A 56,163-nucleotide genomic window follows, 5' to 3' on the forward strand; every position below is an offset into this window, starting at 1 on the left:
CCCCCGGACCTCGTGCGGAAACGCTCCTGCGGTACCGTCCGATCCAGGCACTGACCTGCGGATATTTACGGGACAGTACCCGAGCGGTACCGTGAACGCATGCCAGCTCTCAACGTGGAGTTCAGCGACCGCGAGCTAGAGGACCTCCGGCAGATCGCCAAGGAACGCGGTACGTCCATGAAGGCCCTCGTCCGGGAGGCCGCCGCGGCCGACATCGCCCGGCACCGGGCGCTGCAGGAGGGCGCGGAGGAGTTCCGCAAGTTCTTCGCCGCCCACGCCGACGAGTTCGCCGCCGCCTTCCCGGACGACGAACCGGCCGCCGGGGACGAGGGGCGGGTCGCCTGACCGATGGCACCCGTCATCCACATCGACGTGCCCTGGCTCCTCCAGCGTCACGAGGAGGTGCTGCCGGAGCAGCCCACGATCAACGACTTCTCCGCGCTGGTCGCCGCCGTCGCCCGGCACCGGGTCGACCCGCCCCGGCTCGGCGTCGACTCCGACCCGGCCTGGCGGGCCGCCGCCCTGCTGCACACCCTCGCCCTGCTCAAGCCGCTGCCGTCGGCCAACGCCCGCTTCGCCTGCGCGACGGCCGTGGCGTACATGTTCGTCAGCGGCGCCGGCATCGACCCGCCCTACGGCGCCCTCGTCGACCTCGCCCGCGACCTGATGTCCGGCAAGGCCGACGTGTACGGCGCGGCCGACCGGCTGCGGTCCTGGCAGATCTGACGGGCGCGCTGCGGTCCTGGCGGATCTGACGGGCGCACCGGGGCCGCCGGCCGAGGGCGGGAGGATCGGGGCCGGCGGTCCGTGTCGCGCGGGAGAGCCGCCGTCCCGCGCGGGGCCCGGTGCGAAGGGCCGCTTCCAGTGGACCACGCTGCCGTGGGAGCCGGCAGCGTGCGCGAAGCCCCGGCGGGCGCGGGGAATTCACACGGGGCGCATGAAAGGCGAAAGCCGCTGCGCACGGCGCCGGGAGTGCGGCCTTTCTGACTTTCTTTCAACGGTGCTGAGGTTGTCGGAGTGCCTTGTTGGGCCTGAGTGACTTGTGCCAGAGTGAACCCCCCGTGCGGAGGGGTAAAAGCCGGCCGTCGTACCGGGGCCGACCAACCGGGTGCGATTCGCGGTCGGTGAATTCCACCTCCCGCTTCGTCGCCCGAAAGGTCCGCACCGACTCCGGCGCCTTTACGGCGAGCTGCACTTCTGTGTCACGCGCGCGTGGGAAGGAAACAGCTCAGTGCCCACCCCCCACCCCCCTCGTCCCCCTTATCCGCCGCCCGGCGGCGATCCCGGAGAATCCGACGAGTCCCTGGTCGCCCGGCTCAAGGGCCGCAGCGAGGACGAGTCCGCCCGGACCGTCGCCCTGCTGATGGCGCGGCACTGGCAGGCGGCACACGACTACGCCGTGATCTGCCTGGCCTCCTCGGAGCCCGTCGCCGCCATGGTCACCGCGGCCGCGTTCCGCCGGGCCCTCGACCGCAGCGCCCTCGGCGCGCCGTCGTCCGCACTGCGTCCCCGGCTCCTCGTGACCGTCCGGGACACGGTCCGCGAGTGGGCCGCCGACGACCGGACATCCGGCGTTCTGCCCCCTTTGCAGAAACCCGCCGGCGGCCGAGGTATGCGCACGGCGAAGTCGCTCACGCCCGAAAACCGGACACTGGCCCAACGGTCATTTCAGTCCCTTCCGTCCGCAGCGCGCTGCTTGCTGTGGCACACCGAGGTCGAGGCAGAGGCCATATCCGTACCGGCCGGTCTGCTGGCCATGGACACCGACACCGCGTCGGCCGTCCTCGAACAGGCACGTGAAAAATTCCGGGAAGGCTGCGTCCGGGCCCACCGGGAACTCGCGCCGACCAAGGACTGCCGCTTCTACAACCGGCTCCTCGACGTCCCGATCCGGCGTGGCGGCGCCCTGCTGCCGGATGTCCGCGAGCATCTCGCCGAGTGCCGGCACTGCCGCTTCGCCGCCGAACAACTCAGCCACGTCGAAAGCGGCTTGGGGACCCTGCTCGCCGAGGCCGTGCTCGGCTGGGGCGCGCGGCGCTATCTCGACTCGCGGCCCGGCCGGACGGCACCCGGCTCACGCCGCGCGCGGGGCGCCGCGCGCCGCGGCCGGCACCGGACCCTGCTGCGGATGCCCGCCCCGGGCCGCTGGACGCCGCCCGTCCCGCGCTCCCCGCGCACCCTGCTCTCGGGCGTCGGAGCCGTCTCGGCCGTGGTGCTGACCACCGTCCTCATCGCGAACATGTGGTCCTACGACGGCGGCGCCGGCCCGGCGGCCTCCACCAGCGCCCCCGGCGGCGGGGCCACGGCACCCGGCGCCGCGTCCCCCGTCCCGCCCGACCCGGCCGGGCTGCCCACGGCGCCCCGGCAGGCGCGGCTGCGGAACGCCGCCGCCGACCTGTGCCTCGACGTGCGCGGCCGGGCCGAGGAAGGGGCGGGCGTGCGGCCGGCGGCCTGCTCGCCGGCGTGGACCCAGCAGTGGACGTTCGAGGAGGACGGCCTGCTGCGCAGCGCCGCCGACCCCGGGCTGTGCCTGGACTCCCGCGCGGACGCCGGGGTCGTCATCCTCGGCACGTGCGCCGAACGGGGCGACAGACGCGCCGACGACGTCCGCTACGACCTCACCGTCCGGGGTGAGCTGCTGCCGCGCTGGGAGAAGCAGCTGGCCCTCGCCGTCACCACCCCTGACGCGAACGCCGACGTCGTCGTCAAGGTGCGGGACGGCTCCGACGCGCAGCGCTGGCGCACCGATCCGGCCCCGGTGGCCGAGGGCTCCCTGTCCATCGCGGACAAGGACGCCCCGCCCGCCCGGGCGTCGGGGCTGTCCGGCAGACCCTAGTCGCGCCGGGCTCCGGGGCGGACACCGCGCGTCCGGCGCGGGTGCCCGCCCCGCTGCCGTCACACGGGGTCCGTGACCAGGTCGGCGGCGGTGAGCGTGGCCGGTGTGGCGTGTCCGGACAGGGCGAGGGTGAGGTCCAGTTCGGCGAGCAGGCAGCGGATCACGTGCTCGACGCCCGCCTGACCGTCCAGCCCGAGCCCGTACACGTACGGCCGTCCGACGAGCACCGCCCGCGCGCCGAGCGCCAGCGCCTTGAAGAGGTCGTCGCCGGTGCGGACGCCGCTGTCGAACAGCACGGTGAGCCGGTCGCCGACCGCCTCGACCACTCCGGGCAGCGCGTCGGCGGCCGCCACGGCCCCGGCCACCTGACGGCCGCCGTGGTTGGACACGATCACGCCGTCCATCCCGGCGTCCGCGGCCAGCCGCGCGTCGTCGGGGTGCAGCACGCCCTTGAGGACGATCGGCCCGTCCCAGTTCTCCCCCAGGAAGGCCAGGTCCGGCCAGGTCTTGGCGGGGTCGGCGAACATGCCGACGAAGTGCATCACGGCCGCGTTCGGGTCCTCGTGCACCGGCTTGGCGAGGCCCGCCCGGAACGCCGGGTCGGAGAAGTAGTTGGCGGTGCCCACGCCGTGCAGGAACGGCAGATATGCCTGGTCGAGGTCGCGCGGGCGCCAGGACAGCAGGGGAGTGTCCAGCGTGACGACGAGCGCGCTGTACCCGGCGGCCTTCGCGCGGTCCAGGAAACTGCGCGCCACCTCGCGGTCCTTCGGCCAGTACAGCTGGAACCAGCGCTCCCCGTCGCCCATCGCCTCGGCGACCTGCTCCATCGGCGTGCTGGACGCGGAGGACAGGACGAACGGCACGCCCTGTGCCGCGGCGGCCCGGGCGGCGGCCGGCTCGGCGTCCGGATGCATGATCGACAGCACGCCGACCGGCGCCAGCGCGAGCGGGGCGGGCAGCGCGCGGCCCAGCACCTCCACCGACAGGTCGCGGTCGTGCACGTCGCGCAGCACGCGCGGCACGATCCGGCGCCGGGCGAGGGCCGCCCGGTTGGCGCGGGCCGTGCTGCCGTCGCCCGCGCTGCCCGCCACGTAGCCGACCGGACCGGGGTCGAGGCGCTGCTCGGTGAGCTCCTCCAGCCGGGTCAGATCGGTGGGCAGCCGGGGCACCGCCCCCGTCATGCCGCTCAGGTAGATCTCGTACTGGAAGTCGGCCCAGTGCCTGCCCATGCGTAAGTCCCGTCTCTCGTCGCTGAGAACGCGCCGCCCCAGACCATACCCACGGGTAAGTACCGGTCCGCGCCCCGGGGACGGGCCCGGGGAGGTCCGCCGCGGGGGTCGGACAGGTCCCAATCGGAATGTTTCCGGCCTATTGCAGAGCGATCAGAATGCGCCAGTTGGCTGCTTAAGGCGATCAAGATTGGCGCTGTCAGGGCACTGCAACGTTCGAATTCTGTGACTTCGAGCCACTGATTCAACACGCAAGGTTACCGAAACCCATGGGGTCGAGGTGTGTTTCCGCAGCGGACTCGGCAGACTCGCGCTCGCCGGTCCGGCACTCACCGGGCACGGACCGGCACTCCTCGTAATCGAGCGGAAGGAAGCACACAATGCGGAACACCGCGCGCTGGGCGACGATTCTGGGTCTGACGGCCACCGCCGTCTGCGGACCCCTCGCAGGGGCCGGCCTCGCCGCCCCGCACGCCGCCCCCGCCTCGCTCTACGCCCCGTCGGCCCTGGTCCTGACCGTGGGTCACGGCGAGAGCCTGGCCGCCTCCACCCCGGAACGCGCGGTCACCCTGTCCTGCGCCCCGCGGCCCGCCGGCACCCATCCCGCCGCGCGGCAGGCCTGTGCGGAACTGCGCCTGGCCGCAGGCGACTTCGACGCGCTCGCGACCGCCGGGGGCGACGTGCTGTGCACCCGGGAGTACGACCCCGTCGTCGTCACGGTCGACGGCGTGTGGGAGGGCCGCCGGGTCTCCTACGAACGGACCTTCTCCAACGAGTGCGTGAAGGGCGCCGCAACGAGCGTCTTCACGTTCTGAGGGACCGGGATCGCGCGGTCCCCGCGCACCTGAGGTGACTCGTGGCTGGGGAGCGCGAGTGCCTGTGCGCGGGCCGGCGATCTCGTGCCGGGGGACCGGTGGGCGGAGTGGGGCCGCCCGTGGGTTCGCCGGTCGTGCCGGGGCGGGACGCCACTGCCGTGGGGACGGCGGCGCCCGCCCCGGCGTTCGTGTGCCGGGGGGGGCCGGCTCCCGCACCGGGCCGGCCTCAGTCGTCCGGGCGCTCCTGCGGGGAACCGCCGGAACGGTCCTTCGGCGGCGTCCTGGACCGGTGGCTGGTGTCGCACCACGGATAACGGCGGCTGCGGCGGCAGGTGCACAGGGCGACCCGGAAGCGGTCGGACGACACGGTCGTGCCGTCCTCCAGCTCCACCTCCACCGGGCCCTCCACGAGCATCGGTCCCCGGCGCCGGACGGTGATCCTGCGGGGCGGGTCAGACGGGGCGTTCGGCACGGACCACCACCAGCTCTTCCTCGTTCTCGGCCGGGTCGAGCAGACCCCGCTCCCTGAGCCAGCGCTCCCGGCCGCGCAGCACCGGACCGAACGCCACCCGGCGCCGCCGGGTCACCGCGGCCTTCAGTCCCGCGGCGCGCAACTGCCCGAGCGTCCGGTCGGGCGCGCTGAGCGAGGACTGCACGACCAGCAGAACACCGCCGGGACGCAGCACGGCGGGTGCCTCACGGCAGATCTCGTCGAGGACGAGCCGCCCGTCGCGGCCCGCGTCCCAGGCCCGGGCCGCGCCGCGCGGACCGTCGCCGGGCGCCGGCACGTACGGCGGGTTGGCGATCACGAGGTCGAAGGTCTCGCCGCGCACCGGCTCGAAGAGGTGCCCGTGCCTGACCCGGATCCGCGCTCCGGCCAGCAGGGCGTTGACGCGGGCGGCGCACACCGCGCGCCACGACGCGTCCACGGCTGTCACCCGGGTTCCCCGCCGCGCGGCGGCCAGGGCGAGGGCGCCGCTTCCGGTGCCGACGTCGAGAACGTCCGCGCCGGGCGGAACCGGCTCGTCGTAGAGGGCCCCGGTCAGCAACCGGGTGTCGTCCTGAGGGGCGTACACGCCCGGCAGTACCAGTGGATTCACGTCCGTCCAGGTACCCCGGCATTCAGGATTCATGGGGAGGATTCCGGCTCGACGGGTGTCGGGAGCGGCGTCCGCAGCGCCGAGCGGCCGTCCTGCCAGTCCGCAAGCAGGCGTGCCCCGAGGCGGTCCTCTACGTGACCGGTGGCGTCGATGCCGAAGACCACGTCCGGGGCGAGGTGCGGCTCCTGCTCCAGCAGCCCGCCGATGACGTCGTGCCGCACCACCTGCTCGTGCACGGCGTCGGCCTCGACGTGCTCGTCGTAGAAGTGCTCGGCGGCCGGACCCGCGCCCGTGCGGCGCATCGCCTCGGCCAGCCGCCGGGAACCGGGCGACGAGGTGATCTCGACGGCCGCGAAGTGCCCCACGAGCGCGCCGCGCAGCTTTCGGTGCAGCCCGAACAGGGACATCATGTTCACCGTGACCAGGGCCTCGGCGTTGGCCGCGTCGAGATGCCGCCCGTACGTGGTGTCCAGGCCCAGGTCGGTCATCAGGTCCGCGAACAGCCGGGCGTGCACGCGGTCGGCGCGACCGCCGCCGAACTCGTCGAACTCCACCGCGGCCATCGCCGCCTTGGCCCGGCCCGACAGCCGCGGCAGCACCCAGGCGTGCGGGTCGGCCTCCTTCAGGTGGTACAGGGAGCGCAGCGCCGCGTACTCGCGCAGGTGCCACAGCTCGCCCTTGTCGCGCAGAAAGTACGACACGCCGGTGCCGTCCACCGGCTCGACCAGGAGGTCGGCGATCGCGTCCGCCACGCTGTCGTGGACCGGGGTGTCCGCGCGCAGGGCGGCCAGGAAACGGCCCTCCAGCGCGGCCCGGGTGCGGAGCAGGTCCGGGTCCCATTCGAGGTCGGCGGGCACCCCCGCGAAACCGCGGTAGTGCAGCTCGTAGCACAGGTAGAGGGCGAGCTGGAGGTCGTCGCCGTACGGGTCCGCGTCCGCCGTCGCGTCGGGGCCGGGCAGCGGACCCGCACCGCGCAGGTACCGCGCGACGGCCTCGGAGAGCGGGCCCCGGGCCGTCGGCAGTCGTGGTTCTTCACTGTCGTGCGCCATGCGCCCCGGGTACCCGGAGCGGGCTCCGGCACGCCCGGGTGTGGGGCACCTGTCGGAGGGCCTCCACGGACCCGGCCCGCGGTCCGGCCACACGGGCGAGGAAGGCGGCCGCTCAGTCGTCGCCCGAGGACTGCTCCTGGGCGCCCGTGTTCGGGGTGATGGCCTCCCCGGCCTCACCCCTGCGGCGTCGCTGCCGGTCGGTCTCGGTGGTGCGGCGCTCGGCCTCCTCCACCTCGGCGAGGACCTCTTCGAGTGCCGTGTTCGGCTGTTCCTCGGAACGCTTGCGGTCGTCGGTCACGGAGCCTCCTTAGGGAGTCGGTGGGCGGGGCGTGGCCAGGCGGGTCAGCCAGCAGGAGCTCAGTCGCTCAGTGGGTCGCCGTCGCGATCCGCAGGGGTACCGGGCCCGGCGGAGCGGGCTCCTCGGCGTGTCGGCTGACCTCCGCCCACCACGACGGACCGTCCTCGATGTGGCGCAGCAGGATGCCCTCGCGGATCGCCCACGGGCAGATCGTCAGCGTCCGCAGGCCGGTCAGCTTCATCGCCGTGTGCCCCACCACCGCGCCGGCCAGGCTCTGCGCGGCCCGCGGCGCGGAGATTCCCGGCAGCCGGGCGCGCTCGGCTGCGGGCAGCGCGGCCAGCCGGTCGATCGCCGCGCCCAGGTCCGCGCTGCGCAGCCGGCGCTCCACGAACGGCCCCTGCCGCCCGGGCGGGGCACCGCACAGCCGGCCCAGCTGCTGGAAGGTGCGCGAGGCGGCGACCGCCGTCTGCGGACGCTCCCAGCGGATCCGCCCCGCGACGTCGCGCAACTGGTGCCGCACCCTGCGGCGCAGCGCCCGCACCTGCTCGGGCGCCGGCGGGTCGGCGTCGGCGAAGAACTCGTGGGTCAGACGGCCCGCGCCCAGCGGCAGCGACGCCGCGAAGTCCGGCAGCCTGCCCCGGCCGAACGCCACCTCCAGGGAGCCGCCGCCGATGTCGAGCATCGCAAGCGGCCCGGAGCGCCAGCCCATCCAGCGCCGGGCGGCGAGAAACGTCAGCTCGGCCTCGACCTCGCCCGGCAGGGTGCACAGGGCGACGCCCGTGCGGGACCGGACCGCGCGCAGCACGTCGTGACTGTTCGGCGCGGCCCGTACGACGGCGGTGGCGAAGGCCAGCGGCGCGGCGGCGCCCCACCGCTCGGCCGTCCTGGCCGCCGCGGCCACGGCGTCGACGAGTCGTTCGACGGCTTCCTCCGGCACCGGACCGCCGGGCGCCACCTGCTCCGACAGCCTGAGCCGCCACTTGGCGGTGTGCACCGGCAGCGGAACCCCGCCCTGCGCGTCCGCCACCACGAGCCGGACCGCGTTCGACCCCACATCCACGACGCTGATTCGCATAGAACGGTGAGTACCCGCGTACGCCCGCGAGCAACGGGCGAAGCCGGCCGAACTCCGGGAAAACGAGGGGAGAACCCGGGAAGAAGTCCGAAAGAAGCCCCCGAGCGGCCGACCGGGACGTCCGCCGCACCGCGCCGGACGCGCACGCGCGGCGAGCGGGCCGGCGGACCGCGCACCGGGGTCGGCCCTCACGCCATCTGCCGCCGCACCAGCTCGTGCAGCCGGCCGCCCGTGTCGGCGAGCAGCTGCGCGGGCGGGCCCTGCTGGATGACCTTGCCGTCCTCCATCACGATCACCCGGTCCGCGTCCAGCACCGTCGACAGCCGGTGCGCGATCACGACGCGGGTCGCGTTGAGGGCCTTGGTGCTCTCGATGACCGTGCGCTGCGTCTCGTTGTCGAGGGCACTGGTCGCCTCGTCGAAGAACAGGATCCGCGGGCGGCGGATCAGCGCCTGCGCGATCATCAGCCGCTGGCGCTGACCGCCCGAGACGGCCCCGCTGCCCGAGACGATGGTGTGCAGGCCCATCGGCATCCGCCGGATGTCCTCGGCCAGGCCCGCCATCTCGGCCGCGGCCATGGCCTCCTCCGGCGTGTACGGCTCGCTGCCGCAGATGACGTCCAGGATCGAACCGGTGAACGGCTGCGCGTGCTGGAGCACCACACCGCACTGCCGGCGCACGGCCGACTGGTCCAGGGCCGCGAGGTCCTGACCGTCGTACAGCACGCTGCCCGACACCGGCCGGTCGAAGCCGATCAGCAGCCGCAGCAGCGTGGACTTGCCGCAGCCGCTCGGGCCGACGATCGCGACGAACTCGCCGGGCCGCACCGCGAACGACACGTCGTCCAGGACGAGGGGCCCGTCGTCGGCGTACCGGAACGACAGCCGCCGCGCCTCGATCGCGCCGGTCAGCGGTCCCGGCCGGGTGCTCGCGGTGCGCACCTCGGGCGTCGCCTCCAGCACCGGCCGGATCTCCTCGAACAGCGGCAGCGCCGCCACCGCGGAGACGAACGCGCCGGTCAGCTGCGTGACCGAGGTCAGCAGCATCGTCACCGACGTGTTGAAGGTGAGGAACGCCGCCGCCGACATGGTGCCGCGCGCGGGACCGGCCAGCAGCATGAACATCAGCAGCGTGCACAGCGGCAGATAGACCGCCCCGAGCACCGTCGTGAGGTTCTTGATGCGGCCGACCCGCTGCTGGAGCTCACGGCTGCGCGCGAACTGGGCCGCCCACGCCGCGTACGCGTAGTTCTCGGCCGCCGCGACCCGCAGTTTCGGCAGGCCGCGCAGGGTCTGGAACGCCTGGTTGTTGAGCTTGTTGGTGAGCACCACGAGCCGCCGCTGCCAGCGCACCTGCCACAGCCCCAGCCCCATGAACACGGCCGCGATCACGACGAGCATGCCGATCGCCGCCAGCGCCATGGGCACGCTGAACCACAGCAGCAGGCCCAGGTTCATCGCGCCGACCGTGACCGACTGAGCCACCGTGGGCCCGACGCCCGCCAGCAGCCTGCGGATCGCGCTGATGCCCATGGCGGCGCTCGCCAGCTCACCGGTGGACCGCTCGGTGAAGAACTTCGTCGGCAGCCTCAGCAGCCGGTCCCACACCGCCGGCTGCAGCGTCGCCTCGACCCGGCCCTCCAGCCGCAGGATCGTCAGGTTCTGCAGCAGCATGAACGCCGCCGCGACCACGCTGCTGAGCATCACCGCCAGACACACCTGGACGATCAGGTCCGTCTGCGCCGCCGGCACGAAGTCGCCGAGCACCTTGCCCGTCGCCACCGGTACCAGCGCCCCGATGGCCACCGTCACCAGACCGCTCAGCAGCAGGCCGACGAGGTCCCGGCGCGTGCCCCGCATGCAGAACCGCAGCAGCCCCGCAGGGCCGAGCCGCTTCTCCGGCAGCGGGCGGTAGAACATCACCGCGCGCGGCTCGAACTCCTCGGCGTTGGCCTTCTCGACCGGCGTCTCCCGCCCGGTCGACGGATGCACCGCCACGTACCCGCCGCGCCGCCACAGCAGCGCGACCGGCGCCCCCGACAGCGCCCGGTGCCCGACCAGGGGCCCCACGTCGTCCCGCCACCACTGGCCGTCGAGCCGTACGGCGCGGGTGCGGACCCGGGAGGCCACGGCGATCTGCTCGACCGGGTCCAGCCGGTCGCCGCCCGTGCCGCTCTGCGCGGGCTCGGCCAGCACGATCCCCGACCGACCGGCCACCAGCTTGCACGCCGCGTACGTGGCGTCGGCGTCGGCCGCCGTGGCGCGCCGCTCGGACCGCTTGCCGATGGAGGCGAGCAGCGTGCGGTCCGCCTGGGCGCGCACCGCCTCACCGGCCTTGATGCCGGCCGCCGTCCGCGTCTCGTGGGAGCGCTCCAGCTGCTCGATCCAGCGGTCCAGGGTGGTCAGCAGCCGGTACTGCTGGTCGACCACGCTCTGCCACAGCGCCGGGTCCATCAGCAGGTCGGCCGCCGCCTCCGCGCCGTACAGCGAGCCGTACTGCACGCTGCCCGGCGGCACCTGCATCCAGAACACGTCGTCGTCGGCGGGCGCCACACCCCCGTCGCCGGCCATCGGCGCCTGGAACAGGATCGACAGGCTGCGGCCCACGCCGAGGGCGAGCGCGTACTCCAGCGGACTCGTCGTCGGCGGCACGTACTGCGGGTTGCCGTACTCGTCGTACGACCACGTCTGGGTGCTCGCCGGCTGGTACAGCTCGCGCAGCCCGATGCGGCGCACGACGCAGTTCCGCAGCGGGCGCGCGACCAGGGTGTGCTGCGGTCCGGTCACCGGGCCGAGCAGCAGCGAGCCCGCCTCCAGCCGGCCGAGGTGGTGCCAGTGGCCCTGCTGCTCCGCGTCCACCGCGAACAGGTCGACGGCGCCCGACGCGACGAGCCACAGCACCTGCGGCCCCTCCAGGTCGAGGCGGCTGAGCCCCGCGCAGTCGATGGGTGTGCCGAGCGCGCCGAACGCGCCGAGAACGAGGTCGCCCTCGTGGCCGGTCGTCATCTCACCGCTCCCTGACCAGCGCCGCGTACGCTCCGCCGCGCGCCACCAGTTCGTCGTGCCGCCCGCGCTCCACGATCGTGCCGTGCTGGAGAACGACGATCTCGTCGCTGTCGCGCACGGTGCTGAGCCGGTGCGCGATCACCACGCAGGCGCAGCCTCGCTTGCGCAGGTTGTCCATCACGACCAGCTCGGTCTCCGCGTCGAGCGCGCTCGTCACCTCGTCCAGCACCAGGATGCTCGGCCGGCGCACCAGCGCCCGGGCGATCTCCAGGCGCTGGCGCTGTCCGCCGGAGAAGTTCCGGCCGTCCTGCTCCACCCGGCTGCGGATTCCGCCCGGGCGGCGCACGATCACGTCGTAGAGCGCCGCGTCCTGGAGCGCCTCCTCGATCGCGTCGTCCGGGATCGACGGGTCCCACAGCGCCACGTTGTCGCGGACGGTGCCCTCGAACAGGAACACCTCCTGGTCCACGAAGGACACGGAGGCGGCCAGCGCGCCGCGCGGGATGTCCTCGATGCGCTGCCCGTCGATGCGGATCACGCCCTCCCACGGGGTGTAGAGGCCCGAGATCAGCCGGGAGACCGTGGACTTTCCGCTGCCCGAGCCGCCGACCAGGGCGACCTGCTGCCCGGGGCCGACGGTCAGGTCGAAGCCGCTGAGCAGCGGCTTGTCCAGCGGGTTGTAGCCGAAGGTGATGTTCTCCAGCTCGACGTGCCCGTGCAGCCGGCGCGTGGAGTCGCCGGTGCCGGGACGGCCGTAGAGCGGGTCGGCCTTGAAGTTCTCCACGTCCTTCAGGCGGGCCACGTCGGCCGCGAAGTCCTGGATGCGGCCCGCGACGCCGTTCAGCCGGGTGAGCGGGGCCGTGAAGCGGGTGACCAGTGCCTGGAAGGCGACCAGCAGGCCGATCGAGATGTGGCCCTCGACCGCGCGCATGCCGCCGATCCACAGGATCAGCGCGCTGTTCAGCGTGGCGAGCGTCGGCGCGACCACGCCGAGCCAGGCGCTCGGCACACCGAGCCGCTGCTGCTCCTCCAGCGTGGTGGCGTGCTGCCCGGCCCACTTGCGGAAGTAGCCGTCCTCGCCGCCCGTCGCCTTCAGCGTCTCGATCAGCTGCAGGCCGGTGTAGGCGGTGTTCGTCAGCCGCGCCGTGTCCGCGCGGAGCTTCGCCGTCCGGGTGGCGCGCAACCGGATGACGACCCGCATCGCCACGATGTTCAGCAGCGCCACGCCGATCCCGACGAAGGTGAGCTGCGGGTCGTACGTGTACAGCAGCAGCGCGTACAGGACGACCACGACCGCGTCGACGCCCGCCGCCGCGAGGTCGCGGGCCAGCGTCTCCGCCACGGCGTCGTTGGACTGCAGCCGCTGCACGAGGTCGGCCGGGCTGCGCTGCGAGAAGAACGTCACCGGCAGCCGCAGCAGATGCCGCAGGAACCGGGCGCTGGACAGCGTGGAGGAGATGATGCGGCCGTGCAGCAGGTTGGCCTGCTGGAGCCAGGTCAGCACCACCGTCAGCAGCACGCACGCCGCCATCGACGCGAACAGCACGCCCAGCAGCGAGGTCTGGCCGCCGATCAGAAACATGTCGATGTAGGTGCGGCTCAGCGCCGGCACCGCCGCCCCGACCAGCACCAGCAGCAGACTCGCCAGCACCGCGGCGGGCAGGGTGCCCGCCGTGCCGCGCAGCCGGGCCGGCATCGCGCCCAGCACGCCCGGTTTGCGGCCGCCCCGGCTGAAACCGTCGCCGGGCTCCATCACCAGCACGACGCCGGTGAAGCTGCCGTCGAAGTCCTCCATGGGCACGAAACGGCGGCCCTTGCCCGGGTCGTTGATGTAGACCCCGCGGCGGCCGAGGCGCCGGCCCATGCCGTCGTAGACGACGTAGTGGTTGAACTCCCAGAACAGGATGGCCGGGGCCGTCACCTCGGCGAGCGCCGCGGTGTCCATCTGCATGCCCTTGGCGGTCAGGCCGTAACTGCGCGCGGCCTTCAGCAGGTTGCTGGCGCGCGAGCCGTCCCGGGACACGCCGCAGGCGATGCGCAGCTCCTCCAGCGGGACGTGCCTGCCGTAGTGGCCGAGGACCATCGCCAGCGAGGCCGCGCCGCACTCGACGGCCTCCATCTGGAGCACCGTCGGGGTGCGGACCGTCTTCACCCGGCCCGTGGGTACCTTGCGCCTGGGCGGGGCGGCGCGCCGCCGGGAGCGGGTGTCCTGCGCGGCGCTCACGGCAGCAGCCAGTCGACGGGACGCTGGTCGGAAAGCTCGATCGAACCCGTGGCGAGGGTCATCGAGGTGAGGCCGAACGGCGGCCCGTCGGCGGTCGACCACGCGTAACCGCTCCTGGTGCCGGACGACTTGTCGAGGCGGACGGTCACGGCCACCGGCCTGCCCTTCCTGGTGAACTGCTCGCCCAGCTGGCTGTCGCCGAGGAACGCCGCGATCTGCTGGGCGGACTGGGCGGTGCGGTCCACGGACTTCACATGGCCGCGCAGCACGCCGTACTCCTGGCTGGGCACCGACTGGAGCGTCAGGTCGACGGAGGCGCGCGCGGGGATCGAGGCCGCGTTCTCGGCGGGCACGTACACGGTCGCGTACAGCGGGTCGTCCGCGTGGGCGACCTTCTCGATCGCGGCGACGTTCGCGCCGGTCCGGATGATCTGGCCGACCGTGGCGGCGATCGCGCTGACGCGTCCCGCGTCGACGGTACGGACGACGGTCTCGCCCTGCTCGGTGCGGACCTTGAGGACGGGGGAGTTGGCGGGCAGCCGCCGGCCCTGCTCGGTGAGGACCGCGGTGACCTGGCCCGCGACGGGGCTCTGCAGGAGGTAACTGCCCTGGCCGTGGGTGAGGACGGCGGGCGCGCTGACCGTGGAGGACACCGAGCCGGTGGTCGCCCACACGGAGGCCGCCGCCATCGCGACCAGCGTCACCGACATGACGAGCCAGCCCTGCGGCCGGGCGAACCGCACCGGGAGGTCCAGCTCTTCGGGCGACTGGAGCTTGGCGAGGGCCTGTTGGCGGAACTGCACGGACTTTCCCTCACCTGCGAGACCACTCGGACCGGCCGGCGCGGGCGCGGGGCTCGCGGAGCGGGCCGGATGAACGACCGGACTGACGGCCGGGTGAACGGCCGGATCGAAGACGACAACCGAGAATCCCGGAACCGCCGGCTGCGGCTCCGGGACTCATACGCACAGCGGCGCGATCAGAGACCGGCGACCAGGCCCTGGACCGGGGCGACGTTCAGGCCGGTGACACCCTCGACCGTGCCGACGACCGTGTCGACGGTCTGGGTGACCGGGGCAACACCGTTCAGGGCGCCGGTGGCGCTGTTGAGGGTGTTGACGGACAGACCGCCGGAGACGTTGTCGAGCTCGGCGTCGGAGATCTCAACGGTCTCAACCTGGGGGGTGTTCATAATGGAACTTTCCCTTCGTATGGACATTCACAAGGGGGGAGCGGCCCCCTCTGGGGGACAGACGGACGGCCGCCACCGCGGGCACCGGGCACCCCGTCTCCGGGGGTCCGAACGGTCCCTGCGGTGCGATGGATCAAAGCACGCAGCGCGTCCGGGCTTCCAATCAACCAAACCCCCCATCAGGCCATTTGACGCACAGACGGGTCGAACGGTGCAGGCTTGCGCACGACGCGGCGGCGACTTCTTCACATGCCCCACGGCATCGGTTCGCCCGACCCCTTGCGTCTCTCCCGGCGATTCCGGCACTCCCGCACCAATGGCATAACCCGGCTCGGACGCGTGTGCGGGTCGGCCAACCCCGGTGACCGCGTTGGGCAGTCGGTGTGCAGATTCCCTGAAGCCTGGATTCCGTTCCTTGCCCGGAACGGAGCGTTGTCGATCGGTTGCGCTCCGTGTTTGCCCGCAAGTGAGCGCCGCGACTTCTGAATGGTGGTCAGAAGGGATGCCCGGCACGCCCATTGCGCGTCCGGCGCGGCACGCGGCGGTTCCCGCGCCGCGCGCACGCCGGACTCAGGGACCCGCGGACGGGATTGAACGCCCCACCGGGCCCGTGCGTACCACCTGCCGTCCAGGCGCCCCGACAGCTGCCGACCGGTGGCACGGTCCCCGTACCCCAGGAGGTCGAGAAGTTTGAGTCACAAGCGAATCGCGAAGCGCAAGGCCGCGTTGGCGGCGGGCACCGTGGTCGCGCTCGGCGCGGCCACGATCCTGCTGCCGAACGCCAGCGCCTCGCAGGACGACGCCTCGGACGCCGCCGCACCCAGGACCCTGAAGGCGGAGGACGCCTCGGACCTCGCCTCCCGGCTCGCCGGCCTGCTCGGCGACGCCTTCGCCGGCTCGTACTACGACGCGGACCAGCGGCAGCTCGTGGTCAACGTCGTGCCCGGCGACGACAGCAGCGTGATCGTGCGGGCGAAGAAGGCGGGCGCGGCCGTCCGCGAGGTCGCCAACAGCACCGCTGAGCTCGAAGCCGGCGCGCGGACGCTGAGGTCCGAGGCGGCCGTCCCCGGCACCGCGTGGGCCGTCGACCCGCGCACCAACAAGATCCTGGTGACCGCCGACAGCACCGTCACCGGCGCCGCGTGGGACCGACTGGAGTCCACGGTCGACGGCCTCGGCTCCGGCATGGCGACCATCAGGAAGTCCGCCGGCACCTTCAGGACCTTCGCCTCGGGCGGCGACGCCGTCTTCGGCGGCGGAGCGCGCTGCTCCCTCGGCTTCAACGTCACCGCGGGCGACGGCTCGCCCGCCTTCCTGACGGCCGGGCACTGCGGCGTCGCGAGCGAGCAGTGGTCCGACGCGGAGAACGGGGCGCCGATCGCCACCGTCGACCGGGCCACCTTCCCCGGCGCCGGCGACTTCGCGCTCGTCAGGTACGACGACCCGGACACCGAGGCGCCCAGCGAGGTGAACGCCGGCGGGCAGACCGTCCGGATCAGCGAGGCTGCCGAGGCAGTCGTCGGCCAGCAGGTGTTCCGGATGGGCAGCACCACGGGACTCGCCGACGGCCAGGTCCTCGGGCTCGACGCCACCGTCAACTACCCGGAGGGCACGGTCGCCGGGCTCATCCAGACCGACGTGTGCGCCGAACCGGGCGACAGCGGCGGCCCACTGTTCACCCGGGACGGCCTCGCGACAGGCCTGACCTCGGGCGGCAGCGGTGACTGCACGGTCGGCGGCGAGACGTTCTTCCAGCCGGTCACCACGGCCCTGGAGGCGGTCGGCGCGACCCTCGGCGACGGCGGCGACGGCGGCGAGGGCGACGCGGGCGCCGACGGCCAGGACGCCGGTGCCGGTGGTGACGAGGCAGGCGGTGCCGGTGATGGCGCGGCAGACGGTGAGGGCGCGGGCGTCGGTGGTGACGCGGGCGTCGGTCACGACGAGACCGGCGGTGAGGACGCGGGCACCGGCGAGGAGCCCGGCGCGCCCGGCACCGCGCCCGGCACCGCACCCGGCGCCGGACGCGGCAACGGCCTCGCGAACGGCCACGAGCGGACGGACTGACCCACCCGCAGCGCGGCACCACGCCGACGGTTCCGCGCCGCACGGCTCGGTACCGACGGTTCCGCGCCGCTCGGCACCCAGGCACCGCTCGGCCACACCCGCGGTTCCGGCCGGGCGGTGGCCGGTCCGGCTCCTCGGCGGGAGGCCGGACCGGCTCTCACCCGTCGCCCCGGGCCCGCAGCAGCAACAGGGCGATGTCGTCGAGCCGTTCGCCCTCGCGCGCGTTCCCGTGCACGAGGGCGTCGGCCAGCTCGTCCAGGGGCAGGTCCCCGGCGTCGGACAGGCGGCGGCCGAGCGCCGCGAGCGCGTCCTCGAAGTCCACGCCTGGGGACTCGACCAGCCCGTCGGTGTAGAGGACCAGCAGACTGCCGGGGGAGAGGTCGACCTCCGTCGTCGGGTACGAGGCCGACGCGTCGATCCCCAGCAGCGGGCCACCGGCGAGATCCAGCACCCGCACCCGCCCGTCCGGACGTCGCAGCAGCGGCGGCGGATGACCCGCACGGGCCATCACGGCCCGCCCCCGCTCCCGGTCGAGCCGCAGATAGAGGCAGCTCGCGAAGAGATCGGAGCCGAGGTCGATCAGCAGCCGGTTGGTGCTGCTCATCACCTCCTCCGGGGCCTGCCCCACGGCCGTGTACGCCCGCACCGCCGTGCGGAGCTGCCCCATCAGCCCCGCCGCCGTCACGTTGTGCCCCTGTACGTCCCCGATCACCGCGGCCGCCATCCCGGACACCGGCACCAGGTCGTAGAAGTCGCCCCCGATGTCCATGCCCTGCGTGGCCGGCAGATAGCGGGCCGCCGTCTCGAAGCCCGGCAGCGGCGCCAGCGAGTGCGGCAGCAGCGCCTCCTGCAGGCCGTGCGCCAGCCGGTGCTTCGCGTCGTACAGCAGGGCCCGCTCCAGGGCCTGCGCGATCATGCCGGCCAGACTCGTCAGCACCGCCCGTTCGTCCGCCGGGAACGGATGCGGCTCGGCGTACGCCAGCACGAGGGTGCCCACCGGCCGCCCGGAGGCCATCAGCGGCAGGTACGCCCACGCCGCGTTCCCGTCGGGCGTCTCGCGCCGCGCCGGATACAGGCGCTCCAGCTCCTCCTGCGACTCCAGGAACGCCGGCACGCCCGTCCGCAGGACCTGCGTGCCCGGCGTCCGCTCGGTGAGCAGCATGCCGTCGAACCGCTCCACGATCCGCGGATCGGGATACCCGCGGTGTCCCAGCACGTGCATGCGGCCCACCCGGGAACCGAGCACGACCAGCGCCGTGCAGCCCACGGCCGGCGCGACGTCGTCCGCCACCCGCTGCACCACGTCCTGCGCGCTCACCGCCTCCGTCAGCGCGCTGGCCAGCGTGAGCACCTGCGTGATGGTGACCAGCCGGGGTGCGGCGGCACGGTGTCGCGCCGTCCGGTTCAGCTCCGTCACCGCCCGGGCCCGGCTGACGCGCACGCTCAGCCCGGTGGTGCTCGGATACAGCCGGAACGACAGCCAGTCGCCGGGCGGCCGCAGCGCCACGAACGAGGTCGTGTGCTGGCTGATCAGCGCGGCCCGGTACCGGTCCTCGTACACCGGGTCGTTCAGCCACGGCACCGACACCCACAGCGGGGTGCCGAGCAGCTCGCCGACCTGCGCGCCCATCAGCTCCGCCGCCGCCGGGTTGGCGAACGTCACCCGCCCGTGCAGATCGAGCGAGCACAGCCCGTACGGCAGCCGCGACACCATCCGCGCCGCCTCCACCGAGCCCAGCGTGTGGGCCGCGCCCCGCAGCGCCGGCTCGGCCGACAGATCGGGCTCGGGGTGCACCGGGCGGTTCTCCTCGGCGGCCCGCTCCAGGCGCAGCGCCAGCCGTTCGCAGCCCGCGCGCAGATGGTCGCGCTCCCCTTTCGACAGCTCCGGCGGATGCGAACCGGGCCAGGTCACGAAGACCGATCCGTACGCCCGGGAGGCGGTCGCGACCGGCAGCGCGGCCAGCGCGAAGGGATAGGGCAGCACCATGGCGATGCGCGGGAAACGGCGCGCCATCTCCTCCTCGCCGCCCACCCACACCAGCCGCCGCTCGCGCAGCGCCTCGGCGACCGGGACCGGCGCGCTCAGGCCCACCCGTTCCCACGGCGCCGCGAAGACCCGGGGCAGCCCCGCCATCACCGCCATCTCCAGCACCGGCTCGTCCGGCGCCAGCAGATACACGGCACCCGAGTGGGCGTGCACCTCGTCCATCATCGAGGCCAGCGCGAGGGAGAGCAGCGGGCGGCCGGGCGGCGTCCGTGCGTCCGCGGAAGCCCGTGCCGGTGACGGCCCGTCCGGCACGCCGACCACCTCCTCGCCCGGCGCAGTGACGGTTCCAGGCCTCAAATCTCCCTCCCCGGCCCCCGTTCCGCACCACGAACGGCCGGCCGCCCCGACCGGCCCGCGCGGGCGTCATACGGGGTGGGGGTACGTACGCCCTGTGCGCCCCCGCGTACCCGTACCACCGGACCGTGCCACCACCAGGCCGTGCCGCGGGGCCGGGCCGCGGCCACCGCGGAACGTCCGCAGGGGCTGCGCGGGCGCGGCATAAGCGCTGTAATGACGGCGTGGCCAGTGAGGACGCGGCGGGACGCGGAGCGACGATGCCGCGTGCCGAGACGGCCCTGAGGACCCTCACCTCGGCCCCCGCCTCACCCGAACGGACGCGCCGCGTGCTGGAACAGGCGCTGGTCTTCGCGGGGGCGGCGTTCGTCGGCGTCTACACCCCCGGCGAGGACCCCCAGCTGCTGTGCCTGGTGGAGTCGGCCGGCGTGCCGAGAACCCTGTACGGCGTCCGCGACAGTTATCCGATCGCCGGGCACTCCCCGGTCGCCGACGCGCACCGCGCCGGGCAGGCGGTGTGGCGGTGCCCCGCCGAACTCGCCGAATCGGCCGAGTCCCGGCGCGTGCCGTCCCGCGAGTTCTTCGTCGGCGCGCTGCCCCTGCGCGGCGAGCACAGCGGCGGCCTCCTCGCCGTCAGCGAGGCCCCCGACGGTTTCGACACCGACGAACGCAAGTGCCTGGAGCTCATCGCCGAGGCCGTCGTCTGGTCCGCCCCGGCCGCCGCGGCCGAGGGCGAGGAACTGCGGTCCAACGCCTTCAGCCTCGCCATGGACAGCGGCCGGGTCGAGGTCGGCGACGACATCCTCGAACTGTTCGGCATGGCCCGCACCCGCTTCGACGGCCGGGTCGAGACCCTCCTCGGCCTCACCGTGCCCGAGGACCTGCCGTCGCTGATGTCGGTGGTGGAGGCCGACCACATGTCGATCGGCGACCGCGAACTGGAGTTCCGCGTCCTCCAGCCGGACGGCCCGCCCCGGTGGCTGCGGCTGCGCGGCCGGCTGGTGCCCGGCGGCGACGGCCGGTCGCCGCGGCTCGTCGGCACCGTCGTGGACGCCTCCAAGACGCGCTCCGACGTCACCGACGTGGCCCGCGTGCAGCGCCTGGCCGCCGCGCTGGCCACCGCCGGCACCGTCCGTGACGTCAGCCAGGCCGTCGTGTCCGCGCTGCGCGGCCCGCTGCACGCCGACCGGATCGCGCTCGCGGAACTGGAGGGCGACCGCCTCGTCGTCACCGTCCTGGACCCGCCCGAACCCGAGTCGTGGCCCGAGCTGTGGCGCCTGGAGTGGCGCACCGAGTGGCCCGACGCGCCGGTGCGCGCCATGCCCACCCTCGCCGCCGCGCTGCGCGACGGCCGCGCGGCGATCTGGCCCGCGGGCACCGCCCTGGAACCCGCCCTCGCCGAGGTCGGCCCCGGCGGCCTCGCCGTACTGCCGCTGCCCGCCGGGGGCCGCATGGCCGGCGCCTGCCTGATCGGCTGGGACACCCCGCACGACTTCGGACCCGACGAGCGCGCCCTGCTCACCGCCTCCGCCGGGCTGGCCGGCCAGGCCCTGATGCGGGCCCACGCCTTCGACGCCGAGCACGAACTGGTCGGCATGCTGCAACGCCAGCTGCTGCCCCGCCGCCTGCCGAAACTCCCCGGCGCGGTCGCCGTCGCCCGCTACCTGCCCAGCACGGCCGGCCTGGAACTCGGCGGCGACTGGTACGACGTCATCCCGCTCGTCGACAACCACGTGGCCCTCGTGATCGGCGACGTCCAGGGCCACAGCGCCGCCGCGGCCACCCTGATGGGCCAGATGCGCACCGCGCTGCGCGCCTACGCCACCGAAGGGCACCCGCCGGACGTGGTCGTCTCGCACGCCAACCGCCTCCTGACGGAGATGGAGACCGACCTCTTCGCCACCTGCGCCTACGTCGACATCGACATGGAGGAGGGCACCGCCTGGTGCGTGCGCGCCGGGCACCTGCCGCCGGTGCTGCGCCACCCCGGCGGCGAGACGGAGATCGCGGAGGCGGAGGGCGGCCCGCCGCTCGGCGTCACGGCGCGGGCCGACTTCCCCATGAGCCCGCTCAGGCTGCGGCCCGGCACGGTGATCGCCCTGGCCACGGACGGGCTGGTGGAAACCCCCGAGACCGACATCGACACCGGCATGGACCGGCTCGCCCACGAGCTGGCCGTCTCCGACCCCGCGCACCTCGGACTCGTCGCCGACGCCCTCCTCGGCAACGCCGGACGCGGCGACGACGTCGCCCTGCTCCTGGTGCGCTACGACGGCATGGCCCGCCGTCCCCAGCGCGAGAGCTGGACGGTGTGGCGCGTCCCCGAGGCCGTGCGGCACGCCCGCCGTTTCACCCGCCGCACCCTGCGCGCCTGGGGCGTGACACGCGAGATCGACACGATCCTCCTCGTGGTCTCCGAACTCGTCACCAACGCCCTCGCGCACACCGGCGGCCAGGTCCGCCTCGACCTCACCCTGGTCAACGGCCGGGTGCGCGTCGCGGTCGCCGACGCCTCGCCCCGCAGCCCGGTCAAGCCGACCAGCATCGGCTGGGAGGCGACCGGCGGGCGCGGCATCCTGCTGGTGGAGGCCATGTCGGCGGCCTGGGGGACGGTGCCCGTCAGCGGCGGCAAGCAGGTGTGGAGCGAGATCGCGGTCAAATGACGCCCCGCCGGCCGCTGGTTGCGCGTTCCGCGAGATGTTGCGGCGAGGTGCGCGCGGCGGATTCCCGGGTACCCGACATCTCTGACGGCCGGCACGGCGGTCCACCCGGTGATCGGGTGGCGGGCCGGCCGAGCGGGACGGTGAGAAGCCATGACCCAGCACGTGCGCGACATCATGACCGGCGCGCCGGTGACCGTGGAACCACAGTCGTCCGTCGCCGCGGTGGCCCGCATCATGCGCGACCAGAACCTCGGCGCCGTCCTCGTCACGGACGGCGACCGGCTGCGTGGCCTGGTCACCGACCGCGACCTGGTGGTGAGGTCCGTCGCCGAGGGCGGAGACCCGGAAAGCACCACCGTGGCGGGCGCGTGCAGCGACACCGAGCTGGTGACGGTGTCGCCGGACGACGATCTCGACCACGTGGTGGAGCTGATGCGGGAACACGCCGTGCGCCGGGTGCCCGTCGTCGAGGACGGCCACCCGGTCGGCATCGTCTCCCTCGGGGACCTCGCCATGGAACGCGACCCCGAATCCGCGCTCGGCGACATCAGCGTGGCCCGGCCCAACGACTGAGGCCGGTCGCCCTCGTACGCCCGGGGAGGCGAACATCCGTGCCCTCCCACGGAACAACTGACGGAAGCAGAAGGGAAGTCGAGGCGCCGTGATCGCGCAGCCGCAGGAGAAGACAGCCGCCCGCCGGCCCGAGACGGGCTGGTCAAGGGCCCGCCGCCTGCGGGGCAGGAACGCCCTGCGCACCTGGGTCCCCGCCGTCGCGGACCGTGACCTGTCCCGCGGGGCCGACGGGGTCCCGGAGGGCAACATCGTGCGGGGCGAGGACTGACCCCGCGACGGCAACCGGCGTCACCGAGAATTCAGCCGATCGAAGGTCGCAGGAAACCGGCCAGATCCCGATACTTCATCGGAGATCACGGCTAAGGTGAGCCAGATGAAGGCTCTCGTACTGTCCGGTGGCGCCGGAACACGGTTGAGGCCGATCACGCACACTTCGGCCAAACAGCTCGTGCCGGTCGCCAACAAGGCGGTGCTCTTCTACGGGCTGGAATCCATCGCCGAGGCCGGCATCACCGATGTCGGGATGATCGTCGGCGACACGGCCGCGGAGATCGAAGAAGCGGTCGGCGACGGATCGAAGTTCGGCCTGAAGATCACCTACATCCCGCAGGAGCGCCCCCTGGGCCTCGCCCACGCCGTACTGATAGCCCGGGAGTACCTGGGCGACGACGACTTCGTGATGTACCTCGGCGACAACTTCATCGTCGGCGGCATCACCGACCTCGTCGAGGAGTTCCGCGAGAACCGCCCCGACGCGCAGATCCTCCTCACCCGCGTCGCCGACCCCCGCGCCTTCGGAGTCGCCGAACTGGACGACGCCGGGCAGGTGATCGGCCTGGAGGAGAAGCCGGAGAACCCCAAGAGCGACCTCGCCCTGGTCGGCGTGTACCTGTTCACGCCCGCCATCCACGAGGCCGTCCGCTCCATCGAGCCGTCCTGGCGCGGCGAGTTGGAGATCACCCACGCCATCCAGCGCCTGATCGACCGCAGCGCCGACGTGCGCTGCACGGTCATCCGGGGCTACTGGAAGGACACCGGCAACGTCGTCGACATGCTCGAGGTGAACCGCACGGTCCTGGAGAGCATGGACCGCCGCATCGACGGCGAGGTCGACGCCGGCTCCGAGACCATCGGACGCGTGATCGTGGAAGAGGGCGCGCGGATCGTCAACTCCCGCATCGTCGGCCCCGTGGTGATCGGCGCCGGAACGGTCGTCAGCGACTCCTACGTCGGGCCCTACACGTCCATCGCGGAGAACTGCCGCATCGCCGACAGCGAGCTGGAGTTCTCCATAGTGCTGCGGGACTCCTCGATCCACGGGGTGGGCCGGATCGAGTCCTCGCTGATCGGCCGGCACGTGAAGGTGACCCCGGCGCCCAGCGTGCCCAGCGCCCACCGTCTCGTCCTCGGCGACCACAGCAAGGTGCAGATCCACACATGAACCTCCTCGTCACCGGCGCCGCCGGCTTCATCGGCTCGCGCTACGTCCGCACCCTCCTGGAATCCGACGCGCCCGACGCGCCGCGGATCATCGTGCTGGACAAGCTGACCTACGCGGGCACCCTCGACAACCTCGAACTGGACCACCCGCGCCTGGAGTTCGTCCAGGGCGACATCCGCGACGGCGAACTCGTCGACAAGCTGATGTCGCAGGCGGACCAGGTGGTGCACTTCGCGGCCGAGTCCCACGTGGACCGCTCCATCCTCACCGCGGCCGACTTCGTCCTCACCAACGTCGTCGGCACGCAGACCCTCCTCGACGCCGCCCTGCGGCACCGCGTCGAGCCGTTCGTGCACGTCTCCACGGACGAGGTGTACGGCTCGATCGAGACCGGCTCGGCGACCGAGGAGTACCCCCTCGACCCCAGTTCCCCGTACTCCGCCTCCAAGGCGTCCTCCGACCTGTTCGCCCTGGCCTACCACCACACCCACGGTCTGGACGTGCGGGTCACCCGCTGCTCCAACAACTACGGCCCGCACCAGTTCCCCGAGAAGGTCATCCCCCTCTTCGTCACCAACCTCCTCGACGGCAAGAAGGTCCCGCTGTACGGCGAGGGCCTCAACGTCCGCGACTGGCTGTACGTCGACGACCACTGCCTCGGCGTCGACCTGGTGCGCACCAAGGGCCGGCCCGGCGAGATCTACAACATCGGCGGCGGCACCGAACTGACCAACAAGGACCTCACCGGACTCCTCCTGGAGGCCTGCGGCGCCGACTGGGACAGCGTCGAGTACGTCGCCGACCGCAAGGGCCACGACCTGCGCTACTCCGTGGACTGGAGCAAGGCCCGCGACGAGCTCGGCTACCGCCCGCGGCACGACTTCGCCACCGGCCTCGACGCCACCGTCGCCTGGTACCGGGACAACCGCGCCTGGTGGGAACCCCTCAAGCGGCGCGTCGCCGAGGAGCGCGCATGACGTGGCTGGTCACCGGCGCGGGCGGCATGCTCGGCCACGACGTCGTCGCCGAACTCACCGCACGCGGCGAGGACGTCATCGGCCTGGACCGCGCCGCCCTGGACATCACCAGCCCCGACGCCCTCGACAGGGCGCTCGCCGAGCACCGCCCCGCCCTCGTCGTGAACTGCGCCGCGTACACCGCCGTGGACGACGCGGAGACCGACGAGGCGCGGGCACTGCTGATCAACGGCGAGGGGCCGAGGCTGCTCGCCCGCGCCTGCGCCGCGCACGACGCGCGCCTGATCCACGTCTCCACCGACTACGTCTTCTCCGGAGACACCCGCACCACCCCCTACCCGGAGGACCACCCGACCGCCCCGCGCACCGCCTACGGCCGCACCAAACTCGCCGGTGAACAGGCCGTGCTGGAGGAACTCCCCGGGACGGGCGCCGTCGTGCGCACCGCGTGGCTCTACGGCGTCCACGGCCGCAGCTTCGTCCGCACGATGATCGACCTGGAGGCCTCCCGGCCCACCGTCGACGTCGTGGACGACCAGCGCGGTCAGCCGACCTGGAGCGCGGACGTCGCCGTCCGCATCGCCGACCTCGGCCCCCGGCTGGGCGGCGCGGCGAGCGGCGTCTTCCACGCCACCAGTTCGGGCGAGGCGACCTGGTACGAACTGGCCCGGGAGGTGTTCCGCCTCATAGGCGCGGACCCGGACCGGGTCCGCCCGACCACCGGCGCGGCCTTCCCCCGGCCCGCACCGCGCCCCGCCTACAGCGCGCTCGCGCACGGCCGCTGGCAGGAGATCGGCCTGCCGGCGCCGCGCGACTGGCGCGCCGCCCTGCACGAAGCACTGCCCAGGATCCGCAAGGAGAGTCCCCTTCGTGAAACGCCATGAGTTCCTCCGGGAACTGCACAAGGTCAGCGCCAACCGCAACTACCTGGAGATCGGCGTCAACGACGGCCGCAGCCTGCGCCTGTCCCGCGTCCCCAGCATCGCGGTCGACCCCGCCTTCAAGGTGGTGTCGGAGATCAAGTGCGACGTCCACCTGGTGAAGGCCACCAGCGACGACTTCTTCGCCCGCGACAACCCGCTGCAGCACTTGAAGGGCGGCCGGCACCCGCTGCGCAACCTGCGTCGGGGCCGCAGCCCCCTCGGACACTGGCGGCGCACCACGCTGGACCTGTCGTTCATCGACGGCATGCACCTGTTCGAGTTCGCGCTGCGCGACTTCATCAACATCGAGAAGCACTCCGACTGGGGCAGCGTCATCGTCTTCGACGACATGCTGCCGCGCAACGTCGACGAGGCGGCCCGCGACCGGCACACCGGCGCGTGGACCGGCGACGTCTACAAGATCATCGAGGTGCTGGCCCGCTACCGGCCCGACCTGGTGACGGTCCAGGTCGACACCCAGCCGACCGGCCAGCTCGTGGTGTTCGGCGCCGACCCGTCCAGCACGGTGCTCAAGGACAAGTACGAGGAAATCCTCCAGGAGTACCTCGTCCCCGACCCGCAGAAGGTGCCCGAGGCGATCCTGGAGCGGGCCGCGGCGGTGCCTCCGGAGGCGCTGCTGGAGGCGGGCTTCTGGGGCCGTCTCATCCGGGCCCGCAACATGGGCCTGCCGCGCTCCCGTGGTTGGGAGCCGCTGCGGCAGGCCCTGGAGCAGGTCGGCGTCAGCCGCTGACCCGGCGGCTCAGTCCTCGAGAGGCCTGCCGCGCAGGTGCGCGTACCACGTGCGGCAGGCCTCGTACGAGGGCAGCAGCCCCGACTGCCTGGCCTCGGCCAGCGTCGGTGCCCCGGCGTCCTTCGGGGACAGCACCGGCGTGATCCCCTCGGGCCACTCGATGCCCAGCTCCGGGTCCAGCGGGTGCAGCCCGTGCTCCCGTTCCGGCGCGTAGCCGGTGGAGCACAGGTAGACCACGGTGGCGTCGTCGGTGAGCGCGAGGAACGCGTGCCCGAGACCCTCCGCGAGGAACACCGCGTGCCGCGTGTCGTCGTCCAGCCGCACGGCCTCCCACCGGCCGAAGCCGGGGGAGCCGACCCGGATGTCGATCACCACGTCCAGCACGGCCCCGCGCACGCACGTGACGTACTTGGCCTGCCCGGGCGGCACGTCGGCGAAGTGCACCCCGCGCAGCACGCCCCGGCGGGACACCGAGCAGTTGGCCTGCATCAGGCCCAGGTCGTAGCCGGTGGCCTCGCGGAACTCCTCGCCCCGGTACCACTCGTGGAAGCTGCCCCGGTCGTCCGGGAACACCTTCGGCTCCAGGACCCAGGCCCCCTCGATTCCCAGCGGTCGCATGTCACACCCTCCCGGCCCTGACGCGGGCGGCCACCTTGCCCCGCGCGGTGTTCAGCACCCGCCGTGCCCTGCGCGCCAGCCGCAGCAGCAGGCCGGGGCGCGGGGCCTTCACCGTCTCGATCCCGCCGGGGCCGACGCGCACGGCGAGCGGCAGCCGGTGGAAGCGCCGCTCGGCGGCGTCCGGGGCGAGGCACACCGCGATCCGCCACAGGGCCTCCCCGGACAGCGCGTCGGCGGGCAGTCCGGCCTCGATCACCGCGCCGTGCGCGGCGGGCGTGAGCGTGGCGGACACCTCCAGGGACCGCGCGGCGCAGGCGAGCAGCATCGGCACCTCGGTGGCGGCGGGCACGTGCAGCGGGACGGTGGCGTGCAGCCGGCCGTCGCTCACGGCGATCTGCGCGTGGTTCAGGCCGAGCCACTTGCCGCCCGCGCCCACGTCCAGCGAGAGGTTGCGGTGCGGCTCCGTCCAGTACGGCCGGACGGCACGGCCGCCGACGACGGCCGCCGGCCCCGCGGCGGGCCCGGGAGCGGCCGTGCGGGACACCGGGCCCAGGCGGATCTCCTTGGTCCAGCCGCCGAGCTTCACCCGGGCGACCGCGTCCCACACACCGTCGTCGGGCAGGGCCGCCGGGTCGACGGTCGCCGTCGCCCTCAGCTGCAGCCGCACCCGGCCGTCGTCGCCGGCCGGCACGGTCTCGCGGGTGAACTTCACGGGCTGGAAGTACTGGGCGGCACTCGCGCGTTCCTTGAGCAGCAGGTCGGCGGTGGCCTGCTGGAACCGGGCGGCGGTCTGGGCGCCCACCCACGCGACGGCGTCCGCGACGTCCTTCGGCGTGTCCTCCAGCATGGCGGGCTCGGCCTCGGCGGGGAACGTCATCGGCTCGCGCCCGCACGCGTATTCGGCGGTGAACGAGACGTGCAGCGCGCCGTCCCGCCACTCGATCGTGCCAGGCACCGTCAGGGGCTTGACGGTGGCCTCCCACTCGGCGAACGCCACGACGTCGTCGTACCGGTCGGCGGCGGTCAGCGAGGCGACCACCTGCTGCGTCGGCTGCAGTCCGACGGCGACGCCGGGCCCGAAGCGTTCGACGACGACCTGGTGGATCTCCCTGAACAGCTCCCTGCGGTAGTCGTCGGGCAGCTTCAAAAAGCGCCGGGCGCGCAGCCGCTCGACCATCTCCACGCGCAGCCAGCGCCGGAACAGCCGGTCGCGCACCTGGCCCGGCTCGGTGTACCGCTCGACGACGTCGAGGGCCTCGCGGAGGTTCTTGAAGTAGCCGACGGGATCGAACCGTTCGAAGCCCGCGTTGGAGCCGTCGTCCCGCCTGAGGTGGTAGTAGCAGACGTAGTCGCTGAGCACCGACACGTTGTCCGCGCGCAGGTACGCCTCGGTGACGAAGACGTGGTCCTCCAGGCGCCGCCGGCCCTCCGGGAAGCGCAGGCCGGTGCGCTCAAGGAACGCGCGGCGGATCATCTTGTGCGGGGTCAGACTGTCGATCAGCGGCGCGTTCTCGACGGTGGCGCGCGGGTGGTTGCGGCGGAACAGCTCCACCGGCACACCGCGGCCCTGGCCGGCCATCTTGCCGACGACCACATCGGCGCCGTTGGCGACGCCGTAGTCGTACATCCGCTCCAGGGCCTCGTCGCCGAGGTAGTCGTCGTTGTCGACGAACATCACGAACTCGCCCCGGGCGGCGTCGATTCCGACGTTGCGCGGCTTGCCCGACCAGCCGGAGTTCTCCTGGTGGATGACCCGCACGCGCGGGTCCTCGGCGGCGAGCGCGTCGAGCCGGGCGGGGGTGGCGTCGGTGGAACCGTCGTTGACGAAAATGACCTCGTACTCGTCGGGCGGCAGGGACTGCCTCCGCAGCGAGGAGATGCAGTCCTCGATGTAGGTTCCCGGATTGAACACCGGGACGATGACGCTGACCTTGACCGGCATCGGGCTTCGGGCCCCCCTGGATAGCTTGCCGAAAACATGCGGGTTTGACGGGATGGCCTGATGCTAACCCCAACAGGCGTTGTCCTTATGGATCACGGGGGTCAACGCCGATTTCGTCGTCGTGTCGTCCGGGTGCCCTCGCGGTCCGGCTCCCACGCACGAGTGCCCCGGCCTCTACGCTTGTCACGTGCGCCTCTTGCTCATGTCGGACACCCATCTTCCCAAGCGGGCCAGGGAACTGCCCGCTCCGCTGCTCGCCGAGCTCCCGCGCGCCGACGTCGTGTTCCACGCCGGGGACTGGGTCGACACCGCGACCCTCGACCTGCTGGAGAGCCGTTGCCGCAGGCTGGTCGGCGTGTACGGCAACAACGACGGACCCGAACTGCGCGCCCGGCTCCCCGAGATCGCGTACACCGAGCTGGACGGTCTGCGCTTCGGCACCGTCCACGAGACGGGTCCCGCTGCGGGCCGGGAAGCCCGCTGCGCGGCCCGCTTCCCCGGTCTCGACGTCCTCGTTTTCGGCCACAGCCACATCCCCTGGGACACCACCGCCCCCACCGGCCTGCGCCTGCTCAACCCCGGTTCCCCGACCGACCGCCGCCGTCAGCCCCACTGCACGTACATGACCGCCACGGTCGCCGGTGGCCGCCTGACCGATGTGGAACTGCACCGGCTGCCACCCCGCTAGGAGCCGTGGCGACCTTCCGGGGTCTCCGGCCCCGCACCTCGCGCGGGGCCGGTCGGATGGACGGCTCCCCGGGTGGCGCTGAGCGGGGCGCCGGTGCCGCCCCAGCGCAGCGCGACGATCTCGGCGGCGACGGACACCGCGACCTCCTGGGGCGTACGGGCGCCCAGGTCGAGCCCGACGGGTGAGCGGAGCCGGGCGAGTTCGTCCTCGGACAGACCCGCCGCGACGAGCCGGGCGAGCCGGTCCTGGTGCGTGCGGCGGCTGCCCATCGCCCCGATGTACGCGGCCGGCCGGCGCAGCGCCACCTCCAGCAGCGGCACGTCGAACTTCGGGTCGTGGGTCAGGACGCAGACCACGGTGCGCTCGTCGGTGTCCGTGGCCGCGAGGTGCCGGTGCGGCCAGTCCACGACCACCTCGACGCCGTCCGGGAAGCGCCTGGGCGTCGCGAAGACCGGGCGGGCGTCGCAGACGGTCACCCGGTAGCCGAGGAAGTCGCCGATCCGGGCCACCGCCGCCGCGTAGTCGATGGCGCCGAACACCAGCATGCGGGGCGGCGGCGCGAACGAGTGCAGGAAGACGCTCACCGCGTCCTCGCGCCGCTCGCCGCGCGGGCCGTAGTGCCGCAGGCCGGTGGCGCCGAGGGCGAGTTCGCCGCGCGCGTCCGCGGTGACCGCCGCGTCGAGCCCTTCCGCGCCGAGCGTGCCGGAGACCCGGTCCGGCCACACCGCGAGGGCCGCCCCGCGCGGCGCCGGGCCGTCCGTCACCGTCGCCACGGTCACCGGGTCACCGGCGGCCACCGACTCCGCCACCGACCCGAACGACGGATCGGCCGCAGGGCTCACCGGACGCACCAGCAGGGTGATCTCGCCGCCGCAGGTCAGACCCACCGCGAAGGCGTCCCGGTCGCCGTACCCGAAGGTCTCCAGGCGGGCCTCGCCGCTCGCCACCACCTCCCGGGCCAGCTCGAACACCGCGCCCTCGACGCAGCCGCCCGACACACTGCCCACCACCTCGTCGTCCGGGCCGACGGCCATCGCCGCGCCCGGGTCGCGCGGCGCGCTGCGGCTCACCCCGACGACCGTGGCGAGACCGAACGGCGAGCCCGCCGCGTACCAGGCGCTCAGCGCCGGGAGGATGTCACGCATCGTCGGCTCCTCTTCAGGGACTCCCGCGGCTCGTCCGGCCGGGTACCCGGCCGGCTCGCCACCCCGCTTCGTTGAGCGTTAATCCATTGAGTCATCGGCCGCGGTCTGCTGCACTGCACGGACCCGAAGACGTCGTTCGAAGGAGCGAGCAATGCGCGGATCGTTCATGTCCCCCCAGGAAGGAATGACCCACTCTCCGAAGGACATGACGCTTCGTGCACCTGCTCAACCTGGGAATCCTCGCGCACGTCGACGCGGGTAAGACAAGTCTGACCGAACGGCTGCTGCACGCCGTCGGCGCCATCGACGAGATCGGCAGCGTCGACGCCGGGAACACCCGGACCGACACCCTCGCGCTGGAGCGCCGGCGCGGCATCACCATCAAGTCCGCCGTGGTCTCCTTCCCGCTCGACGGCCGGACGGTCAACCTCATCGACACCCCCGGCCACCCGGACTTCATCGCCGAGGTGGAACGGGTCCTCGGTGTCCTCGACGGCGTCGTGCTGGTCGTCTCCGCCGTCGAGGGCGTCCAGGCGCAGACCCGGGTCCTGATGCGGACCCTGCGCCGGCTGCGCATCCCGACCCTGCTCTTCGTCAACAAGATCGACCGGCGCGGAGCGCGCCACGACGAGGTGCTGCGGGCCGTCCGCGACCGCCTCACCCCGGCGATCGTGCCGATGGGCACCACCGGCCGCCTCGGCACCCGCGACGCCCGCTTCACGCCCGGCCCGGACCCGGCCGCCGCGCTGGACGTCCTCGCCGACCACGACGACGCCCTGCTGTCGGCGTACCTGGCGGACCCCGAGCGGGCCGTCACCGGCGACCGGCTCCGCGCCGCTCTCGCCGAGCAGACCCGGCGCGCCCTGGTCCATCCGGTGTACTTCGGTTCGGCCATCACGGGCGCCGGCGTCGACGCCCTGCTGTCCGGCGTCAGGGACCTGCTGCCCACCGCCGACGGCGACCCGGACGGGCCCGTCTCCGGCACCGTCTTCAAGGTGGAGCGGGGCCCGGCGGGGGAGAAGGTGGCCTACGCGCGGATGTTCTCCGGGACGCTCCGCGCCCGCGACCGGGTGCAGTACGGCGACGCCCGCGGCGCGGGCCGGGTCACCGCGATCAGCGTCTTCGACTCCGGCACGGTCGTCCGCCGCGACGCGGTCCCGGCGGGCCGCATCGCCAAGCTGTGGGGCCTGACGGACGTCCGGATCGGCGACGCCGTCGGCGCACCGCGCGCGGGCGGGCAGCGCTTCTTCGCCCCGCCGACCCTGGAGACCGTCGTCGTCCCCGGACCGGGCACCGACCGGCGCGCCCTCCACGTGGCGCTCACCCAGCTCGCCGAGCAGGACCCGCTGATCGACCTGCGCCACGACGAGGTGCGGCAGGAGACCGCCGTGTCGCTGTACGGCGAGGTGCAGAAGGAGGTCGTGCAGGCCACGCTCGCCGACGAGTACGGCGTGGACGTCACTTTCCGCGAGACCACGCCGCTGTGCGTCGAGCGGCCCGTCGGCACCGGCGCGGCCGTGGAGTTCAACAAGAAGGACGCCAACCCCTTCCTCGCCACGGTCGGCCTGCGCGTCGACCCGGCGCCGGTCGGCTCGGGCGTGGACTTCCGGATGGAGGTCGAGCTGGGCGCCATGCCGTACGCCTTCTTCAAGGCCGTCGAGGACAGTGTGCGCGAGACCCTTCGACAGGGGCTGTACGGCTGGCAGGTCACCGACTGCACGGTCACCATGACGCACAGCGGCTACTCGCCCCGGCAGAGCCACGCCCACCAGGGCTTCGACAAGAGCATGTCGAGCACCGGCGCCGACTTCCGCGGACTCACCCCGCTCGTGCTGATCGAGGCGCTGCGGCGCGCCGGCACCCGGGTGCACGAGCCGCTGCACCGCTTCCGCCTGGAGGCGCCGGTGGACACGCTCGGCGCCCTGCTGCCGGCGCTGGCCGCACTCGGCGCCGTACCGCGGACGACCGCCACGCGCGGGGACACCGGGGTCCTGGAGGGCACGGTGCCCGCAGCGCGGGTGCACGAGCTGGAGCAGCGGCTGCCGGGGCTGACGCGCGGCGAGGGCGAGCTGAAGAGCGCCTTCGAGCAGTACGCGCCCGTCACCCACGGCGCGGTGCCGTGCCGCCCGCGCACCGACCACAACCCGCTGAACCGCAAGGAGTACCTGCTGAACGTGACGCGCCGGGTGGGCGGCTGACGACCGCCCGCCCGGCGCGGGCCACCCCCCCCCGGCCCCGGGCCCCGCCGTCAGCCGCCGGCGGGGCCCGACCAGTCACGCTCGACGTGGCCGACGCGCACCCGCTGCGGATGGTCGCCGACGGGCACGGACGCCGTCTTCTCGCCGGTGGCGAAGTCGATGGCCGTGACCCGGTCGGCGCCGCTCTCGGAGACGACGCAGGCGCGGCCGTCGCCGCTGACCGTCGCCCAGTAGGGCTTGGACACGGTGACGAGCGGGCCCTCCTGGAGGGTCGCCCGGTCCACGACCGTCGCGTAGTCGTCCATGGTGCCCGCGACGCACAGCTTCCCACCGTCCGGGCTCACCGAGATGCCGTGGTGGCGCGAGTCGTTGACCCAGGTGGTGCGGTCCTCGCTGGTCGCCGGGTTCTTCGGCAGCGTCTTCACGCGGGTGATGCGGTCGGACGCCAGGTCGTACTCCAGGAAGCCGTTGAAGAAGGACACCTGGAAGTACAGCTTCGACTCGTCGGGCGAGAACACGGCCGGGCGGACGGCGTCGGAGTGGTCCTTCAGTCCCGCCGCGTCGAGCCGCTCGCGCATGTCGACGACCTTGACCTGCCGGTACGTCGTCGCGTCCACGACCGTGATGCGCCGGTCGCCCTTCGTCCAGTCCAGCCACGGGGCGTCCAGCGAGGTGTTCACCTCGCCGATGGACATGTTCCAGATGTACTTGCCGTCCTTGCTGAAGACGTTCTCGTGCGGCTTGTCGCCCGTGGCGAACTTCCCGAGCTGCCGGCCCGTGGCGATGTCCAGGACGTGCACGGTGTTCGCGGTCGAGGCGGAGACGGCGACCCGTGTGCCGTCCGGGGAGACCGCCATGTGGTCGGAGCGGTAACCGTCCGCGGGGAAACGCCAGTTGACGCGCCCGGTGGCGAGGTCGAGGGAGACGACGTCGGCGAAGCTCGGCCGGGACACCACCACCGACCTCCCGTCCGGCGTGGAGTACATGTCGTCCACGTACTGGTCGTGGCCCTCACCGACGCTGTTGCGGATGGCCGTGAAGTAGATCCACTTGATGGGGTCGGCCCTGATCTCCGCGAGCCGTTCCTCCTTGTCCGGTACGACGTCGATCCGGCCGATCCTCGCCAGGTCCCCGGTGGACTCGACGACATCGGCGGTGCCGTCCCAGTTGTTGCCGACGAACAAAACCTCGCGCAGGGCGGCGGAGTCGTCCGGGGCGGCACCGGCGGTCGCGGGGAGACCGGCGGTCAGGGCGAGGGCGGCGGCTATGGAGCACAGGTGCCTGGGGCTGAAGGCAGGCAAGGGCTGCTCCCTCCTCGGGACGCGAAAGCTGAACACGCCTCATTTTCAACTTACTGAAAAGTAAGGAGTGTTCCTGCCGCACCGCAAGACGCGTGCACGACAACTCTCCCTCCCCGGGTGCCCTCGGCCCTTCGCCCGGCCGCGGCTACTCGTCCCAGGCCTGGATCATCGTCTGTTCGACGATCTTGCCGTCGCGCAGCGTCAGCATCGACTCGGCCAGGACTCGCACGCCGTCCGGGTACTGGCACGACTCGGTGAAGGCGACCCGGTCGTCCTGGACGACGCACTGCTCCAGCTTGTGGGTCATGTCCCGCCCGTACAGGTCGTCGAGCATCTCGTCGATCTCGTCGCGGCCGTGCACGACCTTGGGATTGCTGGGCTGGGTGTTGTGGTCGACGATCCGGATCTCGGCGTCGTCAGCGTAGAGCGACGCGAGGGTTTGCGCCGTGCGTTCCTCGATGCCCCGGCGCAGGGCCTCGGTGTCGAAGGCGGGGCGTGCCATGGTGCCCATGGTGACCTCCTCGTCGGGGCCCGCGGCCCGACGGTTCCGGGCCGCCGAGGACCCCGTCTTCGAGCCTCCTCCGCCTTCGCGTGCTCGGCAAGCGCTGCGGCGGGCCGGCCGCCGGGCTCCGCCTGTCGGGTGAGCGTGGCCGCGCGCCCGTGTCCGGGGGCGGCCCGCCGCCGTTGCTGACAGCATGATCTCAACACGACGCATCATCGCAGCCGTTGGTCTCGCCGCCGGTGTCACCGGCCTTGCCGCGCCGCTGGCGAGTGCGGCCGACGGGGCGGCCCAGGACACCGGCCGGCTGAGCCCGATCGCAGTGCTCGACTCGCTGGCGGTCGCGGACCTCCCCGAGGAGCACAAGGACGAGATCCTGCGGCCCTCCGCGCAGCTGGCCGAGCTGAACAAGGTGCGGGAGCTGAACCGGCTGGGCGAGCTGTACCAGCTCGCCCAGCCGGTCGCCCCGGTCCTCGGCCTGGTGCCGGCCGTCCAGTACTGACCGCGACACCCTGCGAGGGGCCGCCCGGCCGACGGGCGGCCCCTCGCGGACGTGTCCGGCCGCCCTCGCCCGGGTACCGGCAGCCGCGCGCTCGGACCGGCATCACCTCGCGCCGACCGCGGCCCCCTCTTCCAGCCGGCCGTCGCCCCCCGCCGACCCAGGGCCCGCCGTCAGCCCGCCGTCGCCAGGAACTGCGTCGCCGCCAGCTCCGCGTACAGCGGGTCCGCGGTCACCAGCTCGGCGTGCGTGCCGACGGCGCGGACCCGGCCCGCGTCCAGGACGACGATCCGGTCGGCCATCGTCACCGTGGACAGCCGGTGCGCGACGACCAGCACCGTCGTCGTACGGGCCACGTCGGCGACCGTGTCCCGCAGCGCCGCCTCGTTCACCGCGTCCAGCTGCGAGGTGGCCTCGTCGAGCAGCAGCAGGCGCGGCCGGCGCAGCAGGGCGCGGGCGATGGCGACCCGCTGGCGCTCCCCGCCCGAGAGCCGGGTGCCGCGATGCCCCACGAGCGTGTCGAGACCGTTCGGCAGCCGCGCGACCAGCCCGTCCAGGCGGGTCGTCTTCACCACGCGCGCCACCGCCTCGTCGTCCGCCTCCGGATGGCCCAGCAGCAGGTTGTCCTTCAGGGAACCCGACAGGACCGGCGCGTCCTGCTCCACATAACCGATGGCGGCCCGCAGTTCGGGAAGCTCCCAGTCGGCGACGTTCCGCCCGTCCAGCGTGATCGTGCCCGAGTCGGGGTCGTAGAACCGCTCGACGAGCGAGAACACCGTCGTCTTGCCCGCCCCGGACGGACCCACGAACGCCGTCATGCCGCGCGCCGGCACCGCGAACGTCACCCCGTGATGGACGTACGGAAGATCGTCGGCGTACCGGAAGCGGACGTCCGTGAAGGCGACCGACGCGGGTTCTGCACCCGGCGCCGGAAGCGGCACGGGCCGGGCGGCCGGCTCGGCGGGCAGCCGCAGCGCCTCCTGGATGCGGGCCAGGGCCGCGGAACCGGTCTGGTACTGCGTGATCGCGCCGACGACCTGCTGGATCGGCGACATCAGATAGAAGACGTACAGCAGGAACGCCACCAGCGTGGCGACGTCGGTCGCGCCCGTCGCCACCCGCGAGCCGCCCACCGCGAGCACCGTGATGAACGCGCACTGCATCGCCAGCCCCGCCGTGTTGCCCGCCGCCGCCGACCACTTGGCGGCCCGCACGCTCTGGCGCCACGACTCCTCGGCCGCCGCGTGCAGCGTGCGCTCCTCACGGTCCTCGGCGCCCGACGCCTTCACCGTGCGCAGCGCGCCCAGGATCCGCTCCAGGGAGGCACCCATCACGCCGACCGCGTCCTGCGCCTGCCGGCTCGCCCGGTTGATGCGCGGCACGATCACCCCGAGGACGGTGCCCGCCAGCAGGATCACCGCCAGCGTGACACCGAGCAGCACCGGCTCCACCAGGCCCATCATGACCACGGTCGCCACCAGCGTGAGCCCGCCCGTGCCCAGGCCCACCAGCGAGTCGGTGGTGACCTCGCGCAGCAGAGTGGTGTCGGAGGTGATGCGGGACATCAGATCGCCCGGCTCGGTGCGGTCCACCGCCGCCACCCTCAGCCGCAGCAGATACGACGACAGGGCGCGCCGCGCGCCGAGCACCACCGACTCCGCCGTGCGTCGCAGCACGTACGAACCCAGCGCCCCCACCGCCGCGTTGGCGACCACCAGCGCCGACATCAGCAGCAACGCCCCGGTGATGGCCCGGTCCCGCGACAGGTCGGTGATCAACTCCCGTGCCACCAGCGGCAGCGCGAGCCCCGTGGCGCCCGTGACCAGCGACAGCAGGGCACCCGCGAGCAGGGCCCAGCGGTGGGGTCTGACGTAGCCGAGGAGCAGCCTCCAGGTGGGCGTGCCGGTCCGGGTCTCTGCTGTGCTCACGGCTCTCCTGGGCACTCGGGGGGCGGAGCCCTCAGGCTACGTGGGCGCGCCCCGCGGGACGCGTGATTTTCCTGGCCGGACGGCCTGCCGTGCCCGACCCTTACGTGCCGTTACCGATCACTCACGCGTAGGCTCGACGGGAACGACGGACGGACGAAGGGGTCAGCACCATGGCGCAGGAAGTACGCGGCGTGATCGCACCGGGCAAGGACGAGCCGGTGCGGATCGAGACCATCGTGGTGCCCGATCCCGGGCCCGGCGAGGCGGTGGTGCGGGTCCAGGCGTGCGGGGTGTGCCACACGGACCTGCACTACAAGCAGGGCGGCATCAGCGACGACTTCCCGTTCCTGCTCGGTCACGAGGCGGCGGGCGTCGTCGAGTCGGTCGGCGAGGGCGTCACGGACGTCGCTCCAGGCGACTTCGTCATCCTCAACTGGCGTGCGGTGTGCGGGAAGTGCCGGGCCTGCCTGCGGGGCCGGCCGTGGTACTGCTTCGACACCCACAACGCGGAGCAGCGGATGACGCTGGCCTCGACCGGGCAGGAACTGTCCCCGGCGCTGGGCATCGGCGCGTTCGCGGAGAAGACGCTGGTGGCCGCCGGGCAGTGCACGAAGGTCGACCCGGCTGTCGCGCCGCAGGTCGCGGGGCTGCTGGGATGCGGCGTGATGGCGGGCATCGGCGCGGCGATCAACACCGGCCAGGTGGGCCGCGGCGACACGGTCGCGGTGATCGGCTGCGGCGGGGTCGGCGACGCGGCGGTCGCCGGGGCCCGGCTGGCGGGCGCCGCGAAGATCATCGCGGTGGACATCGACGACCGGAAGCTGAAGACGGCCCGCGCGATGGGCGCCACCCACACGGTCAACTCCCGTACCACGGACGCGGTGGACGCGATCCGCGAACTGACCGGCGGCTTCGGCGCGGACGTGGTGATCGAGGCCGTGGGACGCCCGGAGACGTACCGTCAGGCGTTCTACGCCCGGGACCTGGCGGGCACCGTCGTGCTGGTGGGTGTGCCCACCCCCCAGATGAAGCTGGAGCTGCCGCTGCTGGACGTCTTCGGACGCGGCGGGGCGCTGAAGTCGTCCTGGTACGGGGACTGCCTGCCCTCGCGGGACTTCCCGATGCTGATCGACCTCCATCTCCAGGGCCGCCTGGACCTGGCCGCGTTCGTCACCGAGACCATCCAGCTGGACGAGGTGGAGAAGGCGTTCGAGCGGATGCACACCGGTGACGTCCTGCGTTCGGTGGTGGTGCTGTGATGACCGCGCGCATCGAACGCCTCGTCACCTCCGGGCAGTTCACGCTCGACGGCGGCACCTGGGACGTCGACAACAACGTCTGGCTCGTCGGCGACGACCGCGAGGTCGTCGTCATCGACGCCGCCCACGACGCCGACGCCATCGCCGAGGCCGTCGGCGACCGCCGGCTGACCGCCATCGTGTGCACCCACGCCCACAACGACCACGTGAACGCCGCGCCCGCCCTGGCCGAACGCACCGGCGCCACCATCTGGCTGCACCCCGACGACCTGCCCCTGTGGAAGCTGACCCACCCGGACCGCCTGCCGGACGCCCATCTGGCCGACGGCCAGGTCATCGAGGCCGCCGGCGCCGACCTGACCGTGCTGCACACCCCGGGGCACGCGCCGGGCGCCGTCTGCCTCTACGACCCGGGCCTGGGCGCCGTGTTCACCGGCGACACCCTCTTCCAGGGCGGCCCCGGCGCCACCGGCCGCTCCTACTCCCACTTCCCGACCATCGTCGACTCGATCCGCGACCGGCTGCTCACCCTTCCGCCCGGCACAAAGGTCCTCACCGGGCACGGCGACGCGACCACCATCAGCGCCGAGGCACCGCACCTGGACGAGTGGATCACGAGGGGTCACTGACACCACCGGCCGAGTGACGCGTCCGGAAAGGCGACAGAGGATGTCCGGCTTACCCGCCACCCTCGAACCCACGAAGGTCACCGGGTACGGGAGGTCGGACATGCCACTGCCGCTGCAGGACAAGGTCGCGCTGGTCGCCGGGGCGACACGCGGCGCGGGACGGGGGATCGCGGTCGAACTCGGCGCGGCCGGCGCCACGGTGTACGTCACCGGACGCACCACGCGCGAACGGCGCTCCGAGTACGACCGCCCCGAGACCATCGAGGACACCGCCGACCTCGTGACCGCGGCAGGCGGGCACGGCATCGCGGTCCCCACCGACCACCTCGACCCCGGCCAGGTCCGCGCCCTCGTGGACCGCGTCGCGCACGAGCGGGGCCGCCTCGACGTCCTCGTCAACGACATCTGGGGCGGCGAGCACCTGTTCCAGTGGGACACCCCGGTCTGGGAGCACGACCTCGACAAGGGGCTGCGGCTGCTCCGGCTCGCGGTCGACACCCACGCGATCACCAGCCACCACGCCCTGCCCCTGCTGCTGCGCAACCCCGGCGGCCTGGTCGTCGAGGTCACCGACGGCACCGACGCGTACAACCGCGCCAACTACCGCGTGAACCTCTTCTACGACCTCGCCAAGGCGTCGGTGCTGCGCATGGCCTTCGCCCTCGGCCACGAACTCGGCCCGCGCGGCGCCACCGCCGTCGCGCTCACGCCGGGCTGGCTGCGCTCGGAGATCATGCTGGAGACCTTCGGTGTGCGGGAGGACAACTGGCGCGACGCCCTCGACCGCGAACCGCACTTCGCCATCTCCGAGACCCCGCACTACGTCGGCCGCGCCGTCGCGGCCCTCGCCGCCGACCCCGAGGTGGCGCGCTGGAACGGCAGTTCACTCTCCAGCGGCGGCCTCGCCCAGGAGTACGGCTTCACGGACCTGGACGGCAGCCGCCCCGACGCCTGGCGCTACCTGGTCGAGGTCCAGGACCCGGGCCGCCCGGCGGACACCAGCGGCTACCGCTGAGGGTTCGCCGGGAAGGCGGCGGGCGACCACGGGCGGGCGGCGGGCGGCGGGCGGCGGCGGGCGGGCGGCGCCGGGCGCGCGGGGTGGCCGGGACGGGGCGGAGGGCCGGGAGGCGGGCTGGGTGGCCGGGAGGCGGCCGGGGGAATCGGCACGGGCCCTGGCCCGGTGTCTCGCGTGGCGCGGTGCTCCGCCTGGCCTGGGGCTCTACCGGCTTGGGTCTTTCCGGCTTGGGTCCTTCCGGTCGGAGGCCCTCCGGCGGGACCCTCCGGCCCGGCTCCGGTCCGACACCCCCCGGGCCCGGGGCCCTTCCGGAAACGCCGGACGCGGCCCGTGGCCGATCCCGTGGCCGATCCCGTGGCTGATCCCGTGGCTGATCCCGTGGCCGGGCGGGACAGAGGGCGTCGCGGACACTGCCGTGCCGATCACCGGACCAGTACCGTCGGCCCATGACCGACACGACACGCTTTGCAGGCCACGGAGTTCTCGTCACGGGCGCCGCCCGCGGGATCGGCGCCGCCACCGCGCGGCGGTTCGCCGAGGAGGGCGCGCGGGTGCTGGTGACCGACGTGGACCTCGGCGCGGCCCGGGAGACCGCGCACGCGCTGCGCGAACACGGCCTCGCCGCCGAGGCGTTCCCCTGCGACGTCGCCGACCGGGCGTCCGTCGAGGCGGCCGTCGCCCGCGCCGTCGAGGCCTTCGGCACGCTCGACGTCCTGGTCAACAACGCCTACCACTGCACCCCCGACGCCCCGCGCTTCGAGGACGAGCCCGACGAGACGTGGGCGCGCGACCTCGACCTCACCCTGACCGGCGCCTACCGCTGCTGCCGCGCCGCCCTCCCGTACCTGGCCGCGTCCGGGCGCGGGGCGATCGTCAGCATCGGCTCGGTCAACGGGGTGCAGGACTTCGGCAACCACGCCTACAGCGCCGCCAAGGCCGGACTCGGCTCCCTCACCCGCACCCTCGCCGGACACGCCGCCGCCCGGGGCGTCCGAGTCAACCTCGTGGTACCGGGCACGGTGCGCACCCCGGCGTGGGAGGGGCGCGACGCCCAACTGGAGGCGGTCCGTGAGCTGTATCCGCTCGGCCGGGTCGGCGAGCCGCAGGACATCGCCGCCGCCGTCGCGTTCCTCGCCTCCCGCGACGCGGCCTGGATCACCGGCACCTCCCTGTGCGTCGACGGCGGACTCACGGCCGTCAACGCCGGGTTCCGCGCGGCCGCCGCGCGGGCCGGGGAGTGAGGCCGGCGACGCCCCGTGAGGTCACCGTTTCGTACCGGCGCCCGCCGCGCCGCAACCGAACGGGCCGCACGGCGGTCTAACGGGCAGACGTCGCAGACAGATCCTGCGAGCATTCCGGGCGAAAGGCATGACCAGCCATGGGGGACATACGCAGACGAGGAGTCGTCGCCCTCGGGGTGACCGCACTGGTGGCACCGCTCACGCTCGCGCTCGGCACCACGCAGGCGCACGCCGTGAGTTGCACGACGACGGCCGGCCCGTACCAGAAGCAGGTGGAGAAGTTCCTGGGCCGGCCGGTCGACGGCAAGCAGTCCAGCGCCGACTGCAAGGCCATCCAGGCATTCCAGAACAAACACGGCATCCGGCCCAACATCGGCTACGCCGGTCCCGTCACCTGGGGCGTGATGGACCTGATGCTCAAGCAGAAGGCCGTCGGGACGAACCCGAACAAGGCCGGCAAGTGTCCGGTGAACAAGGGCCGCATCGCCTGCGTCGACCTCACCCTCCAGCTGAGCTGGATCCAGGACGGCAGCAGGCTCGTATACGGCCCGGTCCCGGTCCGTACCGGACGTGACGGCTACGAGACCCGCACCGGCCTGAAGAAGATCTACTGGCGCAACATCGACCACGTCTCGACCATCTACGACGTGCCGATGCCGTACAGCCAGTTCTTCGACGGCGGGCAGGCCTTCCACCAGGCGAGCCTCAGCATGTGGAACCCGCCTGGTTCGCACGGCTGCGTCAACATGACCACCACCGACGCCAAGAAGTACTGGTCGCTGCTGAAGAAGGGCGACGACGTCTACGTGTACGGCCGCAAGCCGGGCACCTGACCGGCGTCCGGCCGGCCCGGTGCCCGGCCCGCGGCCCCGGCTCACGCCTCGGGGTCGTCCCCGAAGTCCGGGATGTCCAGCCGGACCCCGCCCTGCCGCGCGGACTCGTGCGCGACGATGCCCGGCAGGGTGTAGCGGGCCGCGACCCACGCGTTCACGGACGGCAGGGCGCGGCGGTTGACGGCGGTCACGAAGTCGTCCACCAGGAAGTGGTGGCTGCCCTCGTGCCCGTTGTGCAGGTGGTCGAACTCGCGCGGCAGCCGCGCCCGGTCGTGCACGGGCGCGGAGCCCGAGGTGAACGCGGCCCGCAGCTCCGGCGCGATGTGCTGAAGCGAGGGGTCGTCGGGGGACAGGGTGGGCTTCGGCTCCAGGAGTTCCGTGATGTCCTTGACGCCCTTCTTGTCCTGCCACAGGGCGATGGTGGCGACCTGCTCCATGCTCGCCTCCGTCCCGAAGAACCGGAAGCGTGACTCCCGGATGTGCGAGGGGTAGCCCACCCGCCGGAACTCGTTCGTACGGAACGAGCCGCCGCCTGCCACCTCGAACAGCGCGGTCGCGTTGGACACGTCGTTGTCGAACTGGCTCACCTCCCGGTCGAACACGCCGTCCCCGCGGTCGTCGGTCACGCCGATCGCGGACACGCTCACCGCGTGCGTCCGCCAGGCGCCCAGCACGCCGCCCACCGCGTGCGTCGGGTACAGCAGCGGGGGATAGCTGGCCGTCGCCTTCCAGTTCTCACCGCCGCTGTACTGGTACGCCTCGTAGAAGCCGAGGTCCATGTCGTGCACGTAGTCGCCCTCGGCGTAGAACAGCCGCCCGAAGGCGCCCTCGGCGATCCGGTTGCGGGCGTGTACGGTCGCCGGGTGGTAGTGGCTGGTCTCGCCCATCATGTACGTCAGACCGGTCGCCCTGACCGCGTCGATGATCGCCGCGATCTCCTCCGTGGTGATCGCCATGGGCACCGCCGAGTACACGTGCTTGCCGGCGTTCAGGCCCCGCAGCACCAGCGGGCCGTGGGTCCAGCGCTGCGTGAAGACCGCGACGGCGTCGACCGTCTCCGACTCCAGCATCGCCTCGTACGACGGGAAGGTCCCGGTGAGCCGTTCGGCGGCGGCGAGCCGCTCGGCCCGCTCCGGGAGCAGGTCGGTGACGTGGACCTCGCGGACGCCGGGGTGGGCCAGGAACAGCCTGGCGAACTGGCCCGAGAACTGTCCGGCGCCGACGATGCCGATGGAGAACGTCATGGATGGGATGCCCTTCAGTCGAGTCACCGGTCCCGGAGACCGCGTCGCTGGCCGAGTCACTGGTTCCGGGGCCGGGTCACTGGTCGAGGATCAGGTTGATCTGTTCGTTGGTCCGGTCGAGGCTGCTCACGGGGGCGCCGTTGCCGAACACGTCCTCCATGGCGGGGTGCATGAGCGCCAGCACGTCCGCCGCGTAGGTGGTGATCGGGTAGGAGAACGTCGTGAAGTTCTTCCGGTCGGCGACCGGCCTGGTGAACGCGGTGACGTCGATGCCCTTCTCCCGGTAGGCGGCCACCGCGGCCCGGGTGCCGGCCCAAGTGGCCGGGAAGACGACGCCGTAGCGCCCCACCGTCCGCTGACACGCGTCGGACGCCAGGTACTTCACCCACTTCAGGGCCCCCGGCTTGTTGCGGGCGTTCTTCGTGACGGAGTCGGCGAGCCCGTTCATCATGGTGGCGCGCTTGCCGGTGGGGCCGACCGGGGTGACGGCGGTGCGGATGTCCAGCCCCTTGAAACCGTCGTACGTGGAGAGCATCCACGCCCCGTCGAAGGCGGCCGCCGCCCGGCCCGAGGCGATCTGCGCGTTGGCCTGACTGGACTGGGAGTACTCGGTGAGCGGGGCCATGTACCCCTTCTTCGCCAGTCCGAAGTACCACGTGATCACCGACTGGAAGGTCGGGTCGTCGTAGCGGTACTCGGTGCCCCAGCGCTTCTTGTCGGTGTAGGTCCAGCCCGCGGAGGCGGCCAGGTTGCTCCAGGTGGTCTGGCCGTCGCCGGCGCCGCCGCCGTTGGTGGCGAGCCCGTACACCACGACGTTGTCCTTGTCGAAGCCCTTCTCGTCGCCCCGCCGGCCGTTCTTGTCGACCGTCAGACGCGCCACGGCCTTCTCGAAGGTGCCGCCGTCCTCCGGGTTCCAGGACAGGCTGCCCAGGTCCCCGGCGGTGAGCCCGGCCGCCTGCGCCAGCTCCGCGTTGTAGAAGAGGCCCACGGTGTCCCAGTCCTTGGGCGCGCCGTACCGCCGGCCGTCCCGGCCGGTCCAGTTGGCGGCCAGGCCGGGCTGGTAGTCGGCGTCCCGGATGCCGAGGCCGTCGAGCGGTTCGAGCACGTTCAGGTCGGCGAACTGGCCGAACTTCTGGATGTGGTCGGTGAACACGTCCGGCTCGGTGCCCGCGATGAAGCTCGCGGTGAGCTTGGTCCAGTAGTCGTCCCAGCCCAACTGGGTGATCCTGACGTCGAGTCCGGGGTGGCGCCGCTCGAAGTCCTTCGCGCAGGCCTGGTAGGCGGGCAGCTGGTTGGCGTCCCACAGCCAGTACGTCACCGTGTTCCCGGCCGACCCGGCGTCGCCTCCCGCGCACCCGGTCACGAGCGACAGCGCCAGGGCGCCGGTCAGCGCCCCGGCCGTACGGATCATCCCAAGTCGCATGGACACTCCCTCACTTGATCCCGGTGAAGCCGATGGAGCCGACGACGCGGCGCGCGAAGCAGCCGAACAGCACGAGCATCGGCAGGGCCGCGACGAGCGTGGCCGCCATCAGGCCCGACCAGTCGACGCCGGTCTGCGGGGTCTGGGCCCGGAAGACCGCCAGCGCCACGGTCAGCACGCGTGAGGTGTCGCTGTGCGAGACCATCAGCGGCCAGAAGTAGTCGTTCCAGGACGTGATGTACGTCAGCACCGTCAGCGTCAGCACCGGCGTGGCCGCCATGGGCAGCAGCACGCGGAAGAACACGCGGACCTTCCCGGCGCCGTCGAGCAGGGCCGCCTCCTCGACCTCGCGCGGTACCCCGAGGAAGAACTGCCGCAGGAAGAACACCGCGAACGGCGTCATGAACATCGTCGGCAGCGCGATGCCCAGCAGCGTGTCCACCAGGCCGAGTTCCTTGATGAGCACGAAGTTCGGCAGCAGCGTGAAGACGGCCGGCACCATCAGCCCGGCGAGGAACAGGGCGAACACCGTGTCCCGGCCCCGCCAGCGCAGCCGTGCGAAGGCGTACGCGGCCATCGCGGAGAAGAGGATCTGGCAACCGGTCACCAGGGTGGAGACCAGGACAGAGTTGAGCAGGTAGCGCCAGAACTCCAGCCCGCCGCCCGCGCCGCCCCGGGCGACCGCCTCCTCGGTGGACTGCAGGCCGAGCGCCCGCTCGAAGCCGTCGGTGGTGAGGCCGACGGGCAGCGGGTCGGCCGGCTGGGTGGCGAGCCCCGCGTTCGAGGACAGCGCGGTGCGCAGGATCCAGTAGAACGGCAGCAGGGTGACGAGCACGATCGCGGCCAGCGCCGCCCAGGCCGCGACGCGTCCGGGGGAGGGTCCGCGCCTCGCGGGTCGTACGGTCGTCGTGTCTGTCACCGCAGCCATGTCGGTTCGCTCCCTTCCCGTCAGCCGAGGTCGGTCCGGCCGGCCCGGGTGAGCCGGTACTGCAGGACGGTGATGGCGCTCAGCACGACGAGCAGCGCGACGGACATCGCGGAGGCGTAGCCGAACTGGAAACGGCCGAACGCGGCGCCGTAGATGTAGTACTGGAGCACGTTGGTGGCGTTGGCCGGCCCGCCGGCGGTCGTCACGGCGACCGTGTCGAAGACCTGGAAGGAGCCGATCACCGTCATGATGAGCACCACCGCGAGCACCGGTCTGAGCAGCGGCAGCGTGATCCGCCAGAACATCCGCCACTCGCTCGCGCCGTCCACCTTCGCTGCCTCGTACATGTCGTCGGGGATGGCCTGGAGACCGGCGAACAGCAGCAGGGCGGTGTAGCCGACGTGCCGCCACACGTTGATCAGGGCGATCGTCGGGACCGCCCAGGTCTCGTCCGCGAGGAACGGGATCCGGTCCAGGCCGGCGGCCGCGACGATCTCGTTGCCGATGCCCAGCTGGGTGTCGAGGATCCAGAGCCAGACGATGCCGGCGACGACGTTCGACATCAGGTACGGGGTGAGCACGATCCCCCGCAGCACCGCCGACCGCGTCAGCCGCTGCAGCAGTACGGCGACGGCGAGCGCGCAGACGGTCTGCACGCCGATGTTGATGGCGACGTACTCGACGGTGACGGTCAGCGAGTCCCAGAAGATGGGGTCGTGCACCATCCGCACGTAGTTGTCGAGGCCCACCCACTCGGCCGGGGTGAGCAGGTTGAAGCGGGTGAAGCTCAGCCAGACGCCCCGCAGCGTCGGCCAGAGCAGGAAGACGAGGAAGCCCAGCAGAGCGGGAGCGACGAACACCGCGGCCAGCGTTCCGTCCCCCCGGTTCTCCCGGTCCCGCGCCCGGCGCGTCGGTGGGCTGCTGGAGGCGATGGTCATCGGGAGACTCCCTCGCAAGCGGCGGCTCGTCCTCGGTCATTTACTTTTGATGCAGAAGGATCGGGGCGTCAAGGACTGCGGCGACGCCTCCTTGACCGCCGCTTCCGCCGCATAGACTGACCTCGTTGTTTTCGTAATGAAAAAAAGTAGAGGAATCTGGCGATCATGACCGCACGTGCCGACAACTGGCTTCCGCTGAGTTCCGGGGAACGCGCGGTGGCGATCGAGGTGCTCGTCCACGGCCCGCTGTCACGCACCGAACTGGCCCGGCGGCTCGACCTCTCCGCCGGCAGCCTCACCCGCCTGACCAAGCCGCTGATCGAGTCGGGCCTGCTGGTGGAGGTGCCCGAGGCGGGCGTCTCGGCGGAGGCGCGCCAGGGCCGGCCCTCGCAGCCGCTGGACGTCGTCGCCGAGTCACGCGCCTTCATCGGCTTCAAGATCACCGGGGACATGGTCTACGGCGTCGTCACCACCCTGCGCAGCGAGATCGTCGCCCGTCACGACCGGCCCCTCACCACGCAAGAACCCGCGGAAGTCGCCGACCTGCTCGGCGAGATGACCGCCGAGCTGACCCGTGACCACCCCGGCATCGCCGGCGTCGGCATCGGCGTGGGCGGCCTCGTGCGGGACCGCTCCGTGGTCGCGGAGTCGCCCTTCCTGGGCTGGCGCGACGTCGGCCTGGCCGAACTCGTGGCGGAGCGCACCGGACTGCCGGTGGTCGTCGAGAACGACCTCGCCTCCCTCGTCGAGGCCGAGACCTGGTTCGGTGCCGGTCGCGGCCTGGACCGCTTCGTCGTCCTGACCATCGGCGCCGGGCTCGGCTACGGCCTCGTCCTGGGCGGTAGGCGGGTGCCGTGCGCCGAGGAGGACCGCGGCTTCGGCAGGCACTGGATCCTCCGCCCCGACGGGCCGCTCACCCCCGACGGGCAGCGGGGCAGCGCCGTGTCGCTGCTCACCATCCCGAGCATCCGCTACCAGATCCGTGCGGCCACCGGCCGGGACCACACCTACGAGGAGATCCTCGCCCTCGCCGCCGAGGGCGAGCCCATGTCCGCCCGCGTCGTGGACGAGGCCGCGTGCGCCCTCGGCACGCTCGTGGCCCAGATCTCCAACTTCGTCATGCCGCAGAAGATCCTGCTCGCCGGTGAGGGCGTCGGGCTCATGGACGTGGCGGGGGAGAGGGTGCGCGAGACGATCCGCGCCAACCGGCATCCCCTGGCCGCCCCGGTCGCCCTGGAGACCAAGGTGTCCGACTTCCACGACTGGGCGCGCGGCGCCGCCGTGCTGGCCATCCAGGTGCTCGTCCTGGGGTTGGCCCAGGCGTGAACTCCCCGGTGGCAGCGGGCAACTGCCGCTGCGGACGGCCTGAAGGGACGTGAGCAGGGACACGGTCCGATATGTACCTTTTGCGCGTGCTTACTCACAGCGCCTTCACCTTCGGCGCCGTATGCTTCACACCATGTCCACCACTGTTGAACCCTCCTCCGAGCGATCGGCTGACGAGGTCAACGAGGAGATCCGGGCCCTGTGGCGCCGGTCGGGCGGGACACTGAGCGTCGAACAGCGCGAGGAGTACCAGCGCCTCGTCCTCGAATGGGCCGCCGCGGCCCCGCAGCGGGTGCCGGCGGCCTGAGCGCCGCCCGACCACCCCGCGCATCGCATCCTCGTCCCCGGGCACCCCTCATCCGACGGGTGCCCTCCTCGCACTGGCCTCGGCCGTCTGCTACGGCATCGTCGACTTCGCCGGCGGGCTGCTGTCCAGACGCGTCTCCTACGCGGCCGTCACCTTCCTCGGCCAGGTCGGCGGGCTTCTGCTCGCCCGCCTGGCCGCCCTTCTCGTGCCCGCCGGCGCCGCGCACCCCGCCGATCTGCTGTGGGGCGCGCTGTCCGGCGTCGGCAGCGGCACCGCCATGCTTGTCCTCAACCGGGGACTCAGCCGGGGCGCCATGAGCGTCGTCGTGCCGGTGAGCGCCGGCACCGACGTCGCGCTGTCCGTGCTCTGCGGCGTCCTCCTGCTCGGCGACCGGCGCGGCGCCCTCGCCCGGGCCGGCATCGCCGTCACGGTGCCCGCCCTGTGGCTGGTGTCCGGCGGCTCCGCCGGACCGCGCTCCGAGGTCACCGACGGCCTCGTCGCCGGCGCGGGCGTCGCCGTGCAGTACATCGCCCTGGGCCAGGCCGGACCCGGCAGCGGACTGTGGCCCGTCGCCGCCGGCCGCGTCGCCGCCGTACTCCTGCTGCTGCCGGGCGCCGCACGCCACCCCCGGCTCCTGCGACTGCCGCCTCCGCCGCTCCGCCCAGGCCCTGGTCATCGGCGCGGGCGCCGCCCTCGGCCTGATCCTCTACCTGCTCGCCGCCCAGCGACAGCTCGTTGCGGTCGCCGTGGTGCTCGCGTCCCTCTGCCCGGCCATTCCCGTCGTCCTCGGCCTGGCCCTCCTCGACGAACACCTCACCCGGTGGCAGGCCCTCGGCCTGGCGGGCGCCGCAGCGGCCACCGTCCTGCTCACGCTGGGCTGATCAGCCCCACGTCGCCGAGTAGTGCCGGCGGCAGGCGGCGCGGTCCCGCTCGACGCGGATCCAGCGCGTGGCCGCCAGCGCGACCAGGCTGCCCGCGACGACCAGCAGCCCCGGGCCGGCGTTCCTGCGGTCCGTGAGCCGCGACAGCAGTGCCGACACGTCCGTGCCGCCCGTGACCGGCGCCGACGTTCCCGACGCCGCACCGTCCGGCGCGGCGGCCCCCTGCGGGCTCGACGGGGAGGGCGCGGGGGAGGAGCGCCCGCCGGAGCCCGCCCCGGCGGGCGCCACGACCAGGCGCACACCGAGCGCGGCCATCGCCTGCTTCACCGGCTGGAAGAACGTCGTACCGCCCTTGGCGCAGTCGCCGTCGCCGCCCGAGGTCACGCCCAGCGCGACGCCCTCGGAGAACAGCGGGCCGCCGCTGTCCCCGGGCTCGGCGCACACGTCCGTCTCGATCAGGCCGCCGACCGTGCCCTCCGGGTAGTTGACCGTCGCGTCCAGCGCCGTGACCCGCCCGTCCCGCAGCCCGCTCGTGCTGCCGCTGCGGAACACCCGCTGTCCCACGGACGCCTCGCCCGCCCCGGTGATCCGCACGCTCTCGCCGCCGCCGACGGCGACCACGTCCGCGCCCTCGCCCGCCCTGCCGTTGTCGTACTTCACCAGGGAGAAGTCGTCGCCCGGGAAACTCCCGGCGACCGTCGTGCCCAGCTGCCGGTCGCCCCGGTCGTCGGCGAACCACACCGAGCCGTTCGGGCCGCAGTGACCGGCCGTGAGGATGAAGTCGGTTCGCCCGTCGGTCACGTTGAACCCCGCCGAGCAGCGCCCCGCCGCGGACAGGATCGGCCGGGCGCCGTTGATCCGGGTCGTGAAGACGCCCTCGGTGCGCTCCATGCGGACGAAGCCGCCGATGCGCTCGGCGACACCGGTCAGCCGGGACCAGTCGGACGCGGACACCGTGCGGTCGCCGCGGACCACCACCCGGTTGTTCCGGTAGTCCACGGCCCACGCCGTCCCGGGCACCCGGGGTGCCGCGCGCAGCGTCGCCGTGGCCGTCTTCAGATCGCGCATGCTGTACCGCACGACCTCCGCCTCGGCGCCGGCCCGCCGCACCTCGGCGGCCCCCTCCCGGTCGGTGACCGCGACGACCGGCCGCCCGTCGTCCCCGACCCAGCTGCCCGCCGTACGGGAGGTGCCGAGCCGCGCCACCACCTCCGCGCCGGCCGTGGTGCGCGGGCCCGCGTGCGGCACGGCCGGCGGGACGCCGGGCTCGCTCGCGACGGCACGGGTCACCATCACCGTGCCGAGCAAGAGCCCGCCGACGGCCGCCAGCCGCGTCACTCGCCGGACGGTACGTCGTCGTGCGTGCCTCATGCCTGACTCCCGGGCCCCGGACGGCGCGGCCTCAACACCGCGGGGCACTCTCGGAGTCGAGGGCCCTTCCCTCCATACGGGGCCCGGGCCGGGCGCGTTCACCGCGCCCGGCATCGCCTCAGCTCTTGCGGCCCACTCCGCAGAACATCGCCACCTCGGCCGGCTCGGGCCCGTCGTCGGGCTCCGGACGCCAGCGGGAGCAGGACACGACGCCGGGCTCCAGCAGGTCCAGGCCGTCGAAGAAGCGCGCGACGTCCTCGGGTCTGCGCTGGGTCAGCTTCGGAGTGCCGTGCTCGTTCCAGAACTTGACCGCCTCGTCCACGTCGGGCATCGACGGGCTGGTGACGGTGTGCGACAGCACCAGATGGCTGCCCGAGGGCAGCGCGTCGAGCAACTGCCGCACCACGCCGTACGGGTCCTCGTCGTCGCCGAGGAAGATGACCACGCCGAGCAGCATCAGCCCGACGGGCCGCGTGAAGTCCAGGGTGCGCGCCGCGTGTTCGAGGATCGCGTCGACGTTGCGCAGATCCTCGTCCAGATAGTCGGTGCGGCCCTCGGGCGTGCTGGTGAGCAACGCGCGGGCGTGGGTGAGGACCAGCGGGTCGTTGTCGACGTAGACGATGCGGGACTCCGGCGCGATCCGCTGGGCGACCTCGTGCGTGTTGTCCGCGGTGGGCAGCCCGGTGCCGATGTCGAGGAATTGGCGGATCCCTGCCTCGGCGACGAGGTGGCGCACGGCCCGGCCCAGGAACAGCCGGTCGGCGCGGGCGTACTCGCCGATGCCCGGGTGCAGTTGGCGGATCTGGTCGCCGGCCGCGCGGTCGACCTCGTAGTTGTCCTTGCCGTCGAGCCAGTAGTTCCAGATGCGGGCCGTGTGGGGCTGAGCGGTGTTGATGCGGTCGAGCAGCTGTCGCTGGGCCTGCTGCCCGGCCGACGGGTTCTTGGACACGGGAACTCCCGGTTTGGGTGACGTGCGCGGACAAAGAGCAATTTAGACCCGTGAGTTGATCTCTGGCGAGGGTTCGGCGCCTTCTGCCGCCGGCCAGATCGCGGCCCGGCTGCGCGCGTCGCCCCACAGGGCCGCATCACCCGTGTACGGCCGCAGCAGCGCGGTCAGTCGGGCGTCGCCACGCCCGTTCAGTTCGTCGGAGGCGATCTTGCGGGCGATCCCGGCGAGGAAGTCGGCGAGCTGCACCCTGGGGTCGTCCCGCGCGGCCACCAGGCGCATACCGGCGAGGCCGGCACCGGCCGGCCGCGCGGTCTCCTCGATCCAGGCGATGCGTTCCGGCGTCAGCATGTTCTGCCGGTCGTGCACCAGATACACGAGCCGCCCGTCCCCGCTCCAGTCGGCGGCCGTCCTGACGATGGCGGGCAGCAGCGGGTTCAGCACCGGAATCAGCGCCGGGCGCTCCAGCAGCCCGCCGCGGTACGTGTCCGCCCGGGGCCGGGCCGCCACCAGCCGCGCCAGGACCCTGGCCGCCTCCGTGCCGGCGTGCGCGCGCAGCAGCCTCTCGGCCAGGCCGAAGAACTCGTCGACGGGCCCCTCGGGCGCTCCGTCGTTCCGGGCCCGCAGCAGCCGGTTGGCCGCCCGCAGGAACTCCCGCCACCCGGCGTCCCCGAAGGCCGGCCGGCCCGCCCGGAACAGCACGACGGCCGCACCCGGATCGTCCAGCAGCAGGCCGACGACGCGGTCCACGACGAGGAACGCCTTCTCGGTCAGCTGCACCCGCGCCCGCCCGTGGAGGGGCCCGGCCGGGGCGAGCAGCCACTCCAGCACCGCCCGGTGCTTCTCCCGCAGCAGATGGCCCGCCTTGTACTCCTCGGCGGGCGAGCGGATCCGGTTCCTGACCTCCCGCACGGACGCCGCCGCGGACTCGACCGGGATCCGCACACTGGCATGCGCGAACACGTCGGTGTTGCCGCCGGTGAGGTTCTCGCCGTCCGACCCCGACTCGTCGCAGGCGATCTCCACCGGCACACCGCCCGCCCCGTCCGGCATCCCGTACGCGTGATTCCACGTCACCGCCAAGGCCCCCTATCTTGTGCCCCATGACCAGGATCCCGCACGAGACGTCCGGTGAACCGAATCCGCTGCGCGCCCTCACTCTTGACGACCTCCGGCGCCGTACGAGCATGAAGTGGCGCACCCATCCTCAGGACGTGCTGCCGCTGTGGGTGGCCGAGATGGACGTGCCGCTCGCCGAACCGGTCGTCCGCGCCGTCACCGACGCCCTCGCGCTGGGCGACACCGGCTATCCGGCCGGGCCGGCCTACGCCGAGGCCCTGGCCGCGTTCGCCGAGAAGCGGTGGGGCTGGGACGGGCTCGCCGTGCGGCGCACCGCGCTCGTGCCCGACGTGATGCTCGGCGTGGTGGAGATGCTGAAGCTGGTCACCGGGCCCGGGGACCCGGTCGTCGTCAACCCGCCGGTGTACCCGCCGTTCTTCCAGTTCGTGCGGCACCTGGACCGCACGGTCGTGGAGGCCCCGCTCGGTGCCGACGGCCGCCTCGACCCCGCCGCCCTGGAGGAGGCCTTCGCGAGGGCCGTCGCCGGGGGCCGCCGGGCGGCGTACCTGCTGTGCAGCCCGCACAACCCGACCGGCACCGTGCACACCGCCGCCGAACTGGCCACCGTCGCCGGCCTCGCCGAGCGGTACGGCGTCCGTGTCGTCGCCGACGAGATCCACGCCCCGCTCGTCGCGTCCGGCGTCGACTTCGTGCCGTATCTGAGCGTGCCGGGCGCGGAGCGCGGGCTGTCGCTGATGTCGGCGTCCAAGGCGTGGAACCTGGCCGGTCTGAAGGCGGCCCTCGCCCTCGCCGGACCCGGCGCCGCGGCCGACCTGGCCCGGCTGCCCGAGGAGGTCGGCCACGGCCCGAGCCACGTCGGCATCCTGGCCCACACGGCGGCCCTGCGGGACGGCACCGCGTGGCTGGACGCCCTGCTGGCCGGGCTCGACGCCAACCGGCGGCTGCTCGCCGGGCTGCTGGCCGAGCACCTGCCCGCGATCGCCCACCGGCCCGGCGAGGCCACCTACCTGGCCTGGCTGGACTGCCGTGCCCTCGGCCTCGGCGACGACCCGGCGGAGGTGTTCCTGCGCGACGGCCGGGTGGCGCTGAACTCCGGTCTGCCCTTCGGGACCGGCGGCGCGGGCCACGTCCGCCTGAACCTGGCCACGTCACCCGAGATCCTCACGGAGGCGGTACGGCGGATGACGGCGGCGACCGGAGCGGCGTCATGAGCGGGCCGGTCCGGCGGACCCTGTCCGCAAGGCGGCGTCGTCGACCGGGGGACGGCCGCGCGGAGTCCGCCCCGAGCCGGGCCGCGCGGCAGGTGCCCCTCGGCGGCCACGGCCTAGACTGCCCGCCATGGACGACGCGTTGCTCGACCGGCTCGCCGCCGGGAAGTACCTGCTCCTCACCAGTTACCGCAAGAACGGCACGCCGGTCGCCACGCCGGTCTGGGTGGTGCGCGACGGCGACGCGCTCGGCGTCTGGACGGCCGCCGACTCGTGGAAGGTGAAGCGGATCCGGGCCCGTGCCGACGTCCTCGCCGGCCCCTGCGACCTGCGCGGCAACCCGACCGGCGATCAGCTCCCGGCCACCGCCGAGGTCGTCGACGAGGCCACGGTCGCCCGCTACCGGCAGCTCATCACCCGCAAGTACGGCCTCGTGGGACGCCTCACCCTGCTGGGCAGCAGGCTGCGCCGCGGACTGAAGGGCACCGTCGGCATCCGGGTCACCCTGGCCGGCTGACGCGGACCCGGCCCCGACCGGCCCGCCCCTCCGTCAGGTCCAGGCGCGGTACGGCTCGTCAACGAGCTGGAAGACCGGCTCGCCCCGCACCGGGTCCTTCGCGGTGGACAGCCGCACCCGGTCCCCGCTGTGGATGCCGACGGGCGGGCCCATCACCCGGCCCCGCACGACGAAGCCCTCGGCCATCTCGATCAGCGACACATTGCGCGCGGCGGGCGTGTTGCGGTGCACCACCGTGGAGTGGCGGACCGTGCCCGTGCCCTCGCTGCGCTCGGTGCGCAGGTCGCTGCCCCGGCACACCGGACACAGCAGCCGGTGGTACATGGCGGTGCCGCACCAGGCGCAGCGCTGGTAGAGGATCGCGTCCTTGTCCTGGGCCCGGGGTGCGAGGACGCCCGTCGCGGAGCCGGCTGCCTGCTGAGCGGCGCTTCCTGAGTGGTGGTACACGCTGTCAACTCCCTGCGCTCGGCCGGAATGGCGCGTGCGCGGACGCCCGGGCACGCGCGTGCCCGGTTCGCCGTGCCACCGTGCACAGCCTCAGGGTATGGCACTGAGTGCCAGACGTAAAGGTACTGCGTACCCCTTTGGATCGGAACCGTTCCGCCGAGCCCGCCCGAGCGCCGCTCAGTCCCTTCCGAGCGTGGTCTCGATCTCCTGGACGACCCGCCACAGCGGCGCCCCGCGCCGGGAGACCACGACCACCACGTCCTCGGGCCGCTCGTCGGCGGGCGGCGCGGCCGGGCTGCCGAACGCGGACCGCACGAACCCCACGGCATGGTCGAACGCGGCGCTCGCATCGCCCTTTCCGTCCGAACGCAGCCAGGACCGCAGGGCGTTGTTGTGCGCCGCGACCACCGCGGCCGCGACGACGTCCGCCTGGAGCGTGCCGTCCCGCCGGCCCGCGAACCGTCCGCGCAGGTAATCGGCGAGGGCACGCTCGTAGCGCCACACCACCGACAGTTCGTACGCGCGCAGCCCGGGGACCCGCTTGGTGAGGCGGTACCGCTGCACCGAGAAGGACGGGTTCTCGGCGTACATGCCCAGCACCAGCCGCGCCGCCTCGCAGACCCGCGACACCGGCTCGCCCTCGTCGCCGCAGGACGCGAGGAACGCCGTCATGTCCGCCAGGCACCGCTCGTGGTCGGGGAAGACCACGTCCTCCTTGGAGGGGAAGTAGCGGAAGAACGACCGCCGTCCGACGCCGGCGAGCGCCACGATGTCGTCGACCGTGGTCTGTTCGTAGCCGCGCTCCAAGAACAGCCGGAAGGCCGCCGCGACCAGCGCGTCCCGCATGGGCGGCCTCGCGGCCGCCGCCTGCGCCTTCTCGTCGCGGCGGGGCGCCGCACTGCTGGAGCTCATGAAGGGGAACGTAGCACCTGCCGGCCTCGAGTGGCACTCAGTGCTGCCTCAAGAGGGAACTGAGTACCTCCCTCTCGGGGCGGGGTCGCCGGGTCGCATACGATCATTTCCCGCCACCGCCGAGGAGCCCCGCATGCCGCCCGCCCGCCCCCGCCTCCTATACGTCACCGACCTCGCCTATCCGGCCCGCGGGCGCCGCTACTGCGACGAGGACATCTTCCTGACCGCCCGCCTGCGCGCGGACTTCGACCTCGCCCTGTGCCATCCCCGGGACGCCGTCGCCC

Annotated in this window: 52 protein-coding genes and 1 pseudogene (1 of these 53 only partly in view); 27 read left to right on the forward strand and 26 right to left on the reverse strand. The window is 73.1% G+C overall.

Annotated elements, in window-relative coordinates:
- The first annotated feature begins 99 nt into the window (after positions 1 to 99).
- From QC282_RS23145 to QC282_RS23155, 3 genes are all read left to right on the forward strand, one after another.
- Positions 100 to 345 (forward strand): hypothetical protein, encoded by a 246-nt coding sequence (locus QC282_RS23145; protein ID WP_279551464.1) that lies wholly within the window; start codon positions 100 to 102, stop codon positions 343 to 345.
- Between the two features lie 3 nt (positions 346 to 348).
- Positions 349 to 726, forward strand: coding sequence for a toxin Doc (locus tag QC282_RS23150; protein WP_279551465.1), 378 nt, complete (start codon positions 349 to 351; stop codon positions 724 to 726).
- Between the two features lie 505 nt (positions 727 to 1,231).
- Positions 1,232 to 2,836 (forward strand): RICIN domain-containing protein, encoded by a 1,605-nt coding sequence (locus tag QC282_RS23155; protein WP_279551466.1) that lies wholly within the window; start codon positions 1,232 to 1,234, stop codon positions 2,834 to 2,836.
- 59 nt (positions 2,837 to 2,895) lie between these two features.
- Here the strand turns inward: QC282_RS23155 and QC282_RS23160 are convergent, their stop codons facing one another.
- Positions 2,896 to 4,065: an alpha-hydroxy-acid oxidizing protein gene (locus tag QC282_RS23160; protein ID WP_279551467.1), complete on the reverse strand. Its 1,170-nt coding sequence runs from the start codon at positions 4,063 to 4,065 to the stop codon at positions 2,896 to 2,898.
- A 380-nt stretch (positions 4,066 to 4,445) separates the two neighbouring features.
- Here QC282_RS23160 and QC282_RS23165 point away from each other — a divergent pair, with 380 nt between their 5' ends.
- Positions 4,446 to 4,880: a subtilase-type protease inhibitor gene (locus QC282_RS23165; protein ID WP_279551468.1), complete on the forward strand. Its 435-nt coding sequence runs from the start codon at positions 4,446 to 4,448 to the stop codon at positions 4,878 to 4,880.
- Positions 4,881 to 5,106: 226 nt separating this feature from the next.
- Here QC282_RS23165 and QC282_RS23170 read toward each other — a convergent pair whose 3' ends face one another.
- The 9 genes from QC282_RS23170 to QC282_RS23210 all read right to left on the reverse strand — a co-directional run bounded on the left by QC282_RS23170 (position 5,107) and on the right by QC282_RS23210 (position 14,826).
- Positions 5,107 to 5,352, reverse strand: coding sequence for a CDGSH iron-sulfur domain-containing protein (locus QC282_RS23170; RefSeq protein ID WP_279551469.1), 246 nt, complete (start codon positions 5,350 to 5,352; stop codon positions 5,107 to 5,109).
- Complete coding sequence (locus QC282_RS23175; protein ID WP_279551470.1) at positions 5,333 to 5,980, reverse strand: HemK2/MTQ2 family protein methyltransferase; 648 nt, start codon at positions 5,978 to 5,980, stop codon at positions 5,333 to 5,335. Before QC282_RS23175 ends, QC282_RS23170 begins: the two co-directional genes overlap by 20 nt.
- A 29-nt stretch (positions 5,981 to 6,009) precedes the next feature.
- The gene (locus tag QC282_RS23180; RefSeq protein WP_279551471.1) at positions 6,010 to 7,029 is read right to left on the reverse strand and encodes an iron-containing redox enzyme family protein; all 1,020 of its coding nucleotides are present in this window, start codon (positions 7,027 to 7,029) and stop codon (positions 6,010 to 6,012) included.
- 112 nt (positions 7,030 to 7,141) lie between these two features.
- Positions 7,142 to 7,327: a hypothetical protein gene (locus QC282_RS23185; protein ID WP_279551472.1), complete on the reverse strand. Its 186-nt coding sequence runs from the start codon at positions 7,325 to 7,327 to the stop codon at positions 7,142 to 7,144.
- 67 nt (positions 7,328 to 7,394) lie between these two features.
- The gene (locus QC282_RS23190) at positions 7,395 to 8,402 is read right to left on the reverse strand and encodes a Ppx/GppA family phosphatase (protein WP_279551473.1); all 1,008 of its coding nucleotides are present in this window, start codon (positions 8,400 to 8,402) and stop codon (positions 7,395 to 7,397) included.
- Between the two features lie 188 nt (positions 8,403 to 8,590).
- Positions 8,591 to 11,407 (reverse strand): NHLP bacteriocin export ABC transporter permease/ATPase subunit, encoded by a 2,817-nt coding sequence (locus tag QC282_RS23195; RefSeq protein WP_279551474.1) that lies wholly within the window; start codon positions 11,405 to 11,407, stop codon positions 8,591 to 8,593.
- Between the two features lies 1 nt (position 11,408).
- Positions 11,409 to 13,631, reverse strand: a complete 2,223-nt coding sequence (locus QC282_RS23200; protein WP_279551475.1) for an NHLP family bacteriocin export ABC transporter peptidase/permease/ATPase subunit — start codon at positions 13,629 to 13,631, stop codon at positions 11,409 to 11,411.
- Positions 13,628 to 14,434, reverse strand: coding sequence for an HlyD family efflux transporter periplasmic adaptor subunit (locus QC282_RS23205; RefSeq protein ID WP_279551476.1), 807 nt, complete (start codon positions 14,432 to 14,434; stop codon positions 13,628 to 13,630). Before QC282_RS23205 ends, QC282_RS23200 begins: the two co-directional genes overlap by 4 nt.
- A 176-nt stretch (positions 14,435 to 14,610) precedes the next feature.
- Positions 14,611 to 14,826 carry a type A2 lantipeptide gene (locus tag QC282_RS23210; RefSeq protein WP_279551531.1) on the reverse strand — a complete coding sequence of 72 codons (216 nt, stop codon included), beginning with the start codon at positions 14,824 to 14,826 and terminating at the stop codon, positions 14,611 to 14,613.
- A gap of 687 nt (positions 14,827 to 15,513) precedes the next feature.
- On the opposite strand from QC282_RS23210, the gene QC282_RS23215 reads away from it, so the two are divergent.
- A complete protein-coding gene (locus QC282_RS23215) occupies positions 15,514 to 16,887 on the forward strand; it encodes a S1 family peptidase (RefSeq protein WP_279551477.1) in 1,374 nt (457 codons plus the stop codon).
- Between the two features lie 157 nt (positions 16,888 to 17,044).
- Here QC282_RS23215 and QC282_RS23220 read toward each other — a convergent pair whose 3' ends face one another.
- Entirely contained in the window at positions 17,045 to 19,195 is a 2,151-nt protein-coding gene (locus tag QC282_RS23220) for a SpoIIE family protein phosphatase (protein ID WP_279551532.1), read from the reverse strand.
- A 293-nt stretch (positions 19,196 to 19,488) separates the two neighbouring features.
- Between QC282_RS23220 and QC282_RS23225 the strand changes: the two genes are divergently transcribed.
- From QC282_RS23225 to QC282_RS23255, 7 genes are all read left to right on the forward strand, one after another.
- On the forward strand, positions 19,489 to 21,891 hold the full coding sequence (locus tag QC282_RS23225; protein ID WP_279551533.1) for a SpoIIE family protein phosphatase: 2,403 nt from the start codon (positions 19,489 to 19,491) through the stop codon (positions 21,889 to 21,891).
- A 150-nt stretch (positions 21,892 to 22,041) separates the two neighbouring features.
- Positions 22,042 to 22,464, forward strand: coding sequence for a CBS domain-containing protein (locus QC282_RS23230; protein WP_279551478.1), 423 nt, complete (start codon positions 22,042 to 22,044; stop codon positions 22,462 to 22,464).
- Positions 22,465 to 22,552: 88 nt separating this feature from the next.
- Positions 22,553 to 22,732, forward strand: coding sequence for a hypothetical protein (locus QC282_RS23235; protein ID WP_279551479.1), 180 nt, complete (start codon positions 22,553 to 22,555; stop codon positions 22,730 to 22,732).
- Between the two features lie 105 nt (positions 22,733 to 22,837).
- Positions 22,838 to 23,905: a glucose-1-phosphate thymidylyltransferase gene (locus QC282_RS23240; protein WP_279551480.1), complete on the forward strand. Its 1,068-nt coding sequence runs from the start codon at positions 22,838 to 22,840 to the stop codon at positions 23,903 to 23,905.
- A complete protein-coding gene (rfbB, locus tag QC282_RS23245; protein ID WP_279551481.1) occupies positions 23,902 to 24,882 on the forward strand; it encodes a dTDP-glucose 4,6-dehydratase in 981 nt (326 codons plus the stop codon). The genes QC282_RS23240 and rfbB overlap by 4 nt, the downstream gene beginning before the upstream one ends.
- Positions 24,879 to 25,766: a dTDP-4-dehydrorhamnose reductase gene (rfbD, locus tag QC282_RS23250; RefSeq protein WP_279551482.1), complete on the forward strand. Its 888-nt coding sequence runs from the start codon at positions 24,879 to 24,881 to the stop codon at positions 25,764 to 25,766. The genes rfbB and rfbD overlap by 4 nt, the downstream gene beginning before the upstream one ends.
- The gene (locus QC282_RS23255; protein WP_279551483.1) at positions 25,753 to 26,556 is read left to right on the forward strand and encodes a class I SAM-dependent methyltransferase; all 804 of its coding nucleotides are present in this window, start codon (positions 25,753 to 25,755) and stop codon (positions 26,554 to 26,556) included. Before rfbD ends, QC282_RS23255 begins: the two co-directional genes overlap by 14 nt.
- 9 nt (positions 26,557 to 26,565) lie before the next feature.
- Here QC282_RS23255 and rfbC read toward each other — a convergent pair whose 3' ends face one another.
- On the reverse strand, positions 26,566 to 27,174 hold the full coding sequence (rfbC, locus tag QC282_RS23260) for a dTDP-4-dehydrorhamnose 3,5-epimerase (RefSeq protein ID WP_279551484.1): 609 nt from the start codon (positions 27,172 to 27,174) through the stop codon (positions 26,566 to 26,568).
- Position 27,175: 1 nt separating this feature from the next.
- Positions 27,176 to 29,116 carry a glycosyltransferase family 2 protein gene (locus tag QC282_RS23265; RefSeq protein ID WP_279551485.1) on the reverse strand — a complete coding sequence of 647 codons (1,941 nt, stop codon included), beginning with the start codon at positions 29,114 to 29,116 and terminating at the stop codon, positions 27,176 to 27,178.
- A gap of 187 nt (positions 29,117 to 29,303) precedes the next feature.
- Between QC282_RS23265 and QC282_RS23270 the strand changes: the two genes are divergently transcribed.
- On the forward strand, positions 29,304 to 29,804 hold the full coding sequence (locus QC282_RS23270; RefSeq protein ID WP_279551486.1) for a metallophosphoesterase: 501 nt from the start codon (positions 29,304 to 29,306) through the stop codon (positions 29,802 to 29,804).
- Here QC282_RS23270 and QC282_RS23275 read toward each other — a convergent pair.
- Positions 29,801 to 30,949: an XdhC family protein gene (locus tag QC282_RS23275; RefSeq protein WP_279551487.1), complete on the reverse strand. Its 1,149-nt coding sequence runs from the start codon at positions 30,947 to 30,949 to the stop codon at positions 29,801 to 29,803. The two genes, QC282_RS23270 and QC282_RS23275, sit on opposite strands and share 4 nt — an antisense overlap.
- Before the next feature lie 215 nt (positions 30,950 to 31,164).
- Between QC282_RS23275 and QC282_RS23280 the strand changes: the two genes are divergently transcribed.
- Positions 31,165 to 33,147, forward strand: coding sequence for a GTP-binding protein (locus QC282_RS23280; RefSeq protein WP_279551488.1), 1,983 nt, complete (start codon positions 31,165 to 31,167; stop codon positions 33,145 to 33,147).
- A gap of 50 nt (positions 33,148 to 33,197) precedes the next feature.
- Here the strand turns inward: QC282_RS23280 and QC282_RS23285 are convergent, their stop codons facing one another.
- A complete protein-coding gene (locus tag QC282_RS23285) occupies positions 33,198 to 34,448 on the reverse strand; it encodes a YncE family protein (protein ID WP_279551489.1) in 1,251 nt (416 codons plus the stop codon).
- 145 nt (positions 34,449 to 34,593) lie between these two features.
- Positions 34,594 to 34,959 carry a nuclear transport factor 2 family protein gene (locus QC282_RS23290; protein ID WP_279551490.1) on the reverse strand — a complete coding sequence of 122 codons (366 nt, stop codon included), beginning with the start codon at positions 34,957 to 34,959 and terminating at the stop codon, positions 34,594 to 34,596.
- Positions 34,960 to 35,143: 184 nt separating this feature from the next.
- On the opposite strand from QC282_RS23290, the gene QC282_RS23295 reads away from it, so the two are divergent.
- Positions 35,144 to 35,449 (forward strand): hypothetical protein, encoded by a 306-nt coding sequence (locus QC282_RS23295; protein ID WP_279551491.1) that lies wholly within the window; start codon positions 35,144 to 35,146, stop codon positions 35,447 to 35,449.
- Between the two features lie 170 nt (positions 35,450 to 35,619).
- Here the strand turns inward: QC282_RS23295 and QC282_RS23300 are convergent, their stop codons facing one another.
- Positions 35,620 to 37,374: an ABC transporter ATP-binding protein gene (locus QC282_RS23300; protein ID WP_279551492.1), complete on the reverse strand. Its 1,755-nt coding sequence runs from the start codon at positions 37,372 to 37,374 to the stop codon at positions 35,620 to 35,622.
- Positions 37,375 to 37,544: 170 nt separating this feature from the next.
- Here QC282_RS23300 and QC282_RS23305 point away from each other — a divergent pair, with 170 nt between their 5' ends.
- The 5 genes from QC282_RS23305 (at position 37,545) to QC282_RS23325 (ending at position 42,351) form a co-directional block, all read left to right on the forward strand.
- Positions 37,545 to 38,633 carry an S-(hydroxymethyl)mycothiol dehydrogenase gene (locus tag QC282_RS23305; protein ID WP_279551493.1) on the forward strand — a complete coding sequence of 363 codons (1,089 nt, stop codon included), beginning with the start codon at positions 37,545 to 37,547 and terminating at the stop codon, positions 38,631 to 38,633.
- On the forward strand, positions 38,633 to 39,262 hold the full coding sequence (locus tag QC282_RS23310) for an MBL fold metallo-hydrolase (protein ID WP_279551494.1): 630 nt from the start codon (positions 38,633 to 38,635) through the stop codon (positions 39,260 to 39,262). The genes QC282_RS23305 and QC282_RS23310 overlap by 1 nt, the downstream gene beginning before the upstream one ends.
- A gap of 100 nt (positions 39,263 to 39,362) precedes the next feature.
- Positions 39,363 to 40,277 carry an SDR family oxidoreductase gene (locus QC282_RS23315; protein WP_279551534.1) on the forward strand — a complete coding sequence of 305 codons (915 nt, stop codon included), beginning with the start codon at positions 39,363 to 39,365 and terminating at the stop codon, positions 40,275 to 40,277.
- Between the two features lie 446 nt (positions 40,278 to 40,723).
- Complete coding sequence (locus tag QC282_RS23320; RefSeq protein ID WP_279551495.1) at positions 40,724 to 41,518, forward strand: SDR family NAD(P)-dependent oxidoreductase; 795 nt, start codon at positions 40,724 to 40,726, stop codon at positions 41,516 to 41,518.
- A 137-nt stretch (positions 41,519 to 41,655) separates the two neighbouring features.
- Positions 41,656 to 42,351: a L,D-transpeptidase gene (locus QC282_RS23325; protein ID WP_279551496.1), complete on the forward strand. Its 696-nt coding sequence runs from the start codon at positions 41,656 to 41,658 to the stop codon at positions 42,349 to 42,351.
- Between the two features lie 41 nt (positions 42,352 to 42,392).
- On the opposite strand, the gene QC282_RS23330 is transcribed toward QC282_RS23325, so the two are convergent.
- From QC282_RS23330 to QC282_RS23345, 4 genes are all read right to left on the reverse strand, one after another.
- The gene (locus tag QC282_RS23330) at positions 42,393 to 43,595 is read right to left on the reverse strand and encodes a Gfo/Idh/MocA family oxidoreductase (RefSeq protein ID WP_279551497.1); all 1,203 of its coding nucleotides are present in this window, start codon (positions 43,593 to 43,595) and stop codon (positions 42,393 to 42,395) included.
- Between the two features lie 76 nt (positions 43,596 to 43,671).
- Entirely contained in the window at positions 43,672 to 45,018 is a 1,347-nt protein-coding gene (locus tag QC282_RS23335) for a sugar ABC transporter substrate-binding protein (RefSeq protein ID WP_279551498.1), read from the reverse strand.
- 10 nt (positions 45,019 to 45,028) lie between these two features.
- The gene (locus QC282_RS23340; protein WP_279551499.1) at positions 45,029 to 45,946 is read right to left on the reverse strand and encodes a carbohydrate ABC transporter permease; all 918 of its coding nucleotides are present in this window, start codon (positions 45,944 to 45,946) and stop codon (positions 45,029 to 45,031) included.
- A 20-nt stretch (positions 45,947 to 45,966) separates the two neighbouring features.
- Positions 45,967 to 46,884: a sugar ABC transporter permease gene (locus tag QC282_RS23345; RefSeq protein WP_279551500.1), complete on the reverse strand. Its 918-nt coding sequence runs from the start codon at positions 46,882 to 46,884 to the stop codon at positions 45,967 to 45,969.
- 165 nt (positions 46,885 to 47,049) lie between these two features.
- Here QC282_RS23345 and QC282_RS23350 point away from each other — a divergent pair, with 165 nt between their 5' ends.
- From QC282_RS23350 to QC282_RS23365, 4 genes and pseudogenes are all read left to right on the forward strand, one after another.
- Positions 47,050 to 48,210: an ROK family transcriptional regulator gene (locus QC282_RS23350; RefSeq protein WP_279551501.1), complete on the forward strand. Its 1,161-nt coding sequence runs from the start codon at positions 47,050 to 47,052 to the stop codon at positions 48,208 to 48,210.
- A 121-nt stretch (positions 48,211 to 48,331) separates the two neighbouring features.
- Positions 48,332 to 48,517, forward strand: a complete 186-nt coding sequence (locus tag QC282_RS23355) for a hypothetical protein (protein WP_279551502.1) — start codon at positions 48,332 to 48,334, stop codon at positions 48,515 to 48,517.
- Positions 48,518 to 48,614: 97 nt separating this feature from the next.
- Positions 48,615 to 48,911: pseudogene (locus QC282_RS23360) on the forward strand (multidrug DMT transporter permease); the annotation flags it as partial.
- 355 nt (positions 48,912 to 49,266) lie between these two features.
- A complete protein-coding gene (locus tag QC282_RS23365) occupies positions 49,267 to 49,398 on the forward strand; it encodes a hypothetical protein (RefSeq protein ID WP_279551503.1) in 132 nt (43 codons plus the stop codon).
- On the opposite strand, the gene QC282_RS23370 is transcribed toward QC282_RS23365, so the two are convergent.
- The 3 genes from QC282_RS23370 to QC282_RS23380 form a co-directional block, all read right to left on the reverse strand.
- Positions 49,399 to 50,769: a S1 family peptidase gene (locus QC282_RS23370; protein ID WP_279551504.1), complete on the reverse strand. Its 1,371-nt coding sequence runs from the start codon at positions 50,767 to 50,769 to the stop codon at positions 49,399 to 49,401.
- Positions 50,770 to 50,887: 118 nt separating this feature from the next.
- Positions 50,888 to 51,718: an SAM-dependent methyltransferase gene (locus QC282_RS23375; RefSeq protein WP_279551505.1), complete on the reverse strand. Its 831-nt coding sequence runs from the start codon at positions 51,716 to 51,718 to the stop codon at positions 50,888 to 50,890.
- Positions 51,719 to 51,760: 42 nt separating this feature from the next.
- The gene (locus QC282_RS23380; protein ID WP_279551535.1) at positions 51,761 to 52,768 is read right to left on the reverse strand and encodes a hypothetical protein; all 1,008 of its coding nucleotides are present in this window, start codon (positions 52,766 to 52,768) and stop codon (positions 51,761 to 51,763) included.
- Positions 52,769 to 52,818: 50 nt separating this feature from the next.
- Here QC282_RS23380 and QC282_RS23385 point away from each other — a divergent pair, with 50 nt between their 5' ends.
- Complete coding sequence (locus QC282_RS23385; protein WP_279551506.1) at positions 52,819 to 54,006, forward strand: MalY/PatB family protein; 1,188 nt, start codon at positions 52,819 to 52,821, stop codon at positions 54,004 to 54,006.
- A gap of 127 nt (positions 54,007 to 54,133) precedes the next feature.
- The gene (locus QC282_RS23390; RefSeq protein ID WP_279551507.1) at positions 54,134 to 54,520 is read left to right on the forward strand and encodes a PPOX class F420-dependent oxidoreductase; all 387 of its coding nucleotides are present in this window, start codon (positions 54,134 to 54,136) and stop codon (positions 54,518 to 54,520) included.
- 33 nt (positions 54,521 to 54,553) lie between these two features.
- Here the strand turns inward: QC282_RS23390 and QC282_RS23395 are convergent, their stop codons facing one another.
- Both QC282_RS23395 and QC282_RS23400 read right to left on the reverse strand, forming a co-directional pair.
- A complete protein-coding gene (locus QC282_RS23395; RefSeq protein ID WP_279551508.1) occupies positions 54,554 to 54,967 on the reverse strand; it encodes a Zn-ribbon domain-containing OB-fold protein in 414 nt (137 codons plus the stop codon).
- 177 nt (positions 54,968 to 55,144) lie between these two features.
- On the reverse strand, positions 55,145 to 55,879 hold the full coding sequence (locus QC282_RS23400; RefSeq protein WP_279551509.1) for a TetR family transcriptional regulator: 735 nt from the start codon (positions 55,877 to 55,879) through the stop codon (positions 55,145 to 55,147).
- A gap of 133 nt (positions 55,880 to 56,012) precedes the next feature.
- Here QC282_RS23400 and QC282_RS23405 point away from each other — a divergent pair, with 133 nt between their 5' ends.
- Positions 56,013 to 56,163, forward strand: the start of a protein-coding gene (locus QC282_RS23405) for a hypothetical protein (RefSeq protein ID WP_279551510.1). Its footprint extends 680 nt past the window's final position; 151 of the gene's 831 nt are visible here — the first part of the coding sequence; it begins with the start codon at positions 56,013 to 56,015; the stop codon falls past the right edge of the window.

This window comes from Streptomyces sp. DH24, from assembly GCF_029813775.1.
In the GTDB taxonomy this organism is placed as follows: Bacteria; Actinomycetota; Actinomycetes; order Streptomycetales; family Streptomycetaceae; genus Streptomyces.

Excerpts from the sequence above, each read along its gene's own strand:
- QC282_RS23145 (WP_279551464.1), top strand. The coding sequence starts at position 100 with ATGCCAGCTCTCAACGTGGAGTTCAGCGACCGCGAGCTAGAGGACCTC.
- QC282_RS23150 (WP_279551465.1), top strand. The coding sequence starts at position 349 with ATGGCACCCGTCATCCACATCGACGTGCCCTGGCTCCTCCAGCGTCAC.
- QC282_RS23160 (WP_279551467.1), bottom strand. The coding sequence starts at position 4,065 with ATGGGCAGGCACTGGGCCGACTTCCAGTACGAGATCTACCTGAGCGGC.
- QC282_RS23165 (WP_279551468.1), top strand. The coding sequence starts at position 4,446 with ATGCGGAACACCGCGCGCTGGGCGACGATTCTGGGTCTGACGGCCACC.
- QC282_RS23180 (WP_279551471.1), bottom strand. The coding sequence starts at position 7,029 with ATGGCGCACGACAGTGAAGAACCACGACTGCCGACGGCCCGGGGCCCG.
- QC282_RS23190 (WP_279551473.1), bottom strand. The coding sequence starts at position 8,402 with ATGCGAATCAGCGTCGTGGATGTGGGGTCGAACGCGGTCCGGCTCGTG.
- QC282_RS23195 (WP_279551474.1), bottom strand. The coding sequence starts at position 11,407 with ATGACGACCGGCCACGAGGGCGACCTCGTTCTCGGCGCGTTCGGCGCG.
- QC282_RS23225 (WP_279551533.1), top strand. The coding sequence starts at position 19,489 with ATGCCGCGTGCCGAGACGGCCCTGAGGACCCTCACCTCGGCCCCCGCC.
- QC282_RS23230 (WP_279551478.1), top strand. The coding sequence starts at position 22,042 with ATGACCCAGCACGTGCGCGACATCATGACCGGCGCGCCGGTGACCGTG.
- QC282_RS23240 (WP_279551480.1), top strand. The coding sequence starts at position 22,838 with ATGAAGGCTCTCGTACTGTCCGGTGGCGCCGGAACACGGTTGAGGCCG.
- rfbB (WP_279551481.1), top strand. The coding sequence starts at position 23,902 with ATGAACCTCCTCGTCACCGGCGCCGCCGGCTTCATCGGCTCGCGCTAC.
- rfbD (WP_279551482.1), top strand. The coding sequence starts at position 24,879 with ATGACGTGGCTGGTCACCGGCGCGGGCGGCATGCTCGGCCACGACGTC.
- rfbC (WP_279551484.1), bottom strand. The coding sequence starts at position 27,174 with ATGCGACCGCTGGGAATCGAGGGGGCCTGGGTCCTGGAGCCGAAGGTG.
- QC282_RS23265 (WP_279551485.1), bottom strand. The coding sequence starts at position 29,116 with ATGCCGGTCAAGGTCAGCGTCATCGTCCCGGTGTTCAATCCGGGAACC.
- QC282_RS23275 (WP_279551487.1), bottom strand. The coding sequence starts at position 30,949 with ATGCGTGACATCCTCCCGGCGCTGAGCGCCTGGTACGCGGCGGGCTCG.
- QC282_RS23290 (WP_279551490.1), bottom strand. The coding sequence starts at position 34,959 with ATGGGCACCATGGCACGCCCCGCCTTCGACACCGAGGCCCTGCGCCGG.
- QC282_RS23295 (WP_279551491.1), top strand. The coding sequence starts at position 35,144 with ATGATCTCAACACGACGCATCATCGCAGCCGTTGGTCTCGCCGCCGGT.
- QC282_RS23305 (WP_279551493.1), top strand. The coding sequence starts at position 37,545 with ATGGCGCAGGAAGTACGCGGCGTGATCGCACCGGGCAAGGACGAGCCG.
- QC282_RS23310 (WP_279551494.1), top strand. The coding sequence starts at position 38,633 with ATGACCGCGCGCATCGAACGCCTCGTCACCTCCGGGCAGTTCACGCTC.
- QC282_RS23315 (WP_279551534.1), top strand. The coding sequence starts at position 39,363 with ATGCCACTGCCGCTGCAGGACAAGGTCGCGCTGGTCGCCGGGGCGACA.
- QC282_RS23320 (WP_279551495.1), top strand. The coding sequence starts at position 40,724 with ATGACCGACACGACACGCTTTGCAGGCCACGGAGTTCTCGTCACGGGC.
- QC282_RS23325 (WP_279551496.1), top strand. The coding sequence starts at position 41,656 with ATGGGGGACATACGCAGACGAGGAGTCGTCGCCCTCGGGGTGACCGCA.
- QC282_RS23330 (WP_279551497.1), bottom strand. The coding sequence starts at position 43,595 with ATGACGTTCTCCATCGGCATCGTCGGCGCCGGACAGTTCTCGGGCCAG.
- QC282_RS23335 (WP_279551498.1), bottom strand. The coding sequence starts at position 45,018 with ATGCGACTTGGGATGATCCGTACGGCCGGGGCGCTGACCGGCGCCCTG.
- QC282_RS23340 (WP_279551499.1), bottom strand. The coding sequence starts at position 45,946 with ATGGCTGCGGTGACAGACACGACGACCGTACGACCCGCGAGGCGCGGA.
- QC282_RS23345 (WP_279551500.1), bottom strand. The coding sequence starts at position 46,884 with ATGACCATCGCCTCCAGCAGCCCACCGACGCGCCGGGCGCGGGACCGG.
- QC282_RS23350 (WP_279551501.1), top strand. The coding sequence starts at position 47,050 with ATGACCGCACGTGCCGACAACTGGCTTCCGCTGAGTTCCGGGGAACGC.
- QC282_RS23355 (WP_279551502.1), top strand. The coding sequence starts at position 48,332 with ATGCTTCACACCATGTCCACCACTGTTGAACCCTCCTCCGAGCGATCG.
- QC282_RS23370 (WP_279551504.1), bottom strand. The coding sequence starts at position 50,769 with ATGAGGCACGCACGACGACGTACCGTCCGGCGAGTGACGCGGCTGGCG.
- QC282_RS23380 (WP_279551535.1), bottom strand. The coding sequence starts at position 52,768 with ATGCCGGACGGGGCGGGCGGTGTGCCGGTGGAGATCGCCTGCGACGAG.
- QC282_RS23385 (WP_279551506.1), top strand. The coding sequence starts at position 52,819 with ATGACCAGGATCCCGCACGAGACGTCCGGTGAACCGAATCCGCTGCGC.
- QC282_RS23390 (WP_279551507.1), top strand. The coding sequence starts at position 54,134 with ATGGACGACGCGTTGCTCGACCGGCTCGCCGCCGGGAAGTACCTGCTC.
- QC282_RS23400 (WP_279551509.1), bottom strand. The coding sequence starts at position 55,879 with ATGAGCTCCAGCAGTGCGGCGCCCCGCCGCGACGAGAAGGCGCAGGCG.